This is a genomic window from Helicobacter sp. (assembly GCF_017502485.1).
Taxonomy (GTDB): Bacteria; Campylobacterota; Campylobacteria; order Campylobacterales; family Helicobacteraceae; genus Helicobacter_B.
Map to the genome: position 1 here is coordinate 1 of NZ_JAFVUX010000031.1, position 57,671 is coordinate 57,671.

General features: G+C 40.3%; 63 protein-coding genes, 1 tRNA gene and 1 pseudogene (1 of these 65 running past the window's edge). 31 read left to right on the plus strand and 34 right to left on the minus strand.

Annotated features, from left to right (window positions below):
- Positions 1-299: 299 nt before the first annotated feature.
- Complete coding sequence (locus tag IKB69_RS06740) at positions 300-815, minus strand: Hcp family type VI secretion system effector (protein ID WP_290947680.1); 516 nt, start codon at positions 813-815, stop codon at positions 300-302.
- Positions 816-937: 122 nt separating this feature from the next.
- Between IKB69_RS06740 and tssM the strand changes: the two genes are divergently transcribed.
- The 12 genes from tssM (at position 938) to IKB69_RS06800 (ending at position 11,514) form a co-directional block, all read left to right on the plus strand.
- Complete coding sequence (tssM, locus tag IKB69_RS06745; protein ID WP_290947682.1) at positions 938-4,492, plus strand: type VI secretion system membrane subunit TssM; 3,555 nt, start codon at positions 938-940, stop codon at positions 4,490-4,492.
- Positions 4,482-5,378 (plus strand): hypothetical protein, encoded by an 897-nt coding sequence (locus IKB69_RS06750; protein ID WP_290947684.1) that lies wholly within the window; start codon positions 4,482-4,484, stop codon positions 5,376-5,378. Before tssM ends, IKB69_RS06750 begins: the two co-directional genes overlap by 11 nt.
- 214 nt (positions 5,379-5,592) lie before the next feature.
- Complete coding sequence (locus IKB69_RS06755; RefSeq protein ID WP_290947686.1) at positions 5,593-5,829, plus strand: hypothetical protein; 237 nt, start codon at positions 5,593-5,595, stop codon at positions 5,827-5,829.
- A gap of 112 nt (positions 5,830-5,941) precedes the next feature.
- Complete coding sequence (locus IKB69_RS06760) at positions 5,942-6,712, plus strand: thiazole synthase (RefSeq protein ID WP_290947688.1); 771 nt, start codon at positions 5,942-5,944, stop codon at positions 6,710-6,712.
- A gap of 12 nt (positions 6,713-6,724) precedes the next feature.
- Entirely contained in the window at positions 6,725-7,873 is a 1,149-nt protein-coding gene (gene thiH / locus IKB69_RS06765) for a 2-iminoacetate synthase ThiH (protein WP_290947690.1), read from the plus strand.
- Positions 7,863-8,519 carry a thiamine phosphate synthase gene (locus tag IKB69_RS06770; RefSeq protein WP_290947692.1) on the plus strand — a complete coding sequence of 219 codons (657 nt, stop codon included), beginning with the start codon at positions 7,863-7,865 and terminating at the stop codon, positions 8,517-8,519. Before thiH ends, IKB69_RS06770 begins: the two co-directional genes overlap by 11 nt.
- Positions 8,520-8,779: 260 nt before the next feature.
- Positions 8,780-8,983 carry a hypothetical protein gene (locus IKB69_RS06775; RefSeq protein WP_290947694.1) on the plus strand — a complete coding sequence of 68 codons (204 nt, stop codon included), beginning with the start codon at positions 8,780-8,782 and terminating at the stop codon, positions 8,981-8,983.
- 85 nt (positions 8,984-9,068) lie between these two features.
- Positions 9,069-9,269 (plus strand): hypothetical protein, encoded by a 201-nt coding sequence (locus tag IKB69_RS06780; protein WP_290947697.1) that lies wholly within the window; start codon positions 9,069-9,071, stop codon positions 9,267-9,269.
- A gap of 82 nt (positions 9,270-9,351) precedes the next feature.
- Positions 9,352-9,954: a hypothetical protein gene (locus IKB69_RS06785; protein WP_290947699.1), complete on the plus strand. Its 603-nt coding sequence runs from the start codon at positions 9,352-9,354 to the stop codon at positions 9,952-9,954.
- Between the two features lie 726 nt (positions 9,955-10,680).
- Positions 10,681-10,872, plus strand: coding sequence for a hypothetical protein (locus IKB69_RS06790; RefSeq protein ID WP_290947802.1), 192 nt, complete (start codon positions 10,681-10,683; stop codon positions 10,870-10,872).
- Positions 10,873-10,973: 101 nt separating this feature from the next.
- Entirely contained in the window at positions 10,974-11,222 is a 249-nt protein-coding gene (locus IKB69_RS06795) for a hypothetical protein (RefSeq protein WP_290947701.1), read from the plus strand.
- 133 nt (positions 11,223-11,355) lie between these two features.
- Positions 11,356-11,514 (plus strand): hypothetical protein, encoded by a 159-nt coding sequence (locus IKB69_RS06800; protein WP_290947703.1) that lies wholly within the window; start codon positions 11,356-11,358, stop codon positions 11,512-11,514.
- A gap of 131 nt (positions 11,515-11,645) precedes the next feature.
- Here IKB69_RS06800 and IKB69_RS06805 read toward each other — a convergent pair whose 3' ends face one another.
- The 19 genes from IKB69_RS06805 to IKB69_RS06895 form a co-directional block, all read right to left on the minus strand.
- Complete coding sequence (locus IKB69_RS06805; protein WP_290947705.1) at positions 11,646-11,873, minus strand: hypothetical protein; 228 nt, start codon at positions 11,871-11,873, stop codon at positions 11,646-11,648.
- Complete coding sequence (gene fliS / locus IKB69_RS06810) at positions 11,860-12,240, minus strand: flagellar export chaperone FliS (RefSeq protein ID WP_150336741.1); 381 nt, start codon at positions 12,238-12,240, stop codon at positions 11,860-11,862. Before fliS ends, IKB69_RS06805 begins: the two co-directional genes overlap by 14 nt.
- Before the next feature lie 30 nt (positions 12,241-12,270).
- A complete protein-coding gene (fliD, locus tag IKB69_RS06815; protein ID WP_290947707.1) occupies positions 12,271-14,295 on the minus strand; it encodes a flagellar filament capping protein FliD in 2,025 nt (674 codons plus the stop codon).
- 48 nt (positions 14,296-14,343) lie between these two features.
- On the minus strand, positions 14,344-14,724 hold the full coding sequence (locus IKB69_RS06820) for a flagellar protein FlaG (protein WP_363240353.1): 381 nt from the start codon (positions 14,722-14,724) through the stop codon (positions 14,344-14,346).
- Positions 14,725-14,792: 68 nt separating this feature from the next.
- The gene (locus tag IKB69_RS06825) at positions 14,793-16,091 is read right to left on the minus strand and encodes a peptidoglycan DD-metalloendopeptidase family protein (RefSeq protein WP_290947709.1); all 1,299 of its coding nucleotides are present in this window, start codon (positions 16,089-16,091) and stop codon (positions 14,793-14,795) included.
- A gap of 1 nt (position 16,092) precedes the next feature.
- Positions 16,093-16,902: an FtsX-like permease family protein gene (locus IKB69_RS06830; protein WP_290947711.1), complete on the minus strand. Its 810-nt coding sequence runs from the start codon at positions 16,900-16,902 to the stop codon at positions 16,093-16,095.
- Complete coding sequence (locus tag IKB69_RS06835; RefSeq protein WP_290947713.1) at positions 16,889-17,563, minus strand: ABC transporter ATP-binding protein; 675 nt, start codon at positions 17,561-17,563, stop codon at positions 16,889-16,891. The genes IKB69_RS06830 and IKB69_RS06835 overlap by 14 nt, the downstream gene beginning before the upstream one ends.
- Positions 17,560-18,810 carry a tRNA (guanosine(46)-N7)-methyltransferase TrmB gene (gene trmB, locus IKB69_RS06840; protein WP_290947715.1) on the minus strand — a complete coding sequence of 417 codons (1,251 nt, stop codon included), beginning with the start codon at positions 18,808-18,810 and terminating at the stop codon, positions 17,560-17,562. Before trmB ends, IKB69_RS06835 begins: the two co-directional genes overlap by 4 nt.
- Positions 18,810-20,054, minus strand: coding sequence for a hypothetical protein (locus tag IKB69_RS06845; protein WP_290947717.1), 1,245 nt, complete (start codon positions 20,052-20,054; stop codon positions 18,810-18,812). Before IKB69_RS06845 ends, trmB begins: the two co-directional genes overlap by 1 nt.
- Positions 19,984-21,006, minus strand: a complete 1,023-nt coding sequence (locus IKB69_RS06850; RefSeq protein WP_290947719.1) for an RluA family pseudouridine synthase — start codon at positions 21,004-21,006, stop codon at positions 19,984-19,986. The genes IKB69_RS06845 and IKB69_RS06850 overlap by 71 nt, the downstream gene beginning before the upstream one ends.
- Positions 21,007-21,009: 3 nt before the next feature.
- The gene (locus IKB69_RS06855) at positions 21,010-21,690 is read right to left on the minus strand and encodes a hypothetical protein (protein ID WP_290947721.1); all 681 of its coding nucleotides are present in this window, start codon (positions 21,688-21,690) and stop codon (positions 21,010-21,012) included.
- 28 nt (positions 21,691-21,718) lie between these two features.
- A complete protein-coding gene (locus tag IKB69_RS06860) occupies positions 21,719-22,990 on the minus strand; it encodes a tetratricopeptide repeat protein (RefSeq protein WP_290947723.1) in 1,272 nt (423 codons plus the stop codon).
- Positions 22,991-23,377 carry a YkgJ family cysteine cluster protein gene (locus IKB69_RS06865; RefSeq protein ID WP_290947725.1) on the minus strand — a complete coding sequence of 129 codons (387 nt, stop codon included), beginning with the start codon at positions 23,375-23,377 and terminating at the stop codon, positions 22,991-22,993. It lies immediately after the preceding gene.
- Between the two features lie 9 nt (positions 23,378-23,386).
- Positions 23,387-25,249 carry a 1-deoxy-D-xylulose-5-phosphate synthase gene (gene dxs, locus IKB69_RS06870; RefSeq protein WP_290947727.1) on the minus strand — a complete coding sequence of 621 codons (1,863 nt, stop codon included), beginning with the start codon at positions 25,247-25,249 and terminating at the stop codon, positions 23,387-23,389.
- A gap of 10 nt (positions 25,250-25,259) precedes the next feature.
- On the minus strand, positions 25,260-26,051 hold the full coding sequence (gene fliH / locus IKB69_RS06875; RefSeq protein WP_290947729.1) for a flagellar assembly protein FliH: 792 nt from the start codon (positions 26,049-26,051) through the stop codon (positions 25,260-25,262).
- The gene (gene fliG, locus IKB69_RS06880; protein WP_290947731.1) at positions 26,044-27,078 is read right to left on the minus strand and encodes a flagellar motor switch protein FliG; all 1,035 of its coding nucleotides are present in this window, start codon (positions 27,076-27,078) and stop codon (positions 26,044-26,046) included. Before fliG ends, fliH begins: the two co-directional genes overlap by 8 nt.
- Before the next feature lie 8 nt (positions 27,079-27,086).
- Positions 27,087-28,775, minus strand: coding sequence for a flagellar basal-body MS-ring/collar protein FliF (gene fliF, locus IKB69_RS06885; protein ID WP_290947733.1), 1,689 nt, complete (start codon positions 28,773-28,775; stop codon positions 27,087-27,089).
- 28 nt (positions 28,776-28,803) lie between these two features.
- Positions 28,804-29,922, minus strand: coding sequence for a histidinol-phosphate transaminase (gene hisC / locus IKB69_RS06890; RefSeq protein ID WP_290947735.1), 1,119 nt, complete (start codon positions 29,920-29,922; stop codon positions 28,804-28,806).
- A 27-nt stretch (positions 29,923-29,949) separates the two neighbouring features.
- On the minus strand, positions 29,950-30,741 hold the full coding sequence (locus IKB69_RS06895; protein ID WP_290947737.1) for a hypothetical protein: 792 nt from the start codon (positions 30,739-30,741) through the stop codon (positions 29,950-29,952).
- Between the two features lie 252 nt (positions 30,742-30,993).
- On the opposite strand from IKB69_RS06895, the gene IKB69_RS06900 reads away from it, so the two are divergent.
- From IKB69_RS06900 to IKB69_RS06955, 12 genes are read left to right on the plus strand one after another with little or no spacing between them, the layout of a single operon-like run.
- Positions 30,994-31,242 carry a hypothetical protein gene (locus tag IKB69_RS06900; RefSeq protein WP_290947739.1) on the plus strand — a complete coding sequence of 83 codons (249 nt, stop codon included), beginning with the start codon at positions 30,994-30,996 and terminating at the stop codon, positions 31,240-31,242.
- 44 nt (positions 31,243-31,286) lie between these two features.
- The gene (gene pgsA / locus IKB69_RS06905; protein ID WP_290947808.1) at positions 31,287-31,829 is read left to right on the plus strand and encodes a CDP-diacylglycerol--glycerol-3-phosphate 3-phosphatidyltransferase; all 543 of its coding nucleotides are present in this window, start codon (positions 31,287-31,289) and stop codon (positions 31,827-31,829) included.
- Positions 31,829-32,923 (plus strand): RIP metalloprotease RseP, encoded by a 1,095-nt coding sequence (gene rseP / locus IKB69_RS06910; RefSeq protein ID WP_290947741.1) that lies wholly within the window; start codon positions 31,829-31,831, stop codon positions 32,921-32,923. Before pgsA ends, rseP begins: the two co-directional genes overlap by 1 nt.
- A complete protein-coding gene (xseA, locus tag IKB69_RS06915) occupies positions 32,920-34,200 on the plus strand; it encodes an exodeoxyribonuclease VII large subunit (protein ID WP_290947743.1) in 1,281 nt (426 codons plus the stop codon). The genes rseP and xseA overlap by 4 nt, the downstream gene beginning before the upstream one ends.
- A gap of 10 nt (positions 34,201-34,210) precedes the next feature.
- Positions 34,211-35,077, plus strand: a complete 867-nt coding sequence (gene truB, locus IKB69_RS06920) for a tRNA pseudouridine(55) synthase TruB (protein ID WP_290947745.1) — start codon at positions 34,211-34,213, stop codon at positions 35,075-35,077.
- Positions 35,061-35,291, plus strand: coding sequence for a carbon storage regulator (locus IKB69_RS06925; protein ID WP_290947747.1), 231 nt, complete (start codon positions 35,061-35,063; stop codon positions 35,289-35,291). Before truB ends, IKB69_RS06925 begins: the two co-directional genes overlap by 17 nt.
- Entirely contained in the window at positions 35,291-36,175 is an 885-nt protein-coding gene (locus tag IKB69_RS06930) for a 4-(cytidine 5'-diphospho)-2-C-methyl-D-erythritol kinase (RefSeq protein ID WP_290947749.1), read from the plus strand. The genes IKB69_RS06925 and IKB69_RS06930 overlap by 1 nt, the downstream gene beginning before the upstream one ends.
- Positions 36,172-36,633 carry an SsrA-binding protein SmpB gene (gene smpB / locus IKB69_RS06935; RefSeq protein WP_290947751.1) on the plus strand — a complete coding sequence of 154 codons (462 nt, stop codon included), beginning with the start codon at positions 36,172-36,174 and terminating at the stop codon, positions 36,631-36,633. The genes IKB69_RS06930 and smpB overlap by 4 nt, the downstream gene beginning before the upstream one ends.
- Positions 36,634-36,656: 23 nt before the next feature.
- A complete protein-coding gene (exbB, locus tag IKB69_RS06940; RefSeq protein WP_290947753.1) occupies positions 36,657-37,109 on the plus strand; it encodes a TonB-system energizer ExbB in 453 nt (150 codons plus the stop codon).
- 29 nt (positions 37,110-37,138) lie between these two features.
- A complete protein-coding gene (locus IKB69_RS06945; RefSeq protein WP_290947755.1) occupies positions 37,139-37,942 on the plus strand; it encodes a sulfite exporter TauE/SafE family protein in 804 nt (267 codons plus the stop codon).
- 27 nt (positions 37,943-37,969) lie between these two features.
- On the plus strand, positions 37,970-38,722 hold the full coding sequence (locus IKB69_RS06950) for an ABC transporter ATP-binding protein (RefSeq protein ID WP_290947757.1): 753 nt from the start codon (positions 37,970-37,972) through the stop codon (positions 38,720-38,722).
- A complete protein-coding gene (locus IKB69_RS06955) occupies positions 38,719-39,558 on the plus strand; it encodes a hypothetical protein (protein ID WP_290947758.1) in 840 nt (279 codons plus the stop codon). The genes IKB69_RS06950 and IKB69_RS06955 overlap by 4 nt, the downstream gene beginning before the upstream one ends.
- 55 nt (positions 39,559-39,613) lie before the next feature.
- On the opposite strand, the gene IKB69_RS06960 is transcribed toward IKB69_RS06955, so the two are convergent.
- Together IKB69_RS06960 and IKB69_RS06965 are read right to left on the minus strand one after the other, a co-directional pair.
- Positions 39,614-39,691 (minus strand) — tRNA-Met (locus IKB69_RS06960).
- A gap of 640 nt (positions 39,692-40,331) precedes the next feature.
- A complete protein-coding gene (locus IKB69_RS06965; protein WP_290947759.1) occupies positions 40,332-40,904 on the minus strand; it encodes a Crp/Fnr family transcriptional regulator in 573 nt (190 codons plus the stop codon).
- A gap of 106 nt (positions 40,905-41,010) precedes the next feature.
- On the opposite strand from IKB69_RS06965, the gene IKB69_RS06970 reads away from it, so the two are divergent.
- The 3 genes from IKB69_RS06970 (at position 41,011) to IKB69_RS06980 (ending at position 42,827) form a co-directional block, all read left to right on the plus strand.
- Positions 41,011-41,448 (plus strand): copper resistance protein CopD, encoded by a 438-nt coding sequence (locus IKB69_RS06970; protein WP_290947760.1) that lies wholly within the window; start codon positions 41,011-41,013, stop codon positions 41,446-41,448.
- Between the two features lie 25 nt (positions 41,449-41,473).
- The gene (locus tag IKB69_RS06975; RefSeq protein WP_290947761.1) at positions 41,474-41,878 is read left to right on the plus strand and encodes a group III truncated hemoglobin; all 405 of its coding nucleotides are present in this window, start codon (positions 41,474-41,476) and stop codon (positions 41,876-41,878) included.
- Between the two features lie 67 nt (positions 41,879-41,945).
- A complete protein-coding gene (locus tag IKB69_RS06980) occupies positions 41,946-42,827 on the plus strand; it encodes an alpha/beta hydrolase-fold protein (protein ID WP_290947762.1) in 882 nt (293 codons plus the stop codon).
- Here the strand turns inward: IKB69_RS06980 and IKB69_RS06985 are convergent.
- The 4 genes from IKB69_RS06985 to IKB69_RS07000 all read right to left on the minus strand — a co-directional run bounded on the left by IKB69_RS06985 (position 42,824) and on the right by IKB69_RS07000 (position 43,984).
- A complete protein-coding gene (locus tag IKB69_RS06985; protein WP_290947763.1) occupies positions 42,824-42,973 on the minus strand; it encodes a hypothetical protein in 150 nt (49 codons plus the stop codon). The two genes, IKB69_RS06980 and IKB69_RS06985, sit on opposite strands and share 4 nt — an antisense overlap.
- Positions 42,970-43,350, minus strand: a complete 381-nt coding sequence (locus tag IKB69_RS06990) for a YiiX/YebB-like N1pC/P60 family cysteine hydrolase (protein ID WP_363240375.1) — start codon at positions 43,348-43,350, stop codon at positions 42,970-42,972. Before IKB69_RS06990 ends, IKB69_RS06985 begins: the two co-directional genes overlap by 4 nt.
- Positions 43,351-43,468: 118 nt before the next feature.
- Positions 43,469-43,681, minus strand: coding sequence for a hypothetical protein (locus tag IKB69_RS06995; protein WP_290947764.1), 213 nt, complete (start codon positions 43,679-43,681; stop codon positions 43,469-43,471).
- A gap of 168 nt (positions 43,682-43,849) precedes the next feature.
- Positions 43,850-43,984, minus strand: a complete 135-nt coding sequence (locus IKB69_RS07000; protein ID WP_290947765.1) for a hypothetical protein — start codon at positions 43,982-43,984, stop codon at positions 43,850-43,852.
- A 69-nt stretch (positions 43,985-44,053) separates the two neighbouring features.
- Between IKB69_RS07000 and IKB69_RS07005 the strand changes: the two genes are divergently transcribed.
- The 4 genes from IKB69_RS07005 to IKB69_RS07020 all read left to right on the plus strand — a co-directional run bounded on the left by IKB69_RS07005 (position 44,054) and on the right by IKB69_RS07020 (position 45,401).
- The gene (locus tag IKB69_RS07005) at positions 44,054-44,191 is read left to right on the plus strand and encodes a hypothetical protein (protein ID WP_290947766.1); all 138 of its coding nucleotides are present in this window, start codon (positions 44,054-44,056) and stop codon (positions 44,189-44,191) included.
- Between the two features lie 414 nt (positions 44,192-44,605).
- Entirely contained in the window at positions 44,606-44,728 is a 123-nt protein-coding gene (locus IKB69_RS07010) for a hypothetical protein (RefSeq protein ID WP_290947767.1), read from the plus strand.
- 107 nt (positions 44,729-44,835) lie between these two features.
- The gene (locus IKB69_RS07015; protein ID WP_290947768.1) at positions 44,836-45,099 is read left to right on the plus strand and encodes a hypothetical protein; all 264 of its coding nucleotides are present in this window, start codon (positions 44,836-44,838) and stop codon (positions 45,097-45,099) included.
- A gap of 5 nt (positions 45,100-45,104) precedes the next feature.
- Positions 45,105-45,401, plus strand: coding sequence for a hypothetical protein (locus tag IKB69_RS07020; protein ID WP_290947769.1), 297 nt, complete (start codon positions 45,105-45,107; stop codon positions 45,399-45,401).
- Positions 45,402-45,419: 18 nt separating this feature from the next.
- Here the strand turns inward: IKB69_RS07020 and IKB69_RS07025 are convergent, their stop codons facing one another.
- The 8 genes and pseudogenes from IKB69_RS07025 to IKB69_RS07065 form a co-directional block, all read right to left on the minus strand.
- Positions 45,420-45,881 (minus strand): cation:dicarboxylase symporter family transporter, encoded by a 462-nt coding sequence (locus IKB69_RS07025; protein ID WP_290947770.1) that lies wholly within the window; start codon positions 45,879-45,881, stop codon positions 45,420-45,422.
- A gap of 19 nt (positions 45,882-45,900) precedes the next feature.
- Positions 45,901-46,409 (minus strand): annotated as a pseudogene (locus IKB69_RS09155) (cation:dicarboxylase symporter family transporter).
- Positions 46,410-46,634: 225 nt separating this feature from the next.
- The gene (locus IKB69_RS07040) at positions 46,635-47,132 is read right to left on the minus strand and encodes a flavodoxin (RefSeq protein WP_290947773.1); all 498 of its coding nucleotides are present in this window, start codon (positions 47,130-47,132) and stop codon (positions 46,635-46,637) included.
- A gap of 113 nt (positions 47,133-47,245) precedes the next feature.
- Positions 47,246-47,986, minus strand: coding sequence for a polyphenol oxidase family protein (locus tag IKB69_RS07045; protein ID WP_290947774.1), 741 nt, complete (start codon positions 47,984-47,986; stop codon positions 47,246-47,248).
- A gap of 57 nt (positions 47,987-48,043) precedes the next feature.
- Positions 48,044-50,122, minus strand: coding sequence for an elongation factor G (gene fusA, locus IKB69_RS07050; protein WP_290947775.1), 2,079 nt, complete (start codon positions 50,120-50,122; stop codon positions 48,044-48,046).
- Between the two features lie 13 nt (positions 50,123-50,135).
- The gene (rpsG, locus tag IKB69_RS07055) at positions 50,136-50,603 is read right to left on the minus strand and encodes a 30S ribosomal protein S7 (RefSeq protein ID WP_290947776.1); all 468 of its coding nucleotides are present in this window, start codon (positions 50,601-50,603) and stop codon (positions 50,136-50,138) included.
- Positions 50,604-50,616: 13 nt separating this feature from the next.
- Positions 50,617-51,006 carry a 30S ribosomal protein S12 gene (gene rpsL, locus IKB69_RS07060; protein WP_285257709.1) on the minus strand — a complete coding sequence of 130 codons (390 nt, stop codon included), beginning with the start codon at positions 51,004-51,006 and terminating at the stop codon, positions 50,617-50,619.
- Positions 51,007-51,056: 50 nt separating this feature from the next.
- On the minus strand, positions 51,057-57,671 hold the 3' portion of the coding sequence (locus tag IKB69_RS07065) for a DNA-directed RNA polymerase subunit beta/beta' (RefSeq protein ID WP_290947778.1). It continues 2,067 nt past the right edge of the window; 6,615 of the gene's 8,682 nt are visible here — the last part of the coding sequence; the start codon falls outside the window, past its right edge; its stop codon occupies positions 51,057-51,059.

Genomic DNA, 57,671 nt, shown 5'->3' on the forward strand with positions numbered 1-57,671 from the left:
TGTAAAGTAATCGCTCCTGCATTATTGATTGAGAGTAGATTACTTATACTAGATTGTAATAATACTTTACCTTTATGGATACACTCAAGCTTATCAGATTCTAAGAGTGGATGGAGCATAGGAGTGTCCTTGGGGCTTGATTAGAAGATTGTTTCTAAAAGATACAAGCTACACAACTCGCTTGTGCAGATAAATACTCCCTCAACTCAGGGATTAGCTATCTCAAATTTGCCCACAAGGCAAAGATGACAAGCAAAAAGCTAAAAGCAATCCCTTACAAACGCAAAAAACAAGGGAGACTAAACTCTCGTCTCTCTCCAATCATCACTACCACTTGTTCCAGCAGCAACATGCTCCCAAACCACTTTTCTATAATTGAGAGAAACCTTAAAAAGCTCTGTTTTATCGTTATTGCTCTGTTCTTGCGCATTGGGCATTACAAGACTAATATCTGTAATAATAGCGTCCTCTAATCTTGTTGTAAAATAGTGCTCCTGCCCTCCACTTGTAGAAGTCCTAAACCAATGAACTTCCACAATCGGTAATCTTTCTCCATTTGTAAGAGCGTTATACAGAAGTGGGACAGCTTTATTTAACGAACAAGTAAAAGAAAATGGCTTATGCACTCTTTGCCCACTTGGTTGTCCGCTTTGCGGATCTGTTGGGACAGTTACAATATGAGTGACTTCCTGGGCCATAATTTCATCTTCGTGCCCTAATTGGTAACGATTCCCAATACTTTCTGGTGTCGAAGCACCACTTGAAATAAGTCCTTGGGTAGAGCCTTCAATCCTTATGTAAGCTGGTTGTGCCATTTTGTCTCCTTAATTTTGGTATAATCTAGCCACATTTGGTTTGTGTGACTATGATCCCATTGCACATTGCAATGGTATCATAAAATACAGCAAATTTTAGAAATATGTTAAGGTTTTAGCTAATGTTTAGAAAGATTTTTCATTTTATACGCTCTCCATTATTCCTTATTGCGTTAACGCTTGGATTTTTGGTCATTTTAAGCATGCTGTTTTGGTTTTGGGGCTATTCAATATCCTTTAACGATAACCATATCTTTAGGAATTCATATTTACGATTAGGAATCATATTCACCCTGTGGCTCATTGTCTTTTTATTTTTCTTCCTTAAACCAACCATTAGTTTTTTTATATCGCTCAAAGATGAAAAAAAAGCAAAATTAAAAGCCTTAAACAAAGAAACTAAAGATTCTCTGTCTAGAGCTAAAAGAAATTTTTTTATTGCGCTGCAAGATGCTAGAGAAACTTGGAAACAAAAAATAAAGTTTAAACAATTGCCTTTAGTTATTGTTGTGGGGGAAGAAAGTGCAGGAAAAAGTACTTTTATAAATTATTCCAACATAGAATACCCCTTAAGCGATAGCTTACAATCTTACAAAAAACTTCATCAATCTACAAATAACTTTTCTCTATATGTTTCCAAAAGTGGGGCATTACTTGACACAGAAGGAAATTATTTTTCTCAAGAAAATCTTTTTATCCCCTCAAGTAGTGATGAGCTTCCCGAAGATGATCTAGATAAAAACAAAGAATTTTTGATTAAAAAAAACATTTGGATAAATTTCCTAAATTTTTTAAATCGAAACTTTTTTCATAGCAAACTTAATGGTATAATTTTAGTCATAGACACAAGATTATTTTTAAGTAGCCCTAAAGAATATTCAACAAATATTATTCGATATCTTTCGAGAAGAGTGAATGATTGTGAAAATTCGCTTAATATTAAAATTCCCATTTATGTGGTTTTTTCTAAGATTGATTTACTAGAGGGCATGAAGGAGTTTTTTGGAATTTTTGATGAAAAGATCGCTAATAAAACCCTAGGTCTTAGCTTTAGAGAGAAATTGAACGCCGATACTTTAAATAAAGAGTTTAGGGAGATTAGTCAGTCTTTATTACTTAACTTTATTAATCACAATCACTCTATCTACTCCTTAGAAGATAAAAACAAAATGTATCTTTTTCTCAAACAGCTTGACAATTTATTTGCTTTTGCTAAAGATTTTCTTTTGGAAACACAAACCGAACTAGCATTTAAAAATAACTCTTTATTAAGAGGCGTATATTTTGTGAGTGCATATCAAGAAAACACTCCTAGAAACTTTTTACTTGATAGTGTATGCGAAAAATACAATATCAAAAAAGCATTGGCAAAAGCAAACCCGTTACATAATCAGCGAAGTTATTTTGTAGAATCTTTACTGGAAAATATTATCTTTAAGGATTATTCTTTGAGTAGCATGAAAAATGTTTTTAAAAAGTTTTCAATGTTATTTCTTATATTTACCTTAGGCTTAAGTACTTATTTCTTATCTTCTTATTTTATTTCTAGAAATAAATCAGAAAAAGAAAAAGCGACAAACACTCTCCACGCATTGCAAATTCTCTTAAATGATGTGGATTATAGACAACTCAACATACAAGAAAAAGTCAATCTACTCACAAACTTGAAAAATATTTTAGGTGTTTACCCTGAACTTTCAACAAAGAACAATTTTATGCAGTATCCAAGTCTCAGGATATCATATAGGGGTTTTTTAGAAGCCCAAGAGTTTTACTATAAATTGAATGAAGATGTACTCAAGAATACTTTACTTAAGGAAATGGAATATGTCTTGCAAACTAATGAAAAAAATAAAAGCAATTTGATAAAAACATTATATATGTATAAGTCCTTATTTGAGCGAGAATATTTAAATAAACATTTGCTTAAGAATTGGATTAATGAAAATTGGCAGCTATTGAGCAAATATAATATTTCCAAGGAAAGCTTCTTGAGTGGTGTTGATGATATTCAAAAAATTCATATAGAAGATTTCTATAAAGACCAAAAGAGTATTGAATTAGCGATTTTGACATTGCAAAAAACAACCACAAGAGCACAAAGACTTTATATTTTGTTAAATTTTCTCAATAATGATAAACAAAAGGAAATTTATAGAATCAGGGAAGAATTGGGCGTTGCCGCAAATAGTATTTTTGCAGAATCAAGCAAAATCGCCTCCATAGAGAAATTCTATACTAAAAGTGGGATGATAAGCTTTTTACAAAATTTACATCACAATATAGATGATATGATCAATATAGAATCTTGGATGCTTGAAAATATTAGCAATTTAACAAAAGAAAATAAAGACACACTTTCAATGGATATACTCAAATTATATTTGATAGAATACCAAAACAAATGGGAGGAGTTGCTTTGGTCTCTTGAACCAAAGCAATACGGCTCCAAAGATGCCACTCTCAATCAACTTAGCGTTTTATCCAAAATAGATAACCCGCTATCAACTTTAATCAAAATTGTTACTATCAACACAAATTTAAATGATGTTTTTTTGTTAAAAGAAGCCTACAATACAGGACTCAATACTAATGAGATTAAAATGCACTTTGGTCAGATTACCAATACTTTTAGTCCCTACCATAAACTTATTAAGCAAGATTCATTTTTGAACTCTGGAGTTTCGGCAGTAGGTCTTAGTGCTGATACTGATACAAATATGATGGAAGCCATCGGTTTAGACATTAAAAATATTCACGCCAAAATCGTAGAATTTGATACAAACAACACGCAAAGCGTCGATAATAAAATATCTTATGCATTTAATCACAGACAAGAACAGCATGATCCTTTTGTGATATTCTCCAATGATATTAAGCAACTTCCGCCAGAATTAGAACAATATTACGCTAAATTGTATTTGTATGCGTGGAATCTTATAGAGTCTCGTGGCATCTCATTGCTTAATACTGCTTGGTTTAATGAAGTTAGCACACCTTTTATGAATGAAATTGCACCATTTTATCCTTTCAATACTCAAAGCATACAAGAATTGAGCATGGATGCTTTTAAAAGTTTTTTTGGCAAAAATGGAACTCTCAATAAATTCTACAACAAATATTTGCATTCCGTATTGATCAAAAAAACTAATTCTTACCTTTTAACCACTCAATCTGATGTGAATATAAATTTCTCTAAGAGTTTTTTAGGATTTATGAGAAATGCTAAAAATCTCTCGGAATTAATGCTAAATGCAAATGATAATATAAAAGTCAATTTTACATTACAAAGTTTGGATTTAAGTGCTGATTTCTCTGCGATAGAGCTACAATATAATTCCCACAATGTTAGATATGATCATACTTTAAACTCTATTCTACAAATTATTGGGGAACAATTTAATGCAAATACAAACTTAAGCCTAACGACTTTTGATTACCACAATCCAAATGTAACTCACAATAAGACATATAGTGGAGAATGGGCTTGGTATAGATTCCTACAAGAAAATAGACATAATGGTGCATACAGTATATTTTTTAACAATAATGAAAAGTTGTATTTTGATTTTAAATTGACCAATGGTGCTTTGGAGGTTCAGCAAATTCTTAATATAATTCAACAATTAAGGATTGTAGAATCTGTTACAATAGGAGAAAACAACGATGAACAATGAAGAAAAAATTGGTGTTATTATTGAAAACTTAGAAGAAGCTTTAAGTAAAGATAAAGCATATATATTTGATAGAAATGGAGGATTTATAGGGAGTGATTCACAATGTTCTTTTTGTGTTCAAGATAGAGAAAACAAAATACAGGCTAGGCATTTAAAAATAGGTTTTGATGAAGGGTTTTTTACCATCGCCCCTGTAGAAGATGCTGCTATATTTTATAATGAATCTTTTTCCAGAATGCAAAGTGGCTTTGAGACCATTATCAACAAAGGAGATATTTTTAGAATCTCAAATATTAAATTTCGCTTTGTAGATTATAAAGAAATCAACGAAAATTTTTTAACAAATAAAGAAAAACTTGATAGCATTGAAAAGTGCGACAAAATTGATGAGAATCTTTTAAAGCCTAGAGGTAAAATTCAATTTGATTTTCAAGAAAAAGAAGATATAGAAAGTCTTATAGTAAGTAAAACTGATTATGCTTTCATAGGAGAAAAAATAGTAAATAACTTTTCACATAAAAGCCAAGAACAGAATCCTTTAGAATTTGAGTATCAAAATATTTTACAAACCCTTGATAAGATTTTAAAAGAACTCCAAGCAAATCAAAAAATTGTAAAAATTAATGAGCAATATGAGAAATTAGACATTAAAGATTTTGAGAATATTATCGCCAATATCCCTCTTATAAAATCCACAAAACTCATTAATCTTTTAGCCCTAAGTTTAATCAGTAAAGAGCTGTATAGTCCTATTTTTGAAGAAATGGAAGAAGATATATTTGCCAAATATATTCAAGCTTCTATTCATAGTAGCATTAAAGATGAGCAAGCTTTATTTGAGTATTTAACCATTAAGGCTTTGGAGCAATATAAAAAGAAACATTAAAACTTCTTTGTCCAAATACACCTAATGCAAAAAATGGGTAGTTTTCAATAAAAGCTCTTATTTTGCAAGTTATGCTCACATTTAGCGCACACCGATACGCGTGGCAACTGCTCGCCCCACGAGTCCCCATACATATGAAAGGTGAGTTTTTGTGGTTTTGGTGGGTAAATTTTAGCGTGTGTACAAAATACAAAAATGTAAGATTCTAGCTACTGTGCTTAGATGGAACATTGGAAGTGCGCTGGCTTGTGTTTGCGCAGAGGAGCAGCAAGCCTTGGCTAGCAGTGGTTTTGATTTAGGTAGATTTGGCACGCGCGAGAAGGATCTGGCTTGGCTTGTGCAAAAAATTTGCAAAAGTATTGACAAAGTGCTGGGGATTTTAGCTAGAATTACAGGGATTGAAAAATCGTGCTATTTGAAAGCTGTGCCACTTTGCGCTGATTATGTTTAAGACTTTAGTAGCGTGTGCTTTACATCGCGCTAGCACTTGCTTCACGCCTTAAATATATCACTCTCTTTTTGCGCCCCTATCTTCCACCCTAGAATCTAGCCTCTTTAAGGATATGTCTTTGGAAAATGATGTTTTGCAGATAGGTGGATTTAGCTTCACCAATCGCTTTATCCTAGGATCTGGTAAATACTCTCTAGAGCTGATTGACTCCGCTATCACGCAGGCTAATGTACAAATCATTACCCTAGCTCTGCGCCGTGCCAATCCACAAGGACTAGAAAATATCCTGGATTTTATCCCAAAACATATCACACTTTTGCCCAATACTTCCGGTGCTAGGAATGCCAATGAAGCCCTGCGTATAGCACGCCTTGCTAGAGAAATTTGTGGCGCGAATCTCATAAAAATAGAAGTCATCGCTGATAGCAAATATCTCTTGCCCAATAACTATGAAACTGCAAAAGCTGTGGAACTACTTGCAAATAATGGCTTTACCCCTTTACCTTATATGTCTGCAGATCTCTACGCCGCGCGCGATATGTGCAATGCTGGGGCTGCAGCAATTATGCCTTTGGCTGCACCAATTGGGAGCAATAAGGGGCTATGTGCAAGAGAATTTATACAAATCCTGCTTAATGAAATTGCACTGCCAATTATCGTTGATGCAGGGCTTGGCTCGCCAGCTCAAGCTTGTGAAGCCATGCAAATGGGTGTGGCTGCAGTTATGGTAAATACCGCCATAGCGGAATCTAGCCATATCCCAACAATGGCGCGTGCATTTGCCTTAGCCGTGGAAGCTGGGCGAAGTGCGTATCTCGCTGGACTTGCTCCTACAAGCGTACCCAAACCTAGCTCACCACCTACAGGCTTTTTACGCGATTAGGGGGGAAGAGTTATGCGACGTGATTGTATGACATATATGCCCTTTATGGAGCAAATTGATAGTGATTTATTAGAGCGAGTACTGACAGAAGTTGCACACTATGATGAAGCAAGTTTTGATACAAGTGATATCAAGCGCGCTTTAAATGCTACAAGCCTAAATATAGCACATTTACAAGCCCTACTCTCTCCTGCTGCAGAGAAGTTTATCCACGAGCTAGCACTTAAAAGCGCGCAGGTAAAACGCAAGTATTTTGGCAATAATATTGCCCTTTTTACTCCCTTGTATCTTAGCAATCACTGCTCAAGCAAATGCGTATATTGCGGATTCCAAAAGGGTAATCCAATCGCACGCGCCAAGCTTAGTGAGCGCGAGATCCACCAAGAAATGCAAGCAATCGCACAAAGTGGCTTGCAAGAAGTGCTTATGCTTACAGGTGAGGGCAGAGAGTATGCAAGCGTAGAATATATCGCCAAAGCCTGTGCTATAGCCAAAGAATATTTCAATGTCGTAGGTGTGGAGATTTACCCAATGAATACCGATGAATACGCGCTCTTGCACGAAAATGGCTGTGATTATGTAACGATTTTTCAAGAAACTTACGATCCCCTGCGCTACACTAGAATCCACACTGCTGGGGAGAAATGTGTCTTCCCCTATCGATTTTATGCACAAGAGCGGGCATTGCGTGCTGGATTTAGGGGGGTGGGCTTTGGTGCGCTACTAGGCATTGCAGATTTTCGTAAAGATGCGCTTGCGACTGCACTACACGCGCATTTTTTACAAGCACGCTATCCCCACGCAGAAATTGCCTTATCAATCCCACGCTTACGCCCTATCATCAATAATAAAAAGCTGGGTGCAAAGGATGTGGGAGAGACAAGACTACTACAAGTACTTTGCGCATATCGGCTCTTTTTACCATATGCAAGCATCACGATTTCTAGTCGCGAGCGCAAGGGATTGCGCGATGAATTCATAAAGCTTGGGGCGAGCAAGATGAGTGCTGGCGTATCGGTTGGCATAGGGGGAAAAAATGTGGAGAAAAAAGGTGATGAACAGTTTGATATAGCAGATTCTAGGGGGGTTAGTGAGATTATGGCTATGCTTAAGCAAAATGCCCTACAACCTGTGCTTAGCGATAGCATCTATGTGGGCTAGAGAGATTGTCGCCATCACAGATTCTAGGATCTGCAAGAGTGATTTACTAGAGCACATAGAATTGCTAGCTCAAAGTGATGTTGGTGCGATTATCCTGCGTGAAAAGCAACTAGAGCCTAGCACATATAGCGTGCTGGCTAAACAAGCCTTAAAAATATGTGCTGGCACGGGGGTGGCGTGTGTTTTACACTCTTTTGCTCAAGTAGCCAAAGAACTTAGCGCGCCTGCCCTACACTGCCAAAGCAATCAAATTGTGCATTTACCACACTTACGATCGCACTTTCGTACGCTTGGAATCTCTGTGCATAGCATAGAAGAATACCTAGCTGCTAGGAAATGGGTGGATTATGTCATTATCGGGCATATTTTCCAAAGCTCGTGCAAAGTAGGCGTGGAGCCAAAAGGGCTAAAGCTACTAGAATCCATCATCACCCTAGAATCTAGCTTTGTAAAAGCAGATTCTAGGGATAAGCCTGCACTACAAGGGCTTTATGCTATTGGAGGCATTACACTAGAGACCTTACCGGCTTTAACAAGTATGCCAATTTCTGGAGTATGTATGCGCCAAGCACTTATGCAAACAGCAGATCCAAAAACATATATTAACAATGCCAAAGCCACCCCCTATTATTTACATAAGATGTAAAGTATATATTGACATAATTATGTAAAAGCACCACAATCAAGTAAGAAAATCAAGGCAAGTTAATGACAAACCAATAAAAGTAAGAACACTTGCAACAATACAGTCCAAACAAGTCAAGCCCCTCTGAAGCTACTAAGAGAGTGGCTAAAAGAAATTGAAATTCGACTTGTAGATTTGGTAGATTTTTTTAGGAATCTCTCGCCCAACAATATATAAATTCATACAAATGTATGAGACAGGACTATAAGGACAACATAGAGTTGAAGTTGCTCAAAATTTTTGATTTTGTGATGACTGAAAAAGGGTTTGATAAAAGCAAAGCGATGAGCTATATCGTAGGAAATCTCGTGCAGCCAAAGACAAAAAGCACGCGAGATAGAATCCAAATCATTGCAAATCTTTTGAAAAAGGATAATAGCGTGAAAATAGAGTTCATTAATATGGTGACACAACGCAGGTGCTAGACCCCATTTTAGAATATTTGCTAGAGTGCCAAAAGATTCTAGCAAAGAATAAAAAAGCATTAAACGAAGAGGGAGAGGAGCAAAAATGAATACGCGAAGCATAGTGTTTGAGAATTTTAGGAATCTAGGCATATTAGATTCTAAGCAAGAAAATCTTAGCAATAAGTTGCAGCTAGGTTCTAATGATGGAGGGCATATTGGTAGATTATTAGTCCTACTTGGTGGTAATGATGGAAAAAGTAATGTGCTAGATGAGTTAGCTAGTTTATCGCAATCCAAATTATAAGATAGCAACAAGCCAGATTATCGCGGATATAAAGAAGAGCCAAAGCTAACACTTAGAGTATAAAATCACAGATTCAAAGATATTGGAAGCGATAGCAGAATCTACAAAAAATACGCAAGGGCAAGATATAGACTCTAATTTTTCGGGTAAAACTTTTAGGATATTTTTTACTGAAGGTAGCCTAGAAAAGGGCGCGGAACTTAATGAAAGCGATACACAAGAGGAATATTGTGAATTTATCCAAAATATGTTTGAAAGCTCTCAAGTATATGGAATCTATGGCTATGATGAAGTGGGAGACAGGAAAGAAATCCGCCTTATCTTGCCAGAACATAATCGTATGCTACTTTGCAGTGTAGATCAAGGTGGCAAGGCATTAAAGTGTTTTAGTGCCTTGCAGAAAAAATACAATGAAATTAAAGACAAAAACAGAGTAATTAAACTTGCCTGTAAATTTGTAATTAGCGATACTAAAGCACCTGAAGATTGTGATAATGCAAAAGAATTACGAGAGTTTTTAAAGGGAAAGTTTGAAAAAGCAAAATCCAACCAAACAGAATCTCAATCAAGCATTAGTGCTTCACAAGTAAAACCATACATTTTTAGGGCAACACTAACACCTAATAGATTAACAACAAATTTGCCAAAAGAGTTGGAAACATATAGGGTTTATGATACCAAATGAGCAAGAGAACATATGAAAAAATGCCTTAAGTATAAACAAGCACGCATATTCAAGTAGCATATGCAAAAAAATGGAAAATATAGAATCTACTATCAAAGGTGATACAACATTTAAGGAGTTGCAAAATCACTATAAGACCTTGCAAAATATGGTGGAAAAGATTGTTATCTCAATAGAGATTCAAACCTACAAACCCTCTTGTAAATACCAATTGAACGCTTCCAAAAAGATAGACAAAGGCAAAAGGATAGAGATATTATTAAAGAGCATTTTGATATTGCATTTTTGCCCAACATCGTGCTATATAAAGAAAATACAATTGCCAAAAAGGACTTAAAAGTAAAGCTTAGCAAGTTCAATCAATCAAGCTTTTTTCAAGTGCTTTTTACAATCTTGGATAGAGAAACGATGATACAAAAGGCTTATAAAAAGATGATGGGACCATCACACCACCACACAAGATGAGATTAACGAGCTTTTTGACACGCACAATCAATAAACGCTTTAATGATTTGATTGCTTGGAGCGGTCTGTTTATAGCTTTCATATTAGGCTAGATTCTAGTGCTGTAGAGCTAAGTAAAGGAAAAATGGCGATACTATCAATCTGGAGCGACAAAACACAGGTTTTAGAAAATTTTTCAAATCTCTTTTTTAACTTTTTATATAGAGATAAGTTGGCAAGGGCAATATTGTTCTCATTGATGAGCCAGAAAATAGTCTAAGCATACCCGCCCAAAGAGAATTACGAGAGTTTATAAAAGATTATGACAAGAAAGGTGGTGTTTTATTTATCATCGCTACACACTCGCCCTATATGCTAGATATTACTCATCTTAATGAAGTGTGGATTATAAAGTCATTAAACTCTTTGGAGCCTAATGAGATAGAACAATCCAAAAGGCTCACTCATCATTAATGACTTCTCAATGCTAGGGCGATATACTTAATGATATACGCAAAGCATTAGGGACAGATATTAAACTTGATGTAAGTAATCTTGTATTTGTAGAGGGTATTATGGATTACAACATTCTAAACGCATATAGCCAGATTTATGACTACAAAGATTCTAATAAGCTTATATTTTTGCCTCTTAGCGGACTTGGTGGCAAGGGAGATACAGAATCTAGCGATAAAAATAATAAAGAACTAATGCTGAACAAAGACAAAAAGTACAAAACATCGCTTTTGCAAAACACTGCGTATCCACCCCATTTTGCTAGTAGACAATGGCAGAGCAGGACAAGCTATGAAAAAAGGTATTGAAGGTGAATAAAAGTTTAAAAGCAAACTTTCAGTTATTACGCTTAAAGATATTTTTAAAAATGCAAGTGGCAACATAAAAAAATAATGTCTATGCCATAGAATCTTTTATTTAGTGATGAAGATAGAGAGAAGTTTGGCTTTGGATACTCGCAAAGAAAACAAGCAATCAAGTATTATCTCAAGCGCATTTAAAAACACAGAGAATCTAAAAGACAAGCCGGAAGACAAAAGCAAAGAAAATTTTGATAAACTATTTGAATATCTTATTGGGTTTAAACATACTGATGCTTAAATAGTCCCGCAAACATTTGCTATGCCCAACCAAGATTTACACAAATATTCGATACCACGCTTATCTGCCAAATATATCGCGCCTATAACCCTTATCTACAACAATTGTCCAAATAAATTTGTATGTAGCAGTTATGAATTAATCTCTATGAATTTTTTTGCAGCTTTTATTTGTAACATTTGTATTCTAATATGGCTCTTTTCCTCTTCAAGCAAGTCGAGTACCTGAGCGATAAGCTCCCTTGCTTGGAGCATTTCCTCTATATCATCAAAGCTCTCGGGAAGTGTCTGTATATGCGCAAATGCCTTTTGTGTGTCTTTTTGGATAATTGCGACCTTTAGGCTATCAAGCCAGCTCATTTTGGTGGATCTCTCTCCAAGCTTCAAGCAAGCCCTTTGCTACATTGATAACAATATCAATTTTTTCTGCATTATCTTCGACATTCGCTTGGGTAAGCAACTTGATTTGGTGCGTATAAAGCCCCGTGAGATAAGTAGCTACCTCGCCACCTCTCTCATAATCTAGGACATTAAGTAACTCTGTGAAAATATCTGTTACACGATTGATATAATAGATCTTTTTTTCAATATCTCCCAGCTCCATATGTCGCTTTGCTTGTCCGCAAAAACGCAATATCCCTTCATAGAGCATCTCAATCAATTTAGCGGGAGACTCCACGGAAATTTCGTTGTGTTGGTAGAGATTGTAGGCATTGCTTCTCATAATTATCCTTTCCTAATGAGCTACTTCTTCAAGCTACTTTTTAGCAACAGACTGATCGATCATCATCTGCACTGAGCCAAAGGCATTTTTCGTCTTTGCAATTTGGCTGTCATAAGCCGCAAAACGACTGGCCATCGTCTCATAGCGTGTATCAAGCAAATCCGTCGCACTTTTCTTGTCTTTTTGTAAGGCTTTGGCATCGCGCTCTAACGATGAGCCAAATGCTTCAAGCCTTGAGTTACTACCATCGGCTAAAGTAGCTAAAAATTTATCAATTTTTGCAAAAACACCATCAATATGTGTCTCTCTTCCGGATATCTCTTGCTTATCTCTGCCATAAAACAACTCTTCCGTACCCTTTGGGTCAGCACTTATCGCACTTGCAAGCATAGATTCATCTAAAAACATCACACCCTTATCATTAAGCGTGATGCCATAATTCACAAGACTTGCAAGCTTGCCATCAACAAGCTCTGAATAGCTGATCAAAGAATTAAGCGAAGATCGTATCGTGCGTATGTCACTCACACCATTAAACACCCCAGCAACACTCGTATCCTCATCATAGCGTGTTGTCTCATTAAGCTTAGGGACTAGCTCATTATAAGCTTTCACAAATTCTTTCACCTGCTCAATAATATTTGCATCATCTCGTCCTATGCTAATAATCGCTGGCTTGCCCGGCTCCGTTGTTGACTGCAAACTCATTGATACGCCACCTACGACATCATTAATCTCATTAGTAGGGCGTGAAATTTGCGCACCATTATAGGAAATAAGCGCATCTTGTCCTTGCTGAATGTTTTTGATTTTAAACAAGCTATTTTGCAGTTTCGTATAGCTCTGCATAGTTCCAGACTTCAATCCAATAGCTTCTATAGCTTGCTTACCTGCATCATCTTGTGCGCTAATTTTGATTTCACCTACTTCTGAGCTTAAAGTAAGCTTCCCAAAACCATCAGTGCTAGCATGCATCCCTGCGATATTTTCTATGGCTTGTGCGATGATTTGGGCATTTTGCTCGCTAGTATTTTTATCTTTAGTCATCTTAGCAAGATCTAGTGGCACACTACCAATCATCACGGTCCCACTCAGCTTGCCCGACTTCACCATCTGCCTAGATTCTATAAGTGGCTCTTGCTTTGCCTGTCCATCGCGGAAGCCAAGCGATCCAGCTTGCGCGCCCTCCACACTTACGCCATATCCACGCAAATCATTGATCACAAGCCCCCTGCCATCTTTATCAAGCCCTACATTAATCTCTGTATCAAGCAAATCTTTTAGCTCATCATTAGACTCTATGGCTTCTCTTATCGCCTCTTTGACAGCTAGAGCACTATCTCCCGAGCCATCTGTCTTTAACTTAATATCCAAACTTTGCTCATTACCATTACTATCTGTAAGCTTTAAGGTCAAATCACCCTCACCCAAGCTCAAAGCACCAACCGGGATATTTGTCGTTAGCGTTGTGCCAAAATAGATTCTACTTTGATCCCCCATACCTTTAGAATTCATCATAAGTTGATAGGGCTTTGATCCGCCTGTCTTCATAATGATGCCCATAACCTCGCCATTTGTCTCATCAGTAATAAGCTGTGCAACATCACCTAGACTCATGCCACCCTTAATATCAATCTTATAGCTTCTACCCTGTGTATAGAAGCTAAGACTTACATCATTCTCGCTAAACACGCTATCCCTACTCTCAAATTTCCCGCCAACCTCATTAATATCACCCTGAGCTAGCTGATGCACATCAACTTTAATATCTTGTATAGGTACACCGCTTGCAACAGTTGCCTTAATTGCATCACTATTGACATTGGTTGTGCGCCCTAGGTAAGAAGAATAGTCTGCAAGAGTTTTTGTAGGTGTGCGTATAGCAGATACTAGCGTCTTAATCTCTGCGAGCGCGGTTTGCTTCTCAATATTTTGCTCCATTTTCCGCTCTATTGGACGAATCATTGACTTTTCATCTGCTTCGCGCAACTTGTCAATGACATCATAGCTCAACACTCCGCTACCAACTCCCAATGAGTTGATCCTACCTACTGCCATTACTTATCTCCCACGATTCTTAGCATAGCATACCAGCTAGAACCTAAACTATCCTCTTTTATCGAAGATCAGCCCAACTACTTCATGCATTTTTTTTGTAAGCTCAATGGCTTCTTTGCTTGGGATTTCTCGGATCACCCTACCACCATTGTTTGGGTCTTTCACCGTTACAACAAGCCCACCAATATCATCATTGTAACTGAAATTAATATCAGCACCAATATGCTCCATTTTCTTGTTGATCTCTTTTGCTGTATGCACTAGCTCGCCACGAGTATACACATCATCACGATGGGTATGAATAGAGCTTGCAGCGCGCATATTAGACGCTTGGATAGAATCCTGCCTATATGCCTGCCCTGCACTATTAACCATACCATAAAGTGTATTTTTAATAGAAGAAATTTGGTTTGTATGCACCTCTGCCATAATAACCTCCTTGTGATTTTAGCTTAGGTGATACTACTATCGACTATTTTGTAAAATGTTTTAACAAATTATTTACTTTTTGCAATAACTTCGATTGGATCGATATGTTTGTCTTTTTGTGTGATTTCTAAACCAAGTCTCTGAGAAACCCTACCAATTGTATAACCCTTTTTAACAACAAAGCCCGGCTTAACTGTCGGCGCGATTTTATCAAGCTGAGAGTAAATGGTATAGGTCTCATTGCTGTGTTCAACAATTACAACCTTTTTGAGCACAGGGGCTTCCTTAGCATAAACAACCTTGCCATCAAGGATATTATATACGACGGCATTGGGCACCTTTGAAAGCAGCGTGATCGACTCATTAAACACCTTAAGATTATAAACTGGGTCAAAATAAGGTCCAAAATTCTGCTCAATCGTGTAATATTCCAGTGGCGCAATGGTCTTTGCTCCAGCGTATTTGATAACTGAGACATTCTTATAGCTATTTGCAACTTGTACAATGTTGAGATTGTTTTTTTGACTTTGTTGCTGGGCGGGGACTGAGTCATTTTCTTTAGCTTGTTTTTCTTCTTTTTCTTTCTGTGCTTTTTGTGCTGCTAGCAACGCTTGTCGCTGTCTCTCTAGCTCCTTTTGTCGATCAGCTTTAATGATATTTAGATGTTGCAATATAGAATCTAGCCCTTCGCGCTCTTTGGTGATTTGGATAAGTTTTTGATTGTAGTCATTTAGCTCGGCTTGCAATTTGTCATTTAAGAGTTTTTGCTCATTAATCATTTTTTGTAGTTGCTCTTTTTTGTTTTGTTGCGTGCCTATGAGAGTTGTGATCTCATTGATATTATGTGTAATGAGTCCAATTTGATCAGTAATCTTTTTTTGCTTGTCACTTAGAGCTAGAATCTTGCTCTGGCTTTGCTTGGTTAAAAGATCAAATGCTTCTTCAAGCATCACATCATCTGGGGATACGGCACTTTGTTTATCTAAAACAAGCCAGAATGACAAATCCTTGATAATAATATTGGCAATGTAAGCTTGTATCGCACTCTTTTCGCTCTCTAATGCCTGCAAGGTTGTGCGTAGCGACCCCAACTTTTTCTCTTGGCTTTGATTTTGGCTTTGATTTTGGCTAATACTTTTTTGCAAAAACACAATTTGCGCACGCAGGGAAGCGACCTGCTTCTTGCGCGCATTAATCGTATTGCCGAGCGAGCTTAGGCGCGATGAGATTTTCCGCTCTTCTTTGGCTTTTTCCTCTAGCTTCTGCTTATTGGCGTGGATGTCCTTTTCTATATCTTCGAGCTTTTTGGGTGCAGCAACTAGATATACAGGTAAGAGTACACACCAAAGCACAGATACAAAACGCATTTTATACCGTTCTCTGTAGGCTAATTGCCGCAAATACGCAAAACAAACAAGTGCCAATCGAGGCTACAAGTAAAATCCCAAAATCACGCAAAAAGCTAAACACCTCGCCGCTCACTTCTAGTGCCTCCATCATCTCTCTAGCAGCAGCTGTCGTAGAAAAATACAAAAACCCAACACTCACCACAATAGTCGCGATAACGGCATCATTAATCGCACTCTTAAGCAAGAAACTATTTCTCATCCATAAACTTGCCCCCAAATAATTCATAATTTGCATACGCTTACTATGCTCAAAATGCCAAATTCGTATTTGATCAATCATCAAAAGCACACTAAGCGCTGCCAAAATAATCGCGAAAGTCTGTATGCTAAGCTTGACCAAAAACAGTAGGCGATAGGCTTGGTTATGCGTCTTGGCAAACGATTCTGTCTTGATGATATTTGGGATTTTGTTTAAAGTAGATTCTATGATATTAAGTCGCCGTTGATTAGGGAAAGAATCAAGCTTTAAAGTGTAGTAAAGAGATAATTCCTTTTTGATGTTTTCAAAATCTTCATTATTCATATTGGAGCGGATTTTATCTAGAATAAAGCTTGGATCAATCAGCTCAAGCGACGAAGCTTCTGGGATGTTTTGCTGAATAATTTCAAGAGAGAGCTTTTTTTTACTTGCAATCACAATAGAGTAATTTTGCAAAAGCTTGTCTTCCTTACTGATAATCGCCCGACTGATAAGCAAAAAGCTCTCAAGACTAAAAAGTAACGCAAGTAGCGGTAGAATCAAAAAAAAGTGCTGTTTAATGCTGTTCATAAATACTATTCCTTTCTCGATCGATAAACAAATGCCGATAGGAGATATTTGTGCGTACAGGGACGCGGTGGGTAACAACCACGATAGTAATGTCAAGTTGCTCATTTGCGCTTTTTAGCAAGCTCCAAATCATATCACTAGAAAAATCATCAAGATTCCCTGTGGGCTCATCAGCTAGAATCAAGGTGGGACGATGAGCAATAGCGCGCGCCATAGCCACACGCTGCTGCTCCCCACCACTTAGCTCTAGTGGATATTTAGTTGCCTTATGCAAAAGCCCTATATGCGAAAGTAGTTTTTCTGTCTGGGCTTCGCAGGCGTCTTTTTTGTAGCCGTTAATAAACATAGGTAGTGCAATGTTTTTTTCGACATTCCACTCTTCTATAAGCTTATAATCTTGAAAAACTATGCCGATTTTTTGTCGCAAGCGAGTGATGTTTTTGTCTTTATGTTTAGTAAGATTAACATCGCATACGCTAAGATTCCCACTCATAGGAGCTAATGCCCCATAGAGTGAGCTAAGTAGGGTGCTTTTGCCACTGCCACTAGGTCCTGATATGAAAACAAAGTCTTTGTGGTTAATGGTAAAGTTTGCATTAACAATGACAGGCTCTTCCCGCTGGTAGCCTAGCGTAAGATTGTTTGCTGTAATGATACTCATAGTTTCTCCAATATGTTAGTAAACAATTCGTGTGCTTGTGCATTGGCTTGGTTCTGGAGTGGTGGCTCTGGGAAATATTGCCCTTGATACTCAAACGCATCTGCTATCTCAATACGCTCTAACACAACCAATCGCGTGCAAGGGTATTGAAAATCCCCAAAATGTACCAAAAATGCCACCCTATCTTGCGCTTTTGAGATAAAAGCATCATATACACATAAAAAACCTTGCGCAAAACGCCTCTTCTCCCACAAGTGGGCAAAACAATCGCTACTAGCTTTTGCTAAAATGGATTTTACCAATTTTTTATCAAATCCAAATGCATATTTTTGCCCAATCTCGTGGGAATCTCTCGGTGAGGTTTTTGCATTTGGTGTGATTGTGATAGTAAAAATATCCTTCTCCTGTGCAAGCCATCTTGCTTCATATTTACTCGTTATGGGCTGCTTGGCGTTTATCATGTGCGTAGAACTAGCGTATTGATTATCTTGTGCCAAAGCTAACACATCTTCAAAATATTCCCTATCATCGGTACGAAACTCCAATGAACCTGCTTGCTTAAGCACCCGCATTATCTCTTGTAGCAATACATCATTTAGCACGCGGCGTTTTTTCGCACTATTCCAAGGCACAGGAAAGTGGATAAACATCTGCTCCACACTATCGCTTATAGCAGCGTGTAAAAACTGCCTTGCATCAAGGCAAGATATATAAAGGTTCTCTAAGCCTAGAATCTCAATCTGTCTCAGCACTTGCTCAACAGAAGGCGTGTGTATCTCCAGCCCTATTACAAGTGCATCTCTATGCTCCTTAGCTAAATGCACAATATGCCTGCCACTACCAAACCCTATCTCCACAAACACTTGACTATATGTGTCTTGACTGGATTCTAGTAGCCCAACCATCTCCCCTTCGCTTAACAAAAATGGACTATCAATATCTTGCTTAAGCGCGGTGTGTGCTAGATTCTCTTGCAATACATCATAATGCTTACTTAAGGCTTGCAGAGCATTTTTAAGTAAGCCACTTGGTATAGGGCGCAGACTTTTAACCCCCTTTAATAGCACATCATTTGCACGCCAAATCTCATAAACAAAGCAGAATCTATGTTTATTTTGATACACATAAGGCATAGCAATAAGAGAGACGCTGCTAGATCTTATACTATAAAGCTTATAAGCATAAGGGCTAGAATCTAGCTTGGAAGCACTAGATTCTAGTCGTTTGCGAGCAATAAAGTGTGGCATTATCGTAGAAGTAGCTCCACTTCTTTGCTTGGCAACGACTCATTGCCATCTCCATCAACAGAAACGACTTTATAGATATACCGTTTACCTTTTTGCATTTCTTTATCAGTAAAGCTATTTTGTATCGTATTACTAAAGCGCAATAAGTTACCCAAACGTCCTTCATAGCGATATACTGCATAGGCTTTTACGCGCGCATGATTGATAATCTCCCATTCGATAAAGGCGTGGCTATCCTGCATCTGTCCTTTAGTGATAACCGGTGTAGGTGGAGGTGGGAGAGTCGCACCTTTAGCTGCACCATTTGGCAAATCACTTGCGACATCATTATCATCAATTGCGCGCACTTTATAGAATAGCTCTACGCTATCTTTACCTATTTTGTGTGTGTAGTAGGTTTTATTGACTTGCACAAGGGGCTTATATGCGCTATCAAGTGCATCAGCGGTATAAATCTCATAGCGGTTAATATCAGGGACAGCTTCCCAGCTTAGCTGAATGTTTTTGGCTAGATTCTGGCTTGCTTGAATTGAAGTGATTGTCTTTGGCTTTTGTCTTGTAGATCCCTGTATCTCCGCGCTTGGACGAGAATTGACCCCATTTAAATCTTTAGCGATAATACGATAAGTGTAGTCTTGCGCATCAGCTAGGTTCTCATCAAAATACTCCACAAGCAAGCGGTTTTTAACTGTAGCGATATTGAGAAACACACCAGCCGGATTCTTGCGCTGGATAATGTAGCGCGTAATGCTAGGGTTTGGGTGAGGACTCCAAATGAGCTTGATTTTTTTGGCATAGTCTTTTGAAGCAAATACCCTTTCAACAGGATCAATAAATGATGTCTTCACAGTAAGAGGCTTGGTCTTTTGTGAGATTGCATTATCTACGCCAAGTGTGGCAATTTGGAAAGAGTAAGAGGTCTCTGGCAGAAGAGAATCCACAACATAATGCGTGACATAAGGGTTCTTAATCGTGGCAATTTTTTTACTATTATTGGCATTGTTTTGGAAGATAACAAAGCCTTTAATCACATTTGGATTTGGCACCCTATCCCACTCTAGGGCAATAGAGCTCACATCAGCTATGGTGCGTATCTGTGGAATCATAGGTAAATTTGGGTCAAGCTTTTCTTGCGAGCCCAAAAACCCTAGGGAAGTGCTTGTGCTGCCACAACTACTTAGCCCTATAAGCAGTATCCCACTGATTAAAAGCCTGCACAATAGCATCTTGCCTAATGGCTTCATCAAACTCCTTTGCCCCAAAAATCTGTGCACATTGTAGCATATCTCCAAAAATCTCAGCGCGAAAAACCATCTGCTTACGCGTGATAGGATGTGCAAGATAGAGTAAGTATGCGTGTAGCTGGACACGACACCCTAGCGTACCTGCATAGCCATAAAGCCTATCCCCTAAAATATGGCGATTGATACTTTCTAAATGCGCGCGGATTTGGTGTGTGCGCCCAGTGTAGAGCTTAATAGCAAGCAGCGAAGTCTCTTGCGTATTAATAAGCGGGATAAAGGCACTTTGCGAGAATCTAGCGGAAGAGACTCTCAGTCCCATAGCATCGATATTTGTCATTTTTAGTCGGTTATTTGGGTGACGCGCTAGGTTGCAAGTGATCATTCGCGACTCTTTAATTGGTTTATCAATTAATGCCAAATAATACCGCCCCATACGACGATCTTTTAGCTCTTGGCTTAAGTAAGCGTGCGTGGCATTTGTCTTAGCAATGGCGATTGCCCCACTTGTCTGCTTATCAAGTCTGTGTACAATCCCAGCCCGATGCGTACCACTTAGTGTAGAAAGCATCACCCCTTGCGCTTGTAGCCAATCCACCAAAGTCTCTTCTTTTACACTTGGCGCGCTATGGACGACAAGATTTGGGGGTTTGTTTAAAATAAGTAGCTCTTCATCTTCATAGATTCTAGCAATCTCAAGTGGTGAGATTTTCGGAGCAGATGGCTTGGAGTCTTGCACTGGTAGCGTAATATGCAAGATCGTATCTTTTGTAAGCTTAAGCCCACTTTTTTGGCTCTTTATGCCATTGTTTTGAACATATCCTTGCTTAATAAGCTCTTGCGCTTGGCTGCGTGAGATATGTAGCCCTTGTGCCACACACTCATCAAGCCGCACACTAGGAGCAACTATGTTAAGGTTGCGTGTGCTTGTATCGCTAATAATAGTAATGTCCATATTCTACACTTGCATACACATAAAATCTGCACTTGTACTTGTGCGCTTAGGGTCAGTTGTAGCCACATAGTGGCAGATGCATTTGGATTTTGGTAGCAGTGTGGCAAACTCATCATACACACCATCATCGATAAAAAAACCTTCCGTCTTTGCTAGCACAGCTTGTTTAATCTCCTTAAGTGTTGCAATGACACAAAAACTCATACAATTTAGCCTAAATGCAAACTCTAGCAACACCTTATGTCCTCTACTACTAGAATCTAGCATCACTCCATCAGCACCATAGACAACTGCTTGCAAGATTTGATATGGGTCAATAAAGCAGTCCTTTAATATAATTAGCGCGGTGGTGTAGTGGCGCAGATACCCTATACACTCTAGCCCCTCTCCACTAGGATTAGCATTAGAATCTCGCGCCATATCTAGCACGATGATTTGTGCCTTATGTGCGTGTATGTGGGCAATTATAGATTCTAGCTCATCAAACACAAAACCTTTCACAAGCACAGCACATGGGGAATCTAGCGTGGGAAAAACCTCCTTAAAGCGTGGCGGATAGGGGTTATAGGAAAGCGATCGTCCAAGCAAATCAAAGGGTAAAAACTCTTGCTCACGCTGGATTCTATAAGCAAGCGCGGAAGTAGATTCTGGCACACTTGTAGAAAATCTTTGAAAAAGTCGCATAATCACATTCATTGAGATTCTCTCACTTTCACTTTACCTGCTCCTTGCACACTCCTTGGATCTGGTAGCTATGTACACGCAATTCTGGGTTGTTTGCGATTTGGTCTTTTGGGATTTGTGCAAATGCCTTAAGCGCACGGTCACAATCACCAAGCTTATAATATCCCCACGCTAATGAATCGATATAGGCGAACGCATAAGGCTCAATCACTAAAGCCTTTTTCACATACTCTAAGCCACGCTTAATATCCATCTCATAATCAATCAACAAATAGCCATAAAAGTTATAAAAAAACGCATCCTGTGGGGTTTGTTGCTGATCTTCTTTACGCACTTGGGCTTGGCGCAGGGTGATTGCCTCATTAAGCTTTTTGGCGACAGATTCTGCTAGCTTGCGCGTGGGCTGCTCTTGCGCGCTAAACTCATAAATCGCCTCTAACGCTAGAAATTTAGGATTCTTGCTTTGGGCATAGATATGCCCGGCTTCTTTTTGTGCTTTATGATAATCACCTTGGGCTACATACAAATCCAAAAGCAATCCTTGATCAAACGGAAAGGACTGCGCAATGCCATGAGCTTCTTGGAATTGCTTTAGTGCAATAAGCACGCGCATAAGATTCATAGCATTGGGGATTGTGGGATTTTTGGTATAGATTTTTTCAAAGACATCTTTTGCAAATTCTAGGGCGCGTAAATCCGCGTAAATCCCAATTGATTCCTCACAAAATTTGTATTCACACCCAAAGCTCAATAAATGCTGGGAGAGAAGCCCCAAAGCTTTTTGCTCTTGCTTTTGCACAACAAAGATTAAAAGAAGTTTTTTGAGAATCTCTGTATGATGTGTTGCTTCATAAATGCTCTCAAAGATAGGTTGCGCTTGCTTTGGGGAGTCTCTAAGCATATACATATTACCCAGCACTTCGCCCACTTCATTACTAGGCTCTTGCTTGTAGATTCTCTCTAGCACTTTGATAGCCTGCTCTATTTGCCCATTTTGCGTATAAACATCAGCGAGAATTTTGTTGATAATAAGATCTTCATCATTACCACTAAGCTTGATATACAGCTCTGCAAGTAGCAGTGCAGACTTTGTATCGCCCTTGCCCATCGCCGCTCGGGCTGCAAGCTTGGCATAATAAGGCTCTTTTGTGTCTTCAAATAGTGCAATAAACTCATCAAACGAAGTAGCAAAATCGCCGTGATATAAGCTATCGGCACCATTAAGCAAAGCCGCATCTTCTCTACTATCAGCATACACTAGACACATAAGCAATAAAGCACTACACAAAACTCTCATCATTTATCCCTGTGTTTGCTTAACAACTCCGGGGCAAAGTGCGCAAAGCTCTGTAAGCTCACTTTTTGATTGAAACCCCTCCCAAAATGGAAATGTTCTACACTGGGCTGGGCGAGTTTCATAGATCCCACACTGCTTTTTTTGTGTGTCAAAAAACACACACGCAAAGCCATCTTCATAGGACTTTTCAATGAGCGAAAATCGGTAGCCAACCTTTTTGACATAGTGTAGAACAAACTTCTCAAACTCCACCCCCAAAAATGCGGCAATGGATTCTACTTCTTTGAGCGTGAGAAAGATATAGCCACTCTCACCCACACAACACCGCCCCCCACAGCTCTTGCACGCAGAACCATCAAACCCAAAATCAAAGCCTGCTTTAGTGGTCATAGTTTTTACCTATGGAGTGATTTTATGATACTCAAGCTTTGCAAGTACGCGTGCTATAAGTGCTTCTGGGCTAAGATGAAGCAAACTTTCTATGCTCTTTGTATCGCCGTGCGGAACAAAAGTAGATTCTAGCTCAAGGCTATATAGTGGCATTAGCACACTGCGCGCACTTGCATACTCTAGTATCGCTCCACCCACGCCACCATCTATATAACTATCGCTAAAAACAAAAGCGATTTTGTGCATACACAAAATCGCTTTCAACTCTTCTGGTAGTGGCTTGCAAAAACGCAGGTCGATAAGACTAGGTCTAAATCCTAGCGAGCATAATGCGTGATAGACCTGATCTGCTCGCCCCACTCCATTACCATAGCCAATGAGCACAATTTGCTCACCTTGGCGTAAAATCTCTAACTCACCCAGCATAAACTCCCTTGCATCATAACTACCTTCTTCTAGGCAAAAAGCATTGCGTGGATAGCGGTAAGCACAAGGTGCGCTAGAAAATTTATAAGCAAACTCTATGGCATATTTAAGCGTAGCATTATCACGCGGAGCAAAAAGCACAAACCCCGGAATCATACGCAAATATGCAATATCAAAAAGCCCTTGATGAGTCTCGCCATCTTCTCCTACAATTCCAGCCCTATCAATACTAAAGCGCACTGGTACGCTCATAATCCCCACATCGTGGATAATTTGATCAAAAGCGCGCTGTAAAAATGTCGAGTAAATGCTCACGAATGGGATAAAACCCTCTTTTGCCATTGCTGCCATAGAAGTTACGCTATGCTGCTCAGCAATACCCACATCCCAGAATCTATGCGGATAGGTGTCAATTAGCTCGCCAAGCCCAGTACCTCCGGGCATAGCTGCTGTAATACCCACGACTCTTTCATCAATGCTAGCAAGATGAGCCAATGTGTTTGCATATACCTGCGTGGGAGTGGGTTTTGGACTAGGCTTTTTGAGTGCTTGCCCCGTTTGGAGATCAAATGCCCCAACTCCGTGCCACTTCTCATATGGACCCTCGGCAATCTCATAACCCTTACCTTTAATTGTTTGCGTATGCACAATCACTGGTCGCCCCAAATCTTGCGCACGCTTAAAACAAAAGATCAAATCACTAAGATTATGTCCATCAATTGGACCTATGTAGTCAATCCCCATTTCTTCAAACAAAATTCCGGGTGTGATAAGTTTTAGCGACTCTTCAAAGCGTTTTGCTAGATAAGTCGCAGAATCTGGCATTTTATCTAGCCATTTTTTGGTGAAATTACGAAAAGATTGATACATCGGATGGGAGATAATTTGTGATAAATGCTTAGAAATTGCACCTATAGGCTTAGCAATGCTCATTTCATTATCATTCAAAATAATAAGCATAGGGTATTTCCTATCACCTAGCTCATTTAGTGCCTCATACACAAGCCCAGCGCTTATGCTTCCATCGCCAATAAGCACAATGGGCATTTCCCGATCATTGCGTAACGCCATCGCCTTTGCCGCGCCTACGCCTAGTGAGATAGAAGTAGAGCTATGCCCAGCCACAAAATAGTCTGCACTTGACTCGCTTGGCTTGCAGAATCCACTTATCCCACCAAACTTCCGCAAGCTTGCAAATTTATCATACCGCCCTGTAAGCAGTTTGTGCGCATAGGCTTGATGCGATACATCAAAGATAAATGGGGATTTTGCATAGTCAAATACATAATGCATAGCCACAATTAGCTCTACTGCACCAAGCGTAGAACTCAAATGCCCACCATTTTGGCTCACAACCTCCAAGATTCTAGCTCGAATACTAGCACATAAACTCTCCAGTTCAGCTAGCTCCATTTGCTTAAGCGGCTTAGGTGGAAAAACTACCATTAGATATACCTTAGTCTTTTAAATTATCCAAAACACTTTGCTTCAGAGTCTTATAGCGATTGGTAATGCTCCCATCAATGATTCCGCCACCATTTGCAATAATCACACCACCTTTTGTAATAGCATTATCCGCTTCTATCTTTAGCTTAGTATAGTCTTTTAAGGCATCTTGTAAGCCGTGGTAGTCAAGCGGATTGACACGGATTTGCACATCGGTGGCATCTGCAATTGAGCCTAGCAGTTCTTTTGCCAAAGCAGACGCCACAGCCGCACTATCCTTCTCTACTTCTTTTGCGATCACTTCTCGTGCAATATCCACAGCAATAGCACTTAACTCTTTCTCCAGCTCGCGTAAATGTGTTTCGGAATTTTGCATAGCTTTGCCAAGATTGATAGCAGATTCCACAAGGGCAGTGCGCTCCTTTTGCACATCAGTCTCTAGGGCTTGACGTGTTTTTTCCTCTCCTTCTTTCACACCATCTTTATAGGCATCATTGCGCGCAGTATTAACTCTCTCCTCCATTTCAAGCTGTTGCTTTTCAAACTGGATTTGTAGTTTTGCAAGCGAACCTGAGAGCTCATCAGTCTTTTGCAAAAGCTTTTCTATCAACTCTTTTTCTATACTGTCTTCCCCAATACTCTGTGCTGGTGGCAAGCTTGGATCTTGAGTAGATTCTGGCTGGGAGACTTTTGCCTTAGATTCTACTTCATCTGCCACAATAGGACGAAACTCATATTTGCTAATTCTATGCTTTTCAATATGATTTTTGGTGATGAGATTATCTTCTTCAAAACTACTCAACGACATCCTCCTCTTCGCCTACTTGGATAAGCCCCTGCTCTGAAAGTGTCTGCACCGCTTCTACGATCTTGCGCTGAGCAGCTTCGACATCGCGCATACGCACTGCGCCTAAGAACTGCATCTCTTCAATGAATTGCTCGCTTGCTCTTGTACTCATTTGATCAAGGAATTTTTGCTTCAAGTTGTCATTTGCCGCTTTTAGTGCCATTGTAAGGTCTTTTTTATCAGCAACCTTAAGAATCTCTCTAATAGCATTTTTATCGAGATTGACAATATCTTCAAAAGTAAACATCATCTCCTTAATTTCGTTTGCTAATTGCTCATCGATTTGCTCAATGTAAGAAAGCGTGGATTTAGCAGCCTTTTGCCCAAGTCGGTTAAACATCTCAGCAACCGCTCTTGGACCACCCACTTCGACTTTGTAGCTTGTGAGAGATTCTAACTTGTTTTCTAGCACAGTGGATACACGCTTGACTACATTTGGCGAAATATCACCTAGATTTGCCATACGGATAGCAATTTCTGCGCGCATATTATCATCGCTAAAATGCCCCAAGGTTTCTGCCGCACTGCTCGCGTCCATATGTGCGAGAATAAGTGCGATAGTTTGGGGATGCTCATTGACAATAAAATCTGCAAGCTGCTGTGGGCGGATTTTACTAAGATAGGCAAAGTTTTTGGCAGACTGCATAGTCTTTGCAAGCTTGTCCAAAACCCGCTTTGCCTCTTCTGGTCCAAGAGCTTTATTAAGTAACTCTCTAGCATAGTCAAGCCCACCGCTGTTAATATATTGATTAGATTGAAAAATCGCATAAAACTCTTCTAGCACCGCACCACCTATGGCTTTGTCCGTGCCTTTTAGCTGCATAATCTGCTTGGAAATCTCTGTAATCCCTTCAATATCAAGATTCTTAAAAATCTCACTTGTAAGCTCTTCGCCAACTTGGATTAGCAAGATGGCAATCTTTTCTGACATTGAGAGTTCATCATATTGTGCGCGCTGGCGTTGGTTTAATTGTAAGCTCATAGTGCCTCCTAGCTGGACTTCTCTACACCGATCTCATCGTGGATAAGTTTTTGAAACAACGAAGCGATTTCTTCTGGCTTTTCTTGAATGACTGCTTTAATTTTTTCTAGCAATACTTCATATTTCACCTCATCTTCACTAAATCCACCACCACTAATGCCAAGCTGCTCTTCTACACGCTTGCGTAGCTCACCAAAGTGCGAGCTAGTTTCATCATCATCATCATCAATTTCAAAGAGTGATTCAATCTTCTCATCTTCTGCATCTTGGACCTCAAGCATTCGCTCAGCAAATGGCGCAATGACTTTCTTATAAAAGATGAAGATAATAATAGCAATGATGACATATTTTAGCAGTGGGACATATTGCATCATAAAGCTTGTGGCTTTTTCTACAAAAGTCTTTGGCATTTTGATTGTCTCTGATTTTGAAAAATCCCAGTCCGAAACCGTTACAGAATCTCCACGCGACTCATCAAACCCTATAGCATTTTTGACAAGATTTTCAAGTTTAGTGATCTCTTCTGGAGTAAATGGTACATACTCCAGCACTTCTTGCCCATCATCTTTGGTGACAAGCCTATGCTCACCATTAACAAGCACTGAAGCAGTTAGGCGCAAAGGCTTGCCACTCGCAAATTTTGTTTTAATCGTCTCATTACCAATTTCATTATTGACAATAGACTCTGTCTCGCGCTCTTTTATCATTTGATTACTAGAATCTAGATTCTGCACAGCACCGACATTACTCTCCACGCCCGGAATCCCACCGATAGCTTTCTCTGGCGGTCCTTGCTTCTCTTTCTCATAGTCCTTAGTCGCCCTAGGAAGCACTTGAGAAGGATCAAAAGTCTGCTTGATGGATTCTTGCTGACTCCAATCATATTGGAGATTCACAATAGCTACAACCTTATTTGCCCCACCAGCACGAGGGGAAAGCAAGCGCACAATGTCATCCGCTTTTTTTTGCTCTTCTTTATGGACAAAAGCGTAGCGTTGTTTGAGTACTTCATTAATTCCAGCTAGCTCATTGTCCTCACCTAAAGGCATTCCATTACCATCGACAATCTTAACATTGTCGGGTGTAAGTCTTGGGATGGCTGCGGATACAAGATTTTTAATTCCTGTGATTTGGAATGATGAGAGTGTGCTACCCGGCTTTAGTTGCACCATAACAGCAGCAGTGGGCGGAATACTCGTTGAGACAAAGAGTGATTCTTTAGGATTGGCAATTTGCACATTTGCTTTAAAAATCGGTTCTAAAGCTTCTATCGTGCGCGTAAGCTCACCTTCAGTTGCGCGTAAGAATTTTACTTGTTGTGTGAAATCTGTCTCAGCAATATTGCTTGTATCAAATACTTCAAACCCTACTTTAGAAGTCTTAGGAATGCCTTGAGCTGCTAGGGCGATGCGCTCTTCTGCTACGCGCTCGTTGGGGATTTCTATAACACCGTGGCGAGAGATTTTGTAAGGGATTTGATTGTCTTTAAGATATTGTAAGACAAGCGCGCTATCGGACTCATTCATACCTTCAAATAGCACGCCATAAGAGCTCTGTACCTGCTTGTTTGAAAAAACAAGCAAAAATACAAAAAACCCTATAAGCACAACAATGGTCGCCGTGATAACGACCTTTTGCTTACCGGTGAGATTATTATAGATTTTTGTTATACGTTCAAAAAGCGTTTTGGTATCCACTACTTTGTATCCTTACAAAAAATTTCCATCATATCCACAACCGCATAATCTCTGCAAGAGCTAAAAGCACTCTTGTATTTTGCTCTTGTGTGCCAATAGTTATGCGAAAAGCGTTGATACCATAGGAAGCAAGATTGCGGATTATAATCCCTTGTCGCAAAAGTGTATCGCAAATCACCGAAGAATCGTATGGATTTTCTAGGACGAGGGTAATAAAATTTGTATAAGATGGAATATAGCTAATCCCCCTAGATTCTGCAAACTCCTCATATCGAAGCATTTGCGTGAAATTCTTTTCAAGCGTAGTGTGCACAAATTCCCTATCTTCAAGTGCCACACACGCAGCTGCAAGGCTTAATGTTGTAATATTAAATGGAGCGCGTAGCTTATACAAAGCTTGGATAATATTTTCTCGTGCGATTCCATAGCCCACGCGCATACCTCCAAGCCCATACACTTTAGAAAAAGTGCCAAGATAAACAGTGTTTGCAAAACAATTTATAAGATCACGCGGATCAATATGCTTACTAGAATCCTTATAAGAAGCAAACTCTTGATACGCACCATCAATGATCACGAGTGTTTCTCCACTGCTCTCTTGCTCTATATGGGCAAGCAGCTTATAGAGCTCTTTGGCATCTACACACTCTCCCAGAGGATTATTGGGTACACAAAAAAACACAACATCAGGCTTATACTGCTTAAATAGCTCATAGAATTCTGCAAGATTATGCTCCTTACTCGGTGTGCGTATCACTTGCGCACCAATATGCTTGGCATAAATCTCATACATCGCAAAAGTAATACCCGCCATAAGAATTTTGCTTGATTTATTTGCTTTAGCGTGGAGACAAAGCTCGATGATTTGATCACTCCCAGATCCTATGATACACTGCCCATATTTGATACCATAGTGTCGTTGCAAGAGTGAAATAAGCGCGTGCATAGAATCATCTGGATAGAATGATACTTTGTGAGCGTTATGCCTAATGCACTCTACAACATTGGGAGAAGCACCATAGGGATTCTCATTACTTGCTAACTTAATAATATCTCTTTCATCAAGCCCAAAAGTGCGCACCACTTCTTCAATAGGCTTGCCAGCCTGATAAGTAGCAATATGCGCTAGCTCTTCATTAAACCGCATAATAGCTCCGCTTTCTAACCTCTTGCATTAATCACACCTAATCGTAATGTGCGCTTCTAAGTGCAATGGAGCGGATTTCTCTAAAGGCACCTCAATATCGGTAGTTATAGGAAGAATCGTAGCAAAAAGATTAATGCCACTAAGCGATTCTCTACTAGCACCAAGTGCACGCGCAATTACATCATTTGAGCTATATGCACCCCTCTCACTACTTGCTAGCAGTAAGCAGCGTCTCTTTGTCTGCTCTGAGTAGAATACAACGCTTTGGTGCGCCTTTTCTAGTAAGCGCGCGCGTAGATTCTGCTTAGCATTCTCAATTTGTGCAAAATCTACGACAGGATACAAGCTTGATACCCCTGCGCGCAAGCCACCATTCTTTAGAGTAAGATAGTCAATTTCTTTTAACAAGGCTTTATACTCTTCTATGTCCTTTTCCGTGATAACGCAACTAATCTCTCCGACCATTGCTTCATCTTCTAATATTTTTGACTGCACCAAACACGCTCCACGCTCATATAATGGCGACTTGGCAACACGATCTGCAATCTCCTTAAGAACACGAGAAAATCTACTGACAAGATCTTGCTGTCGCTCTACATCGCTATATCCTATCTTATTGGGCATACTGATAATAACCTTGCTCTCATATTGCTCATAGGGAATTTGTATGGCTTCTACGGTATCCAATGTATAGTGGTGCGATCGCTCCCCTAGGTGCAGAATCTCCTTCATATCAATGATAAAATGCGAAAACAACGCGCCTCCAGCAAAGATAACAAGAGTCAACAAGCAGATCATTAAGTATTGTAACCAACGCATTTTTTTCTCCAAATATTTTTGGGCATTATACCATTTTAATGTGCCAAAACTATTGTAAATTTGGATTTTGCGCTTATATTGAGACAATTTCTGCCTGACACAAACTTGGGATAAAATATTTATAAAAAATGGCATTTTCTTGCTATAATCGCCTTTCGCTAATCATTCGCAGGCTGACATATTTTGTATAGATCGTGTGTCGTGGCTATCGCACTAATGCACAACAACACAAATAGAACTAAAGGAAATCCAATGGCGAAAAAACCCATCCCTGCCAAGGAACTAAAAAAAGTATTCCAAATGCTTCCAAATATCGATGAGAAGCAGATCAAAACACTTCGCCCCTATGTCTCCAAAAATGCTTACAAAAAGCTACGCAAACTCTCTGGCTTCATTGATCAGGGCATTATCAATGATCTAAAGAGAGAAACAAAATCCCTTATGCAAATCGCAGCAGATCTCACAAGCGACATAAGCTTTAGTGATCTTGTTGAGAAATAACCATCAATTAGCGCACTGTGGGTGTATTTGGGGATTAGCTTATGATAAAAAAACTCCCAAATGTCCTAACAATTGCACGCATATTTCTTGCGGTGTTCTTACTTTTTTTTCTCTTACACAGCGATCTCATCTTGCCTGATTGGGTGAATTCTAGCTGGATAAATTACTTTTCTTGCTTGATTTTTTGTCTCGCTTCTTTGACAGATTTTTTTGACGGCTATATTGCTAGGCACTGCAAGGTAGAATCCATCTTTGGCGAAGTCTTTGACCCCCTAGCAGATAAAATGCTTATCCTTAGTGCGTTTATCGCCTTGCTACTATTGGAGCGCGCGAATGCTTGGGCAGTGTTTATCATTTTGAGCAGAGAGTTTTTCATCACAGGATTGCGCGTGGTGGTAGCAAGCTCTGGTAAGTCCATTGCCGCTAGTTATCTTGGCAAATACAAAACAGGCTTCCAAATCGCTGCAATCGCATTTTTACTCGCGGACTTTTTTCCGGGTGGAAATATGCTTTTGTGGTTGGCAACTTTTATGACATTTTATTCTGGGGTGGATTACACCATAAAATACTACAAAAGTATGGATTAATGGGCATTTTCAGCGCGTTTTTGGCATTATGCTTCTTGGTATTTTTCCACGAGCTTGGGCACTTTTGCGCAGCGAGACTCTTTGGCGTGCGCGTAGAGGTCTTTAGTATAGGTTTTGGGAGAAAGCTCCTATGCAAGCGTATAGGCAATACAGAATATGCCTTATCTCTTATCCCGCTAGGTGGCTATGTCAAACTAAAAGGGCAGGATGACCTCAATCCAACCAGCCACGAAATCGCTAAAGATAGCTACAATACAAGACACCCTTTGGTAAAAATCACAATCCTATCTGCTGGCGTGGTCTTTAATATACTGCTAGCATTTTTACTCTATATTGCTATAGGAGTATCTGGGGTGAATATACTCCAGCCCGTAGTGGGTAGCGTGCAAGAGCAGAGCCCATCACAAAAAGCTGGAATTCTCCCTGATGATCGCATCATAAAGATAGATTCTACCTTTATCACTTCTTGGGAGCAGCTTAGTCAAATCATAGCTCAAGCCAAACCTAGTGACAGCTCCTTTACCCCCACATACACTCCACATACACTCCACATACAGCGTGGTGATGAGCTAAAGTCGCTTACCATCACACCAGAATCTAGCAACTATCAAAACATCTTCGGCGATACAATACAACGCCCTATGATTGGCATAGTTGCTAAGGGTGAAGTGGGGGTAGAACACTTAGGGCTAGTTGCTAGCATCAAGTTTGCTATTCAAGAAGTAGTGCGCGCAAGTCTCTTGATCTTTGAATCACTAAAGCGACTCATTTTAGGGCTTATCCCACTTGGTGAGCTAAGCGGAGTTATAGGAATTGTTGATGTGATGGCAGAAGTTGCCCCAAGTGGATTCTATGCATTTGCTATGGTTATGGCACTAATTTCTGTCAATCTTGCTGTAATCAATCTCTTGCCTATCCCAGCCCTTGATGGCGGGCAAATTGTCTTTGTATGCTATGAAGCATTGATGAAAAAGCGAATGAGTGATAAAGCGCTATACGCTCTCACTATGTTTGGGTGGACCGTGCTTCTAGGGCTTTTGGCACTAGGGGTTTATAATGATGTCTTGCGGATTGTTACAAGGACTATGCAGTGAGCGCACTAGGGCCACTAAGTGTAAGCGCGCTAAATGCGCAGATTAAATCCCTGCTTGAAGTAACATTTGTAGAAGTATTCTTTCAAGGTGAGGTCAGCAACTTTACCTTGCACAAAGCAAGTGGACACTTGTATTTTAGCCTTAAAGATTCTCAAAGCTCTATTCGCTGCGTGATGTTTAAGGGCAATGCCAAGTCTCTGCGCTTTTTCCCAGAAAATGGTATACAAGTCACCATAAAAGGTGCGCTTAGTGTCTATACACCTCGCGGGGAATACCAAGTCATCTGCCACTCTCTTATAGAAAGTGGCAACGGCTCTCTAAGTGCGCAGTATGAAGCCTTGAAAAAAAAGTTAGAATCTGAAGGCTACTTTGCAAACAAAAAACCCTTGCCTCTCTTCCCTAAAAAAATCGCCCTACTCACCTCCCTCTCTGGCGCAGCTTTGCAAGATATGAAGCAAATAGCTAGCGTACGCTGGAATCTTACAAAGCTTGTCGCTTTTGATACACTCACACAAGGGGCACAAGCGAGCAAGCATATCGCGCACAATATCGCCTATGTGGATAGTTTCTTTGGCACAAGCAATGCTTTTGACATCATTGTTATTGGTAGAGGTGGTGGGAGTATGGAAGATTTGTGGGGGTTTAATGAAGAGATTGTAGCAGAGGCGATTTTTAATGCGCGCACACCAATTGTCTCTGCTGTTGGACACGAAATAGACTTTGTCATTAGTGATTTTGTCGCCGATATGCGCGCACCTACACCCTCAGCTTGTATGGAGATGATCCTGCCAGATAAGAAAGAGTGGCTTTTGCGACTTGATGAAATCCGTGAGCAATACGACAAGTATGTGCTAGAATCCCTGGACAAAGCCCAAAGGTTCTGCGATCATCTCCTAGAGCTTTACCAACAAGTAAGCTATGAGCGCACCTTATCTTTCGCCAGTGAGCAAATAGAGCAGTTACGCGCATTGCTAGATTCTACTATGGAACAAGTTTGGAAGCAAAAGGCTACAGTGCTTAATGCACAAGCCTTGCAGTATAGGCAATTGCCACTTTTGCGCGAAAAAGAATATGCCCTACAATCCCTAGCCAAAGAATTACAAGCTCTTGATCCCAAACGCCTTGTGCGCGAGAATTTCGCCCAGATCCTACACAATGGCAAGCCAGCGACGCTTGCAAGCTTGCAACCCAATGCAGAAATAGAGCTATGTGATGGGCAGATCCTAGCACGCGCTAGAGTCCTAGACTTCCCACCCACACTAGAATCTAACCAATAATTTGACGACAATGAACGCACTTCTGCTTACCTATAAACCCGCTTTCATCTCAAGTAACGGCTTTTTGACACAGATTAAAAGAAATTACAACACTAGCAAAGCCGGATTCTCTGGGACGCTTGATCCATTTGCACAAGGCTCATTGCTCATTGCCACAGGAGCTTACACAAAGCTCTTGCCTTTTATCAAAACAGAACCCAAGGTCTATGAAGCCACTTTATGGCTAGGGGCAAAGTCCCTAAGTCTTGATACAGAAAACATCACCCACATAGATTCTACTCTACCGCTAGATTCTAGCTTTGTGCGCAAAGTGGTAGAGAGCTTTGTAGGAAAGATTACCTACACACCCCCAGCCTTTAGTGCCAAAAAGATCCAAGGTAAGCGCGCCTATGCAATGGCTAGATTAGGGCAGAGCATAGAGCTAGCCCCCACAACTATGCATAGCTATACCATAGAGTTTTTATGCTATGCGCATCCTTTCATCTCCTTTCGCGCCTGTGTAAGCAAGGGGTCTTACATTCGCTCTCTTGGAAGCCTAATCGCACAAAAGCTTGGGAGCTTTGGCACACTTAGTGCGCTAAAGCGTGTAAGCGAGGGGGATTTAGTCGCACAAAGGGGCAAAATCATAAAACTAGATCCACTAAAGACTCTCCCCTACCCCACCTTGCCCATAGATCCGCGCTATAAGGAGTGTTTTTACCACGGAAAAAAGCTCACGCAAAATGACTTAGATTCTAGCGTGCAAACTAGAGTCGATTTGGATAAAAATCCACGCTATATAGTGCAATTTGATGAATTTTTTTCTATAATACAGCTCTATCGAGATGGCAGTATCTCGTATCTTCTCAATAGGATAGATTATGCTCATACTCTCTAGAAAGCAAGATGAAAGTATCGTAATAGGCGATAATATCATCATAAAAGTCGTATCCATCGACAGGGGGAGTGTGAAGCTAGGCTTTGAAGCTCCGCCAAAGACTCTTATCCTACGCGCAGAGCTTAAAGAAGCCATCGCCAGTGAAAACAAAAAGGCTATAGGCGATTCCCCCAATGAAGCCTTGCTTAATTTGGGCAAACATATCAAACGCTAATGCTCTATAAGTCCTACCCTAAAGTCAATCTTTATCTCCACATTGTAGGCAAAACGCCCAATAATTATCATCTCCTGCACTCGCGTTTTGTGCGTGTAGTAGGGGATTTGTATGATGAAATTGCCATCACACACACCCCAAATGCCGCAAAAGATTGTGTACTAGGTAATTTTCCTTGCAAGATAGAGCACTCAAGTGTATATCTTGCCCTGCAAGCATTACGCAAAATTGATGGTGTGCGCTTTCCACCGGTGCGCATAGAAGTGCAAAAGCATATCCCTAGTGGCGCAGGACTAGGGGGAGGTAGCTCTAATGCTGGGGTTGTGTTAGCAGCACTAATTGCGCGATATGGGGCAGAGTTTAAGGGCAAAGCAAAGCAAATGTACGCATATTTTGCAAGCCCTAAAAATCCTAAATCCCCCCTGCCCACCACACTTAGCAACCTTGCCAAAAGTATCGGCGCAGATGTGGCGTTTTTTGTATCACAAGTAGATTGTGCGGAGGTTTCTGGCATTGGTGAGCATATTGAGCCTTGTGATTCTAGGCTTAATGACATTACGCGCTTTAGCATATACACACCTAAAATCGCTTGTGATACAGCTCAGGTCTACCGCCACTACACTGCTACAAGCACACCAAATCCTAATGCTAAGGACTTCACCGCTCTCAGTAACTCTGCCATCCTTGCTAGTGGCGCTGCTGAGAGCTTAAATGATCTCTTTCTCCCAGCTTGTGCCATCTACAAAGAGCTAGAATCTGTGGCTAAAGAACTTGGGGAGAGCTGGTTTTTCTCTGGGAGTGGAAGTAGCTTTTTTCGCATAGATTCCAGCACAAGCACACCTAACACACCAGAATCTACTCTCAGCACACAAGGCGCGCTATGAAACTTATCGCGCAAAATAAAAAAGCGTTATTTGATTATGAGATTATAGAAAAGTTAGAGTGTGGCATAGTCTTGCTAGGCTCTGAAGTCAAGTCTCTGCGCCTTAGCCGCTGTAATCTTAAAGACAGCTTCGCACGCTTTGTCAAGGGGGAGCTCTTTGTCTTTGGTATGCACATTTCTTTTCTCCAAAGCACCAACCCTCACTTCCGACCTGATGAGAAGCGCGCCAGGAAACTTCTGCTCCATAGATCTCAACTTGATAAGTGGTTGGGCAAAGTTTCCCAAAATGGACTCACTATCGTGCCATTATCCATTTACTTTAATGCGCACAATAAAGCCAAGCTCCAGCTAGCCCTTGCGCGTGGAAAACAGCTCCACGATAAGCGTGAAAGCATTAAGAAAAAGATACTTAATAAAGAAGCGCGCGCAAGCCTTAAAAACTATGGCAAAAGCTTGTAGAATCTAACTTACAAAGGTAGAAAATGAAAGAAATTATTGATTATTCTGTGTTGGGATTTTTAGGGTCGCTCTCGGTTTTGGTGATTGCCATTGGGATTGAGCGAGCGTGGTTTTATGCAACCGTGCGAGTTGATGATTATGTCGATAAGCGATTATTGGAGCTTGATTTACATAAGCGACTAACTCTCATAGCCACCATTGGCTCAAATGCCCCCTATGTCGGACTGCTTGGCACCGTAGCCGGGATTATGATCACTTTCATTGATATTGGCAACAGTGCGCAAATTGATACCCAAACTATAATGACAGGACTAGCCCTTGCACTAAAAGCTACAGCTATGGGGCTTATTGTAGCAATCCCTAGCATTGTGCTTTATAATCTCTTAGTGCGTAAAGCAGAGATTGTACTAACAAAGTGGGATATCTATCACAACCCCACTACAACAAGCAAAAGTGCTATGCGCATAGACACCTAGACCATAGAATCTAGCTATTAAGGAGAGTAATGCTCACATTGTTTGCATATTTGGATTGGTGGCAGACTCCAGGTTTTATCGCGCTTGGACTAGTATCTGGCGTGGCGGCGGGGTTTTTTGGCATAGGAGGTGGAGTCATCATCGTGCCTTGTATGCTACTTGCAGGCTTCCCTATCCAACATGCCATTGGCATTTCTATCGTGCAAATGATATTTGCTAGTGTCTTTGGCTCACTACTTAATTATAAAAAAGGCTTGCTTGATCTTAGAGAAGGGGTTTTTATAGGGGTTGGAGGTATCTTTGGTGCAAGTCTTAGCGGTGTAATACTACACTTTTGTAGTGAATTATTTCTTAGTCTAGCGTTTTTACTGCTTACAGTTATTTCTCTCTATCGATTTGCTACAAAATCTAAGGTTACTCAAAACCTAAGCCCCATTACAAATCTCTACAAAAAGCGTGCTATTTTAGTACTAGCAGGCGCGTTTACCGGGGTATTTGCTATCTCGCTTGGTATTGGTGGAGGACTACTGATCGCGCCCATTCTTGGCTACTACTTAGGCTATGACTCTAAGAAAGTCGTGCCACTCTCGCTATTTTTTGTTGTGTTTTCATCAGCGACTGGGAGTCTCTCACTCTATCAAATGGATATAGTCGATAGTAGGCTATTTAGTGCAGCTATGCTCATAGGACTTGCTTCGATCATAGGCGTAATCATTGGGATAAAGCTCATCGCAAAATCAAGTGCAAATACCCACAGAATCGCACTTTTATGGATCTATTGCTTTGCAATCGTTGTTACAAGCATAAAAATCTTTGAAAAAGCTCTGCTATAATCCACAAACCCCACAGAAAGGTGTCTTATGCTTGTTGAAATCTCTATGCTAAGCAAACAATACGATTCTACTCTAGCACTCAATAATCTCTCCTTAAATCTCCAAAGTGGCAGAGTCATTGGACTACTTGGTCCAAATGGCAGCGGGAAAACAACATTGATCAAAGTGCTTCTAGGGCTTTTACGCCAATATGAAGGCAGTGTAAAAATCCTTGGTGAGCCGCCTAGCGATAGGACAAAGGCACATGTCTCCTATCTCCCTGATAAAAACCATATCCCCTTACATTGGAGTATTGGTTATGCGTGTGGTTTTTTTGCAGATTTTTTTGATGACTTTAGCTTAGATAAAATCCGCACACTTCTTAAGCAGCTAGGACTTGATCAATCTAAAAAAGTCAAAACACTCTCCAAAGGCAATAGAGAAAAGCTCTCCCTAGCTCTTATGTTATCGCGCCAAGCCAAGCTCTATATCTTTGATGAGCCAATCGCTGGGGTCGATCCTGTGGCAAGAGACTTTGTCTTTAAACTTATTTTAGATAATTACAACAAAGATGCAAGCATACTCATCGCTACGCACTTAATCTATGATGTGGAAAAAATCCTTGATGAAGCCATATTTTTAGCAAATGGTAGTGTGCTAGCACATAGCAGTGTCGCTGCACTTACTGCCAATGTAGATGGCTTAGAAACTGCCTTTAAACAAGCTTTCGCCAAATCTGCCGCATTAGAATCCAACCGCCCAGATTCTAGCCTACTAGATTTTACAAAAGGTGCGCTATGAGACGACTTCTCCATTATGAATTAAAGGAGCATTACTTGCCACTTGTAGTGCTTGGTGCTGTATTTGCCCTATGTGTGTTTGGGTGTGTTGGGTTTAGTGAACTTGATATTGCTGCAGTTACCAGTCCTACTTTGCACAATCTCCTTGATGTGGCATTTGGGCTTTGCGTCATCGGGGCTTTTAGCGCGGTGTTTTTGCTTGTGGTTGCTCATATATTTCTTATAATTTCTACCTTCGGGAAGAGTCTCTTTGGAGACTATGGCTATTTGCTTTTTTGCCTGCCACTGGGGATTGATACAATCCTTTTAGCAAAGGTGCTTAGTTGCTTTATCTTAATTGGTGCTTCGGTATGTTTTTATGGCTTTATTGGTGTGCAAGCTTTGATTCTAGTCGCCGATTTCGATATTTTAACCATACTTGGACAAATCGGCATGCTTGTGCGAGAAATCTTTGCAACTTTCGGTGAGCGCAGTATATTTATCGTTCTTCTTAGTACTACTTATATCCTAGGTGAGATACTCACTTGGCTTATGTATATTCTGCTTACGCTAACTTTGCTTAATGTGTGGCACATTACAAGCTATCGCTTAGTGCTAGGGCTACTGCTGTTTTTGGGGATTTGCTTGTGCGGGAGTGTTATTAGCACGCTTCTTGGGTTACTTTTTGGCATATTTTTTCCTATCAATATCAACTCTCTTGCCATAATCACGCAAAGCAAAGTCGGTATAGATAGCTGGCTACTTTATGTGCAAAAACTTATTACATACTTACTACTAAGTGGTGTGAGCTATCTGCTAGCAAGGCATTGCATTATCAAAAAGATGGAACTAGAGTAAGTAAACCTAAATCAAGCTTAGAAAATAGAGGGAGTAAAAACCGGGTCTAGTACAGTGGTGTCAAGGGGGGGACTTGAACCCCCGACCTCCGGCTTATGAGACCAGCGCTCTAAACCAGCTGAGCTACCCTGACACAAAAGCGCGATTATACGCCAAAAGCCCTAAAAAGTCAAGCGCGTACGATGGCTCACTCATGCAAACCCAACCCACAATTCACCTGCCAAAGTGTGTAAGATTACTAAGTGATTGGGATACAACATATACTTTTAGATCTATGAAGGAGATTTTAGGGAATTGGGGGTGGTGGCTTTGTGGCACATAAAGCGCACAAAAGCTAGTAGGCTACAATAGCCAAACTGCTAAAACCTTAAACACTTTAGCACAATCTAGCACGGCTTTCAAATAACACGATTAAAACAATCGGTACAAATTATAATCGCAAAAGCACGCCATTTTTACATAATTTAACCCTATTTTTAAACTATTTGCTTCTCGCCCATTTTGTCAAATCAATCGACTGCCTCTTCACACCTTACTTTAATGTGTGTGGTGCGAGTAAAAGCGTGAAGTGGGCTATTTGGGATTTATAGCATTGTGATGTATGAATATCGCTATGGGGTGTTTAGGGATTGCAAAATCTTAAAGCTCTAACACAGAATCTTTGGCGAGGATTCTTAATGTATTTTTACATTTTATGTTTTTATAGAATCTAAAAGCCTAGATTCTATGTCTTTAGGCAAAAAGCCTTTTTATAGTTTTGCATAAAAAATAAACTAAAGCAGACTAATCTTGCCCTTGTGCGTGGTAAGTATGCCCTGTGTCTTTAGGGCTTTTAGGGTGCGTGATAGGGATTCTGGTGCGATATTTAGGGCTTGTGCAATATGGCGCTGGGTGAGTGTGTGAAGACTTGCTTTATTGTGTGAGAGATAACTTAGAACTTTTTCTTGCAGATTTTGGCTTTGCAGGGCAATGTGAGATTCTAGAATCTGAATTTTTTTGCATAATGAAGTGATGAAAAGTAGGCAAATCTCGCTATTTCCCAAACAATGCGTGTGGAAACTCTCATAACTTATAGTGATAATCTCACATATTGAGGCACATTCCGCACTTGCAGGATAAGGACTTTGCATAAAAAAGGGCATTTCAGCGATAAACTGCGGAGATGAAAGCGTATGCAGCGTGTGCTGCTCTTGTGAGATATGCTCTTTTGTTTTATAAAGCCGCACTTTGCCGCTAAGAAGCAAGTATAAATGCGTAGGCTTTAGCCCTTGTAGGAATAAAATCTCGCCATTTTGGTATGTGCATTTATTGCCAATTTGTACCATAATATCAAAAAGCTCTTGCATAAATAATCCTTAAAAATAGAGAATCTTAACATATATCAATGTTTTCTTGTGTGATTTTGTCTAGCATTGCACTGAGATTCTATTTATCATCAATAAAAGGAATAAAATGGAGACAATCTATCCATATATGCTTACGCTGCATTTGCTTTGTGCGATTATATTTTTAGGATTTATTTTCACTGATGTGGTGTTGCTTAGTCCGCTAAAAAAGGCACTTGGCGATGAACTAGCAGATAAAATCTTTAGCATTATCTCAAAGCGGGGCGTGAAAATAATGCCCCTTTGTCTGCTTTTGCTACTACTTAGTGGCGGAGTGATGATAAGCCACTATGTAGGCACAACACAAGGATTTTTTGACTCGCCCTTGCAGGTGCTATTGATGCTAAAAGTCGTGTTGGCATTGTGTATTGTATGTATGGTGATTGTGTCTTTATCGTGCAGGTTTTTGGGGCTAAAAAATCCATTGGCAAAGAGTATTCATAAGGTGGCTTTGGTGCTTGGGTTTTTCATTGTGGTGTTAGCAAAAATGGCATTTTATATGTGAAGTTAATTTTTTAAAAGGAGCAAGTATGCAAGAAAAATTTGATGTGATAAGTGAAGATTCTATTATTAGGCTTATGGATATTTTTTATAATAAGGTGCGTTTTGATAAGCGTGGGCTAGGCGATGTGTTTAATGCTAAAATTGGCACTGATGATATGGCGTGGGAGAAGCATAAGGCAAAGATTACGACATTTTGGCAAGGTATGCTTTTAAATAGTGGGGATTATAGCGGACACCCTTTGAAAGCTCATCTTGACCTACCCCCTTTTCCTAGAGAGCTTTTTGCTGTGTGGCTTGAGCTTTTTAAGCAGAGCTTAGAATCTGTGTATGTAAAAGAAGAGCATATTGCGATGATTATGGAAAGGGCAGAGATGATAGCTAAGCGATTTATGTTTATGCTCTATGAGAGTGGGTATATGGAGCGTGGATAGGATTGTGTATAGAATCTTATCTTTTATCATATTATTTTATATAAGTATGTGGGCAAAGCCTAGTGGAGTGATTGAGCCATTAAATACAGAAGTGGCAGAGCTTTTTGAAATTAAGACTTTTTGCGTGAGTGGTAATGGAAAGAAAAAAGCTAAAGAGTTTATGTCAAATTCTTTGTGTGGGGAAGTGGAGCAACTAGATTCTATAAAAGAACTTCAACATCGGTGGTTTCAAATCCACATTGCTCTGCCGAAAATAAAAAGCGATACACAAAGCGTATTTTATACTCTTGATGGAAATGCATTTTTTCCTATGATTCTCAATCTTGTAAGTGCTGATATTGATATGTATGATAAGCTTCCCCTTATTGTAGCTATTGGACACGATAGTCCTTTGGCATTTGATAGGGTGTTGCGAAGCTATGATTTTTTGTCTTCTGTGCCACGAGATTCTATTCTTACGCAAAGGGTTGATGAAACTGGTGGGGCAGATCAGTTTTTGGACTTTATAACAAGTCAGGTTTTGCCTTTTATAGCAGAACAATATGAGACTCCTAAGAAACAATTACTTTTTGGTCATTCTTTTGGGGGTGTGTTTGTTTTGAATACATTATTTAATCAAAAAGGTGGTTTTACTCATTATGCGAGTGCTTCTCCTTCATTATGGATTGATAAAGGACAACTTGTTAGGAATAATGTGAGAAATTCCACAGAATACTTGAATGTAAAATTGTTTTTAACATACGGAAGCTTAGAGAGACATACTCAAAAAACTACACAAACCAATCAAGTGTTTCAAGCTCAAGATTTGGATATTGATGAGATTGTGGAGATGTTAAGGATTCAAATTCCCAACGGGGTAAATTATCAAGAATTTGCTAATCAAACCCACGGTAGCTCAATTCCTTACGCATTAAAATGGAGTTTATACGAATTTATGAAACAAGATTAGGACTTATTTACCCGCATAAGTGCCTTGTCTCGTGCCATATCATTTGGGTTTGTGCCTAGCTCACCTTGCGGAATGGGCTTTTGCAATTTTTTAAAAAGTCCTTCCCAATATTGTGGCAAACTGCCATCGGGTGTGTAAAAATTCATAGGCTTTGCACTAAAATATACCACCCCTTTGTATCCAAAAACGCTTCATACACAAGCTCACTGCAATACATCGCACCATTATTTGCTGTGTAGCTAAAGTCATAAGGCTCTCCCAAGTGCTTTTCTGCGCGTTTGATGCTTGCTTGTATATCAACCTTTTTGGCGACTTTTGGAGTGAGACGCATAATATCAAAAAGCGGATTCTCTTTTAAGAATACTTCAAGCTTTTTGCGAATTACACCTTGCTTTGGCTCTGCTTCTAGCACAGAATCTAAGTGCAAATCAAAGATTCCTATATGCGTATAGCTTACCTTGTCTTTTTGTGTAGCTTGGCTAATGGCTTTATCAAACGCAGATTGCGAAGTTTTGACAAAGATTAAATCCCCGTGCTGTAAGCCTAGCTTTTTTTGCTAAGAGAGAAGTGGGCAGGGCTACTCTCACTCACATTAGAGTTTGCAAGGGCTTCTTGTGCGGCTTGTTTACCACTTTGCTTAATTATCTCTTTAGAGATTTTGCATACTCTAGCAAGCTTTGGTAGTCGACTTCTTGCACTACTTCGCGCGCTTGCTGCTTGGCTTGTGTGCTTAGAAATTCTGGCAAGCTTTGCCCTAGGCTAGAGTCTAGCTCTGCTTTATAGCTTGATTCAAACTCGCTCCTAAGCTTTGCTGTCTCTCTTGCTAGGGCTTTTTTGTGATAATGGATCGCCACGCGGACAATAACGCTTGCGATGACGAGCTAGACTTGCTTGTGACATTTATCGCTAAAAAGTTTTAGCTCCCTAGGCTTTATACTTGCCCACTTCTTATGATGCAAGTTTCACATATCCTTATCTCAGGCTAGTTGGCTAGAGTTATAGATTCTATTTGAAAATGCATATCACATAAATCTCAGGATAAAAGAGATTTTGACCTGCACGCGCTTATCAATCCTGATGTCATCATCAGCTATAATCCCCAAGCCCACACGCAGAATCTCAAACAAAGCAGCAAAGTAGAAGACTTCATCAATCAATGTGTGAATGCGGATTTTGCGAAAAGGTTTGCCCTAGCAGAGATCTGACACTCACGCCTAGGCAGAGAAATGGCAGTGCGGAAGGAAATCGCAAGGTTAGAAGATTTACTTAATGGAGCAAATTCTAAGGGCGTTATAGAATCTAGTGTGGGGACACGAAATGAAGTAATCACTGATTTTAGCCAGAGAGACAACGCACAGATATGAGAAGAGTTAAAAAAGGTTATAAATACTTTGGTATCGAAACTTGCGCCGCCTGCTCTATGTGCTCCATCTCCTGCCTCCTAGAAATTGATAGTAGCAAAATCGCCCAAAACTCAACCCCAGTGCAAATGGCGCGTTTTCACGCTTCGTAGCAAGCATTTTAGCTCTAATATTTTGGGTAAAATACACTAAGTGTTTTTAATAAAAAGATGAGCTTCCTGCCTCATATCCAACGCTCACTGCCTAGGGCAAATACCTAGGCTAGAATCTACAGATTCTAAAACAGAATTTCAAATGGCAGTCATATGCTTTAGAGCACTTGTTCAAGCGTGTCTTTGCTCCGCAATCAAGCTTAAAAGACAAAAGAGCTTTGCAAGAAGTATTTGAATCCTTATGTGAAAAGCTAGTGTAAGCGTGGTGTATCCTCAAAATCTTAACAATCTCTGCCGTAGCAAGGCACATAAAAACTATCCACAAAGTGTGGAAGCCAAATACAAAGAGGTGCATAAGGCACTAGATTCTAGTGCGAGAAAGCTTTAAGGTAAGGGAAGGGTAGAACAAATCCACATCGTATGCGACCATAGTGTGTATAGCTACGAGCTAAAAAATACACACAAGAGCTAGATTCTACTCTAACCATTTTAGATATGCCTAAATATACAGAATCCGTGCTTTTGCCGCGGCTACACATCACGCCTTTAGATGAAGATATTGCACTTTATGCGATACGTTCTACTCGCAGAGACGAGCAAGATAAATCTCTAGAATTTATTGCCAAAACCTGCACGAGTGGCGAAGTCATTATGCATCCTAAAGCACAGTGCTGCGACTTTGCGGGAAATAAGGGCTTTACTTGTGGAGAGTTTAAACGACTCAGTGTTGAGAGAGTTAGGCAAGTTTTACGCAGATAAGTAAAATGGGTTCAGCCTACGGACTAGAATCGCGGATTACTTCATCTCTCGGTGTTGATAGACCTTTAATCTTATCTGCTTTGCGAGATTTGCAAAACCACGATTCTGGCTCGACAATCTTAGAATCTCAAACAGGGGAGGGAATAGACTCTAGCTTAGAATCGCCAAACAGTAAAAGGCGAAGCAATAAAAGACTTCAACTAGGCTTTTATTGCTCTAGCACTTGTGAAATAAAGCTCAATGATAAGACAAATATCATTGAGCAAAATCCTATTTATCTTGTGGATAGGGCGAGCAAGTGATGGTGCCTTTGGCATAACTTATACGACCTTAAACTCTTCTGGATGATCAAGTGCATAGAGGAAACGCTCTTTATTTATGCGCTTATCCCAAATACTCACCATCACACAAGCAATCACATTGCCACATAGATTCCCAACTGCACGCATCTCGCTCAAAAATTTATCAATCCCAAGTATCGCTGCCACACTCACTGCTGGGATAATCTGGCTACCATCCGCTGTCGTCAGTGCTACAAGTGTACCTGCTAGAACAACAAAGCCACTGCCTGTAACCCCAACTGCACCCTTTGATGAAATCATCAAAATAAGAATAAGCGTCAATGTCTGCACAAAACTAATGTGAATGTCAAATGCTTGGGATAAGAATATCACCGCTAGACTTAGATAAATATTTGTCGCATCAAGGTTGAAACTATACCCCGTTGGCATAATCAACCCTACGCTTGCCTTTTGCACGCCGGCATGCTCAAGCTTGCGCATAAGTGGAGCTAGAGCCGTCTCACTGCTTGAAGTCGCAAGACCACGAGTACCTCTGCATAGATAAAGCGAAGATATTAATTCCGCCAATTTTGCAAATTACCCCAAGTACTACAAAAATAAACACTAAAATCGCTAGTGCCATTGTCAGCAGTAGCATAATCATTCCACCAATAGAACTAAACCCAAAATGTGCGATGAGATATGCCATTGCCCCAAAAGTTGCAAGTGGACTATACCAAATCAAAATTGTCAGCACTTTAAAGAAAGTTCTTGCATACTCTCAAAATATCTCAAGCATTTTTCCTTAAAGCTAGGTGCTACAAAAGAGAGTAAAATCGCAACTACAAGTGCCATTACTAATACCTGCAATGTCTTGCCCTCAACAAATGGTGTGATAGGATCGTGCGGAATTGCACTTAATAGAATATGGTAGATTTCTTCGCCTACACTTTGAGCTTGCTGTGAAGCACCTTGTGCAATATAGCTCTCCACACTTTGAGCATCAAGGCTTACTGCATCAAGATGCATTCCGTGCCCGGGCTTTAATAACTCGCCAAAGACCACACCAATCACAAGTCCAAGCAATACCCAAAAACAAGACTTTTTAAAAACCTATGATAGATAGGAGAATGACTGCATCTTTTAATCTCAAAGTCCTATATTACAAACAGATCGCTATCATGTCTTAGAAAAAATGGGGAAACAGGTAGAGAAAAGTAAAGGCAGGTAGAAGCCTGCCTTTAAGTTTAAACATTAAGCAAGTTTGCCTTTAATATCAGCAACCCACGCTTTGATCCTATCTGCTGTTTTATCATCTTGATTGTCTTCATCAAGTACCAAGCCCACAAACTTACCATCAACAATAGATTGAGAATCAGAAAACTCATATCCATCAGTTGAAGTCTGCCCTACGATTGTCGCGCTATCTTTTACTTTATTGTAAATATGAGAGATTCCATCACAGAATGTATCTGAATAAGTGTCTTGATCACCAAGTCCCACAAGTCCCACAACTTTCCCAGCGAAATCTCCATCACTTAGAGAATCTAAAAAATCCTCCCAATCAGTTTGTAAATCACCGCTACCATAAGTGGGTGTAACCAGAATAAGATTCTTAAAAGAAGTAAGTTGATCTTTACTGGCACTTGCTACATCAATAAGATCTGCGTTTCCAAGCTCTGCTGCAATTCGCTCTGCCACATTTTTTGAATTACCACCATCGCTACCAAAAAAAATTCCAACTTTTTCCATTTATGTGTCCTTTCCTAAAAAATTGAAAGCTAAATATGCCAAATTTGTTTAAACAGCGCAATAAAAGCTATTGCGTAAAAGTAGAACTTAGTTCAAGCTCAAAACTATGAGACCTAGCGCAAGCTCGCCAAAAGACCAAAGCGTCCTGTTTGCATATGTTTTTTACTAGCCCTTCTATGAGAAAACAATCGCTCATCACACGCCGTACAAGAATCTAAAATCTCTAAATGCTCATCTTTTATCCCTAGGGTGCTACATTCATCTCGCAGCATTGCAATGAGATCTAACATATTAGAGCCATTGTGTATATGTATATATCGCTCATCAAAGTCATTTGCAATTTGCTCACAAAGGCTTGAATCGATTTCATAGCAACAAGCTCGTATAGAAGAACCAATAAACACAAGCAAATCACTCGGCTTTGAACCTTTGGCTTTCAAGGCTTGAGTAGCTTGAGTAAGAATTCGCTTACATACACCAGCACGCCCAGCGTGCAAAAGTGCAAAAACATTGCACTTAGGGTCATACAACAAAATGGGATTGCAATCAGCTACCATAATCAATGCAACATAAGAAGTATCTGCACACAAAATTCCATCTGCTTGGATTACACCCTTGGTAAGCCGATGCACTACATAGAGATCCGTCGCATCAGCAATATGTGCAGAGTGAATTTGATCACACCACAACAACTGCTTTCCATCAAAATATCGTAAAATTTGTTCGCGGTTTGTCGCTACCGAATCTGGCACATCTCCTGTGTGATAAGCAATATTACAGCCCGTGAAAGAAGCTTTACTCACACCACCAAGGGCGCAAGTTTGGATGAAGTCAATAGGAAAACTAGAAAACAAAGAACTCTGCGCGCTCGTATAAAAAACACTAACAGAGTAATCGCTCATAACTAGAATCTAGCCATTGCGTTTATCAATAACATCTTTTGCAGTATTACTTGGGACTTCACCATAGTGATCAAACTCCATCGTATATGTCCCTCTACCCTGTGTAGCTGATCGCAAATCCGTGGAATAGCCAAACATCTCTGCGAGAGGCACAAAAGCATTAACAATCTTAAGTCCCATTCGATCATCCATAGAGTTGATCTGTCCGCGCCTTCGGTTAAGGTCACCAATCACATCACCCATATATTCTTCTGGAACCTCTACCTCAACTTTCATTAAAGGCTCCAACAGCACTGCGTTAGCCTTGCGACAAGCATCCTTGAATGCCATAGATCCGGCAATCTTAAATGCCATCTCACTAGAATCCACATCGTGATAGCTTCCATCATAGAGCGTAACCTTACAATCCACGACAGGATAACCAGCAAGCACACCATTTTGCATAGCCTCTTGGATACCCTTATCTACCGCTGGGATATACTCCTTAGGGATAACACCACCACTAATTTCATTAACAAACTCGTATCCTGTGCCAGCTTCTTTTGGCTCAAGCTTGATATGGACATGCCCATACTGTCCACGACCACCTGATTGCTTAGCATACTTGCACTCTTGTGTTACACTGCCCCGTATAGTTTCTCGATACGCTACTTGCGGCTGTCCGATCGTTGCCTCAACCTTGAATTCCCTCTTCAATCGATCAACGATAATTTCTAAATGTAGCTCCCCCATACCGCCTATAAGAGTTTGCCCTGTTTCCTCTTGAGTACTGACACGGAAACTTGGGTCTTCTTCCGCAAGTTTGCCAAGCGCGACAGCCATCTTCTCTTGATCAGCCTTCGTCTTTGGCTCAACAGCAATATGGATGACAGGCTCTGGGAACTCCATACGCTCCAAAATCACAGGACGCTTTTCATCACAAAGAGTGTCGCCTGTTAGAGTTTCTTTAAGTCCGACAAATGCACAAATTTCACCCGCATACACCTCTTTAATATCTTCACGCTTATTGGAATGCATTTTAAGCAATCGCCCAACGCGTTCTTTCTTGCCTTTTGTTGAGTTAAGTACATAACTACCAGACTCAAGCATACCTCGATATACACGGACAAATGTAAGTTGACCAACGAATGGATCTGTCATAATCTTAAACGCAAGCCCAGCAAACTCACCATCATCACTTGACTCTACAAATACTTCTTTCTCATTTTTTGGATCTATACCCTTAATATTAGTTACTTCCGTGGGCGCAGGCAAAATATCCACAACAGCATCAAGCAGTGTCTGGACACCCTTATTTTTGAAGCTCGAACCACATAACATAGGAATAAGACTCATGCTATGACAACCAAGCTTAATGCCTCTCTTTATTTCCTCTACACTAAGCTCTTCGCCACCAAGGTATTTTTCCATAAGCGTCTCATCTTGCTCTGCAGCTGCTTCTATAAGCTTCTCACGATAAGCAACTGCTTTTTCTTGTAAGTCAGCAGGGATCGCCTCAATATCATATTGAGCACCCATAGTTTCATCATTCCAAACAATGGCTTTCATTTGAATCAGATCAACAACACCTCTAAAGCCATCTTCCGCACCAATAGGGATGTTAATAGGCACAGGATTTGCCTTTAGGCGTTCTTTGATTTGACTTTCTACATTGTAGAAATTCGCGCCAATACGATCCATTTTATTAACAAACACAAGCCGAGGCACGCCATACTTATTTGCTTGCCTCCACACAGTTTCACTCTGGGGTTGCACGCCACCCACAGAGCAAAATACAGCCACAGCTCCATCAAGAACACGCATAGATCTTTCTACTTCAATGGTAAAATCCACATGTCCGGGAGTATCGATAAGGTTAATCTGATGGTCTCTCCAAAAACAGGTTGTCGCTGCTGAAGTGATAGTAATTCCTCGTTCTTTTTCTTGCTCCATCCAATCCATTGTTGCAGCGCCATCATGTACTTCCCCAATCTTATGGCTTACGCCAGTGTAAAACAATATTCTCTCAGAAGTTGTTGTTTTACCCGCATCAATATGTGCAGCAATCCCAATATTTCTAATTTTTTCTAAAGGAGTTTTTCTTGCCATAACAACTCCTTAACTACCAGCGATAATGAGCAAATGCTTTGTTTGCTTCTGCCATTTTATGTACATCTTCTTTTTTCTTAAACGCAGCACCCTTATCACTCGCCGCATCCATTAGCTCATTTGCCAGCCGCTCAACCATAGTACGCTCATTGCGTTTTCTCGTAGCTTCCAAGATCCAACGAATACAAAGAGATTGTTGCCGCACCGGGCGAACTTCTACTGGTACCTGATAAGTTGCCCCACCCACACGGCGAGAGCGCACCTCTACCAACGGTTTCACCCGCTCAAGAGCTCTTTCAAATATCTCTATACCCTTTTCCCCACTCTTCTCTTCTATCTTAGCAAACGCTGCGTAAATTATCTTCTCCGCTATACTCTTTTTACCATCATACATCATCTTGTTGATGAATTTTGTAACTACCTTATTGTCATAAATAGGATCACCTAAAATCTCTCTGTTGGGCGCTCTTCTTCTTCTCATTCTATATCCTTACTTACTTTTTATCGCCACTGGCCTTCGCCTTTTTAGCACCATACTTACTGCGAGATACACTCCGCTTAGCGACACCAGCAGTATCAAGTGCACCACGCACAATATGATACTTCACACCTGGCAAGTCCTTAACTCTCCCACCACGCACAAGAACAATAGAGTGCTCTTGCAAATTGTGCCCCTCTCCAGGGATATAGCTAATAACTTCAAACCTACTTGTCAAACGCACTTTGGCTACCTTGCGTAAGGCAGAGTTTGGCTTCTTAGGTGTTGTCGTATAAACACGAGTGCAAACACCTCTCCTTTGTGGACACTCCAGCAATGCTGGGGACTTGGTTTTTTTAATAACCTTTTTTCGTTCTTTGCGAACAAGCTGATTGATGGTTGGCAATTTATTTCCTTAATTTTGGGATTAAAACTAGACATACAATTCTACATTATCTAATCTTTTATTTCTCTTAGATTCCAAGAATCCAATTCCTTGGTTTTAACAATAAAGTTTCTATCTTTATATAATCCTGTCCCAACTGGAATCATTCTTCCCAGAACAACATTTTCTTTTAAATCCTCCAAGAAATCTTTCTTGGCTGAAATACTTGCCTCTGTTAAAACCTTTGTCGTCTCTTGGAAAGATGCTGCTGAAATAATAGAATCACTACTTATCGCTGCACGCGTAATACCAAGCAAGACAAGCTCTGCTATGGCTGGCTCACCACCAAGCCTCATGATGCGCTCATTTTCCTCTTTGAAATGACGCTTACTAACAAGATCATTCTCGATAAAACGCGTATTGCCCGGATCAACAATGCGTACTTGACGCAACATTTGCGATACAATCACTTCAATGTGTTTATCTGCAATGTTAACCCCCTGACCGCGATAAACTTGCTGCACTTCATTAACAATAAAATGCAACAACTCTTTTTCGCCACCAATGCGTAAAATATCGTGACTCGATGTAATACCATCGGTCAAAGCTTCACCAGCATGGACAAACTCATCCTTATGCACTAGGATTCTCTTGCTTTTATCAACAAGATATTCGCTCACTCCACCATCTTGGGCAGTAACTATAATGCGCTCTTTATTGCGGATAGATTTACCAAAACTAACGACCCCATCAATATCCGATAAGATCGCAGAATCTTTAGGCTTACGCGCCTCAAACAACTCCGCAACCCTGGGCAAACCACCCGTAATATCCCGTGATTTAGCAACTGCTTTTGGCGTCTTGGCTAACTCATCAGCCTTAGTTACTTTAGCCCCATCAACCACTTCTGGAGCGATGGTTGTATTGGGCTCAAGAGCATAGCGTCTTATATCTTTACCATTTGTGATAATTATGCTTGGCTTGAAGCCTGACGGTATGTAATCATTAATTTTTAATTTTTTCTTACCATCAGTCTTGTCTTCTTGCTCGGTCGCTGTAAGCCCAAGCACAATATCTTCAAAGGAGACGACGCCATCAATGTCACTAATGGTAATTGTATTATAAGAATCCCAAGTTGCAACGAGATTATTTACATCGTGTGCTGGCTCTGCAAGAAGTGTATCCACCTCAACTCGACTATTATCATCTACTAGAATCTTAGAGTCTCTAGCAATATAATGCCTTGTCGCCTCTCTGTCGTGTTTATCTGCAATAACAGCGAAGATGCCTTTTTCTGTAACAATATCTCCCTGCTTGAAATCATGCACACGCTCTAAATGATCTCCTTCTAGCAAGTAGTATTTGACAACCCCTTGCTCCTTGGAGTAGATTTTTTGACTAATAGGAGCATTATCTTGGGCGATAATCTCACTCGCATAAGGGATGCGATTAGGCACATTCCAGCCATCTTTCACAATATCAACAATACTGCCCCCCTTGGCAACTTTGTAACCACTCTCATGCGCTATATACAACTTACCCTCAAGCCTACCACTAACCCCTGCAAGCTCATTTGGCTTGGCAACATCACTCCTACGCACAACATACTTTTTCTCTTGCTTACCGTTTTTGACCATTATGACGATCTCATCGTGTGCCGTTTCTACATACAAAGTCCCATCAAATGGAGCCTTGATTTTTGGCTCCACAACAAGAACGGCGGCATTTCTGCGATTAATGACGATGTTTTTGCCATCTTTATTTTTATAGGTCTTAATATTATAGTAGCGAATAAAACCTTCTCTCTCCGCTCTAATTTCTTTCTCTTCTTGAGTTCTGCTCGCAGTTCCGCCAACATGGAATGTGCGCAGTGTAAGTTGGGTGCCAGGCTCACCAATAGACTGCGCGGCAATAACACCGACTGCTTCGCCTGGGCGCACCATCTTACCCTCACCAAGATTGATACCATAACATTTAGCACATACACCCTTTGGTGCCTTACAGGTAACAGAATTACGTATGATGACAGATTTTACATTGGCTTCAACAATGCGCTTTGCAGCTTTTTCATCAATCAATGTCTCCGCGCTAAAGAGCACTTCATTCGTAACAGGGTCAATAACATCTGCTGCTAACACCCGCCCAAACACTCTCTCTTCCAAGGGCTCTAGCAACTCTGATCCATCAATAATATCGCTTATCTCACAACCCTCGTGTGTTCCGCAATCTTCCATGGAAATTTTAACATTCTGACTTACATCAATAAGCTTTCTTGTTAAATACCCTGCGTTAGCTGTCTTTAATGCTGTATCCGCAAGCCCTTTACGCGCCCCGTGAGTAGAATTAAAGTATTCTAAAACATTTAACCCCTCTTTAAAGTTTGACACAATAGGTGTCTCAATAATAGTTCCATCTGGTTTTGCCATAAGACCACGCATAGCAGAAAGCTGCCGTATTTGCGCTGCGCTACCTCTTGCGCCAGAATCCGCCATCATATAGATAGAATTAAACCCTTCTTTATCTTGGGCGATAATGGTACTCATCTTCTCTCCAAGCTGCTTGCTAGCTTCTGTCCAATAATCAATTGTCTTATTGTATCGCTCCGCTTCAGTCATTGCTCCATGCTCAAAGTCATCTTGTAGCTTACGCACTTTCTCTCGAGCCTGTGAGATAATCTCATCTTTATCATCAGGTATGATAATATCAGCAGCAGAGATCGAAATCCCAGCCTTAGTTGCATAAGTAAAACCTAGGTTTTTCAAATCATCTAAGAAAGCTGCCGTTGCTCCTATGCCAGTCTCTTTATACACATAATCAACGAGAGCACCAATGTCCTTTTTCTTTAAAACCTTATTCCATAAATCAATAGGCACAACATCTGGCAAGATGGAGCGTAAAATCATTCGTCCAGCAGTAGTTGTTACAGGATAGCGGTTGATGACAGTCTGTATTTTAGCGTTAATGTCAAGCTCACCCGCATCGATAGCAATCACAATTTGATTAATATCACCAAATAGCTTATGCTCGCCTTTTACTCCCTTTTTCTCCAAGGAGAGATAATAAAGCCCCAATACCATATCTTGACTGGGCACCGCAACAGCCTTACCACTCGCTGGAAGGAGAATATTCATTGAGCTCAACATCAGCACCTTGCACTCCGTAATAGCTTCTTGGCTTAGAGGCACATGCACAGCCATTTGATCGCCATCAAAATCCGCATTAAACGCCGAACAAACAAGAGGGTGCAACTGAATAGCCTTACCATCAATTAGTTTTGGATGAAAAGCTTGGATAGACTGCTTATGAAGCGTGGGAGCACGATTAAGCAATACAGGATATCCATCAACAATCTCTTGCAAGCATTCCCACACTTCATTTGTCTTTTGCTCAATCATTTTTTTAGCCTGCTTCAGCGTGCTTGCGTAGCCCTTTTCTTCTAAACGGGCAAGCAAGTGAGGTTTAAACAACTCAAGTGCCATATTTTTGGGCAACCCACATTGATCCATTCTTAAATTTGGTCCCACAACAATAACACTTCGCCCAGAAAAATCTACCCGCTTCCCAAGCAAATTCTGGCGGAATCTACCCTGCTTACCTTTGATAATCTCTGAAAGCGATTTGAGAGGTCGTTTATTGGCACCCTTAACGGCATTGGCATTACGCCCGTTATCAAAGAGTGCATCCACAGCTTCTTGAAGCATACGCTTCTCATTGCGCACAATAATTTCCGGCGCATCAAGCTCCATAAGGCGCTTTAAACGCTGATTGCGATTAATCACACGACGATACAAATCATTGACATCACTAACAGCAAATTTCCCACCATCTAGCGCAACAAGTGGACGCAAATCTGGTGGCAAGACAGGCAACACGGTAAGCATCATCCACTCTGGACGATTACCAGAATTCATAAAGCTTTCCACAACTTTTAATCGCTTAACAATACTCTTTTTCTTCGCCTCGGAATTAGTGGATTTTACTTCTTCACGCAACGAAACAAGAAGAGCCGCTAAATCGAGTTGCTCAAGAAGCTCTTTTACCGCTTCTCCACCCATTTGCGCAACAAACCCTCTATCGCTAAAACGTTGATAGATGTTTTGATATTGTTCTTCATTGAGAACATCGTATTTCATCACCGGTTTAGTAGATTCATTATCATAAAATGCCTCGCCCGGATCTTTAACAATATATGCTTCATAATACAGCACGCGCTCCAAATCCTTCATTTTTACACCAAGCAAAGTGCCAATACGACTAGGAAGAGAGCTAACATACCAGATATGTGCCACTGGCGTTACCAAATCAATGTGCCCCATTCTTGATCGACGCACTTTTGAGCTAGTTACTTCCACGCCACATTTTTCACACACCATACCCTTATAACGAGGCTTTTTATACTTGCCACATAGACATTCATAGTCTCTCACTGGTCCAAATATCTTGGTACAAAAAAGTCCATCACGCTCTGGCTTCAATGTGCGATAATTTATCGTTTCTGGCTTTTTGACTTCACCTCGACTCCACGATCGTATCTTTTCTGGACTAGCCAACACAAGCTGGAAAGAGCTAAAATCTTTTGGACGATTGTCTTCTTTTACTTCTAGAGCTTTGGGATTGCCATTTTCATCAAGGGTATTGTCAAACACATTTGCATCAAGAGCAAGGGCTTGCAACTCCTTAATGAGAACATAAAATGTCTCCGGAATCTCCGACTCACCTACTGGCTCACCTTTGGTGATAGAGCGGTAGGCATTCTCACGTCCGACAATATCATCAGATTTAAGCGTAAGCATCTCTTTGAGCGTATGAGCCGCCCCATAAGCCTCTAGTGCCCAAACCTCCATTTCTCCAAATCTTTGCCCACCAAAAAGAGCCTTTCCACCCACTGGTTGCTGAGTAATAATACTATAAGGACCGGTGCTACGAGCATGAACTTTTTCATCAACGAGATGATGGAGTTTGAGCATATACATATAGCCGACATTAACTTTCTCGCGTATCCTTTCACCCGTCTTCCCATCATAAAGCTCAACTTTTCCATCCATATCAATCTTAGCTTCTTCAAAGAGCCTATTAAACTTCTCTTGAGTAATGCCTTCAAAAACAGGGATAGCAAACTTCACTCCATTGCTCCAGTCCCTTGCATAACTAAGTAATTCAGCATCTTTACACTCTTTAATAAACTGAATCATCGCAGAATCTTCATCGTTAGTCAATTCTGCAATTGTAATCATTTTTTGTCGAAGCTGTTGGACAAAATCAACTGCCTGACTCTCAAGAATCTCGGCCAGCTGATTTCCCAAATTTTTCCCCACAAGTCCCAAATGCACTTCTAGAATCTGCCCAATATTCATACGACTAGGCACGCCAAGTGGATTTAGAACAATGTCTATTGGCTCGCCATCAGCGGTATAAGGCATATCGACAGCAGGAACAATGGTGCTTACAATACCTTTATTTCCATGTCGTCCAGCCATCTTATCTCCCACTTTGAGTTTGCGTTTTGTGGCAATATAAATTTTCACTTGCTTAACAACACCGCTTGGCAAAATATCATCTTTTTCAAGTATAGATAGCTTTTCTTCGTGCTCCTCTCCTAATGTCTTTTTCTGCTCAAGGAAATTCGCCTTAATCTTCTCATATTTACCCTGGACAGTCTTGCTATAACTTTTTATAAGCGTATTTAGGGCAAAGCGGTTGATTTTTGCTATTTCGGCTTTTGGAACTTTCTGCCCCTTTTTATACTTCTTCTCATTAATCGTTGCATCTGCACTTAGCTCCTGCTTAGAAAGCATACTGCCTACACGAAGCAACTCTTCTTTATTAAGCATCGTCAAACGATCGTGATGCTCAATATCTAAAATAGATTTCTCCTGCTCGTAAGCACTAATAGCTCTAGCGTCTTTCTTATAACCTTTTTTGGTGAAAATTTTCACATCAATGACTGTTCCCTCTAATGAAGGTGGGCAATACAAAGATTTATTTACAACATGCCCTGCTTTTTCACCAAATATTGCACGCAACAATCGTTCTTCTGGACTGGGTTTTACCTCCCCTTTTGGCGTAACTTTTCCAACAAGAATCATTCCTGCTGTAACATAAGTCCCAATTTTCACAATCCCGCTCTCATCCAGATGAGCTATCTCTTCTTCATGCACCCCAGGTATATCAGCTGTAATCTCCTCTGTGCCATGCTTAAGCTCTCTAGCTTCCACTTCCTTCTCATAAATATGCACAGATGTGAAAGCATCTTCTTTGATGAGTCGCTCGCTAACAACAATTGCATCTTCAAAGTTGTAACCATTCCAAGGCATAAAGGCAACGCGGATATTTTTTCCCAACGCTAACTCGCCCATATCCATACTAGCACCATCAGCGATAATTTGCCCAGCCTCTACTATATCACCTCGCTTAACAATAGGGCGCTGAGCAAAACATGTATTTTGATTGGTGCGCAGATTTTTTTGCAATGAGTAGCCATCAATATAGGCACCGCTAGAATCTTCGCCTAAAATGTAAATGTTTCTCGCGTCTATTTTTTCAACAACACCTCCACGAATAGCCTTGACAGCCTCCCAGGAATCTCTAGCAATAATTTGCTCAATACCTGTCCCTACAATTGGAGCATCGGGCTTCAGCAGTGGCACAGCCTGTCGCTGCATATTTGACCCCATAAGAGCTCGATT

Coding starts and splice junctions, on each gene's coding strand:
- IKB69_RS06740 (WP_290947680.1), bottom strand. CDS start 815: ATGGCACAACCAGCTTACATAAGGATTGAAGGCTCTACCCAAGGACTT.
- tssM (WP_290947682.1), top strand. CDS start 938: ATGTTTAGAAAGATTTTTCATTTTATACGCTCTCCATTATTCCTTATT.
- IKB69_RS06750 (WP_290947684.1), top strand. CDS start 4,482: ATGAACAATGAAGAAAAAATTGGTGTTATTATTGAAAACTTAGAAGAA.
- IKB69_RS06760 (WP_290947688.1), top strand. CDS start 5,942: ATGTCTTTGGAAAATGATGTTTTGCAGATAGGTGGATTTAGCTTCACC.
- thiH (WP_290947690.1), top strand. CDS start 6,725: ATGCGACGTGATTGTATGACATATATGCCCTTTATGGAGCAAATTGAT.
- IKB69_RS06770 (WP_290947692.1), top strand. CDS start 7,863: ATGTGGGCTAGAGAGATTGTCGCCATCACAGATTCTAGGATCTGCAAG.
- IKB69_RS06780 (WP_290947697.1), top strand. CDS start 9,069: ATGAATACGCGAAGCATAGTGTTTGAGAATTTTAGGAATCTAGGCATA.
- IKB69_RS06795 (WP_290947701.1), top strand. CDS start 10,974: ATGGATTACAACATTCTAAACGCATATAGCCAGATTTATGACTACAAA.
- IKB69_RS06805 (WP_290947705.1), bottom strand. CDS start 11,873: ATGAGCTGGCTTGATAGCCTAAAGGTCGCAATTATCCAAAAAGACACA.
- fliD (WP_290947707.1), bottom strand. CDS start 14,295: ATGGCAGTAGGTAGGATCAACTCATTGGGAGTTGGTAGCGGAGTGTTG.
- IKB69_RS06820 (WP_363240353.1), bottom strand. CDS start 14,724: ATGGCAGAGGTGCATACAAACCAAATTTCTTCTATTAAAAATACACTT.
- IKB69_RS06825 (WP_290947709.1), bottom strand. CDS start 16,091: ATGCGTTTTGTATCTGTGCTTTGGTGTGTACTCTTACCTGTATATCTA.
- IKB69_RS06830 (WP_290947711.1), bottom strand. CDS start 16,902: ATGAACAGCATTAAACAGCACTTTTTTTTGATTCTACCGCTACTTGCG.
- IKB69_RS06835 (WP_290947713.1), bottom strand. CDS start 17,563: ATGAGTATCATTACAGCAAACAATCTTACGCTAGGCTACCAGCGGGAA.
- trmB (WP_290947715.1), bottom strand. CDS start 18,810: ATGCCACACTTTATTGCTCGCAAACGACTAGAATCTAGTGCTTCCAAG.
- IKB69_RS06845 (WP_290947717.1), bottom strand. CDS start 20,054: ATGAAGCCATTAGGCAAGATGCTATTGTGCAGGCTTTTAATCAGTGGG.
- IKB69_RS06850 (WP_290947719.1), bottom strand. CDS start 21,006: ATGGACATTACTATTATTAGCGATACAAGCACACGCAACCTTAACATA.
- IKB69_RS06855 (WP_290947721.1), bottom strand. CDS start 21,690: ATGCGACTTTTTCAAAGATTTTCTACAAGTGTGCCAGAATCTACTTCC.
- IKB69_RS06860 (WP_290947723.1), bottom strand. CDS start 22,990: ATGATGAGAGTTTTGTGTAGTGCTTTATTGCTTATGTGTCTAGTGTAT.
- IKB69_RS06865 (WP_290947725.1), bottom strand. CDS start 23,377: ATGACCACTAAAGCAGGCTTTGATTTTGGGTTTGATGGTTCTGCGTGC.
- dxs (WP_290947727.1), bottom strand. CDS start 25,249: ATGGTAGTTTTTCCACCTAAGCCGCTTAAGCAAATGGAGCTAGCTGAA.
- fliG (WP_290947731.1), bottom strand. CDS start 27,078: ATGAGCTTACAATTAAACCAACGCCAGCGCGCACAATATGATGAACTC.
- hisC (WP_290947735.1), bottom strand. CDS start 29,922: ATGCGGTTTAATGAAGAGCTAGCGCATATTGCTACTTATCAGGCTGGC.
- IKB69_RS06895 (WP_290947737.1), bottom strand. CDS start 30,741: ATGCGTTGGTTACAATACTTAATGATCTGCTTGTTGACTCTTGTTATC.
- IKB69_RS06900 (WP_290947739.1), top strand. CDS start 30,994: ATGGCGAAAAAACCCATCCCTGCCAAGGAACTAAAAAAAGTATTCCAA.
- rseP (WP_290947741.1), top strand. CDS start 31,829: ATGGGCATTTTCAGCGCGTTTTTGGCATTATGCTTCTTGGTATTTTTC.
- truB (WP_290947745.1), top strand. CDS start 34,211: ATGAACGCACTTCTGCTTACCTATAAACCCGCTTTCATCTCAAGTAAC.
- IKB69_RS06925 (WP_290947747.1), top strand. CDS start 35,061: ATGCTCATACTCTCTAGAAAGCAAGATGAAAGTATCGTAATAGGCGAT.
- IKB69_RS06930 (WP_290947749.1), top strand. CDS start 35,291: ATGCTCTATAAGTCCTACCCTAAAGTCAATCTTTATCTCCACATTGTA.
- smpB (WP_290947751.1), top strand. CDS start 36,172: ATGAAACTTATCGCGCAAAATAAAAAAGCGTTATTTGATTATGAGATT.
- exbB (WP_290947753.1), top strand. CDS start 36,657: ATGAAAGAAATTATTGATTATTCTGTGTTGGGATTTTTAGGGTCGCTC.
- IKB69_RS06945 (WP_290947755.1), top strand. CDS start 37,139: ATGCTCACATTGTTTGCATATTTGGATTGGTGGCAGACTCCAGGTTTT.
- IKB69_RS06950 (WP_290947757.1), top strand. CDS start 37,970: ATGCTTGTTGAAATCTCTATGCTAAGCAAACAATACGATTCTACTCTA.
- IKB69_RS06955 (WP_290947758.1), top strand. CDS start 38,719: ATGAGACGACTTCTCCATTATGAATTAAAGGAGCATTACTTGCCACTT.
- IKB69_RS06965 (WP_290947759.1), bottom strand. CDS start 40,904: ATGCAAGAGCTTTTTGATATTATGGTACAAATTGGCAATAAATGCACA.
- IKB69_RS06970 (WP_290947760.1), top strand. CDS start 41,011: ATGGAGACAATCTATCCATATATGCTTACGCTGCATTTGCTTTGTGCG.
- IKB69_RS06975 (WP_290947761.1), top strand. CDS start 41,474: ATGCAAGAAAAATTTGATGTGATAAGTGAAGATTCTATTATTAGGCTT.
- IKB69_RS06985 (WP_290947763.1), bottom strand. CDS start 42,973: ATGAATTTTTACACACCCGATGGCAGTTTGCCACAATATTGGGAAGGA.
- IKB69_RS07005 (WP_290947766.1), top strand. CDS start 44,054: ATGGCAGTGCGGAAGGAAATCGCAAGGTTAGAAGATTTACTTAATGGA.
- IKB69_RS07015 (WP_290947768.1), top strand. CDS start 44,836: ATGCCTAAATATACAGAATCCGTGCTTTTGCCGCGGCTACACATCACG.
- IKB69_RS07020 (WP_290947769.1), top strand. CDS start 45,105: ATGGGTTCAGCCTACGGACTAGAATCGCGGATTACTTCATCTCTCGGT.
- IKB69_RS07025 (WP_290947770.1), bottom strand. CDS start 45,881: ATGCGCAAGCTTGAGCATGCCGGCGTGCAAAAGGCAAGCGTAGGGTTG.
- IKB69_RS07040 (WP_290947773.1), bottom strand. CDS start 47,132: ATGGAAAAAGTTGGAATTTTTTTTGGTAGCGATGGTGGTAATTCAAAA.
- fusA (WP_290947775.1), bottom strand. CDS start 50,122: ATGGCAAGAAAAACTCCTTTAGAAAAAATTAGAAATATTGGGATTGCT.
- rpsG (WP_290947776.1), bottom strand. CDS start 50,603: ATGAGAAGAAGAAGAGCGCCCAACAGAGAGATTTTAGGTGATCCTATT.